Below are 46,639 nucleotides of genomic sequence, written 5' to 3'. Positions count from 1 at the left end.
CATCTTGCGGGGTTCCTGCCGTTCTATTTCTTTTCGTTGGCCATTTTTCCGATCGCGGGATGGGCGGCGTTTTCGCGGCGATGGTCAGGCACCTGGGCTATCCCTGCGGTATGCGCAGTGACGATCGCGATGGCGTCTCTGTATTTCTATCGCGACGGGCTCAACGTCGGCTCGGCGCGCAATACGTTTGCCGCGATGATAGCGGGCTTTATCCCCGGACAGCGCTTTCTGCTTCCCGCCTCGATGCTCGCCTGCTTCCCGGCGGCGCAGTTTCTGAGTTCTCGCAGCGGCCTGCTCGAACGCGGTATCGGAAAAACCGCAGCGCTCACGGCTTTCGCAGCATCCTTCCTGCTGCTGACGCTCGCGCATCAGTCGTACTTGAATGCGCACAAGCGCGTGCAATTCGCTCTAGCCGACAGTCTGCCGAGCGATGCGAAAATCGCGAGCTCGGGGGACGCTCTCAAGGAATTCGCGCCGACATGGGCGATTTTCACGCGGGCGTACAACCTTGATACTGGCGAGGCGCTGCCCTCAGGCGACTACTTCGCGCTGCTGGAGACGCCGGGTGGCAATGCACCCGCAGGCTGGGCCGCGCATCACGCGGTCAGGAGGATCCCGATTCGTTCGTGGGTCTGGAACCGCGATTTGCTGATCGGCGCCCCGGCAACCGACTCCAGATAACCACAAAGACACCAAGGCACGAAGCGAAGCGGCTCCGCCGCTTCGAAAAACCAATTCTTTACTTGGTGCCTTCGTGGTTTGCCTGGCTCTCTTCGCTCCGGACTGAAGAGAGCCATCCGCTCTAAGGCAATCCGACCTGCGGGCGCGTCGAATTGGGCGAGAAGCGCGCACGCAAAAGTGCTTCGCCGACTGACGAACTGGTCAGCACTGCACTCGCGTCGCAGGCGCACTTGAGACTCATCATCCTTGCGCTCTTGCCCAGCGCCGAAGCGAATCCTTCGAGGTTGGCCTTGAGGCCCGCGGGGGCTTCCTTGTCGACGATCGTCATGTCCTTGTTGGTCATGATGATCTCGACCGGCGTGCTGCCGGTCTCCTCGGCGAACATCTGCTTGACCATCACGACGAACGCCGAATGGTCGAGCCCCGGCACGTCGCGGCTAAGCTCGAGGTCGTAGGCGCGCTCGGCGCGATGATCGTCGGGCGGAGTCGCGAGCGTGGCGCTGAGCGCGGAAGCGCGGCCGGTCTCGGCCGTGGGATTGTCGGCATACTCGGCGAGCGAGATGCGCGCCTGCGCGATATTGCCGCCGTCCATCGCGCCCAGCGTCCTGCCTAGCAGGCTCGCCGACTGTGCGCGCTTGATCTGGGCCTGTGCCGCGGCCAGCATCCGCTGCACTTCAGGATTTTGCAGGCCAATCGACTTGAACACCGCCATCGCGGTTTCGCCCTCGCCGCGATCGAGCAGATTCTGCGCGGTCTCGATTGGCACCAGCGCACCCGTGTCGCGGATGGGAGCATTCTGCAGATAGAGCTTGGTCGCGGCGACGAGCTTGGCCTCGACCCGGGTCTGCACCGCCTCGTAGGCCTGCCAGGCGCTCGACGAGAGCAGCTTCTTGCCGGTGGCACGTTCGACGAACATCTGGGCCGGGATCGACAGGATCGCCGCGGCGGTGCCGACGATCGGCTCGCTCTCGGTGAAGGTGAATCGATGCCGGTCTTCGGCCAGCGTCGTCAGGTTGAGCGTCCAGATTTCGTAGGTCCCCGTGAAGCGCGCCTCGTGCTCGCTCTTCTCGGTATGAAAGCTGTCGGCCGGCAGGCTCACGATTATCACGGCGTCGAGGCGATCGTCGGCCTCGCCCGCAACGAAGCGCTTGACGCAGGCGTCGAGGCCGCCCGGCGGCTGAATCGGGATTTCCTTGACGTTGGGCAATTCGCCGACCAGGTTCTCGATGTCGTTTTCGGTCGCGGACGAGATCGGACCGTTGACGCCCACACCGATCCGCACCTGCGCCAGCGCACGTGTGGATAAAGAGGCCAGCGTTAACATCGCCCCGACAAAAGTAGCCAGATATTTCTTCATCTTCAGAATGCTAGCGGGCCGGCGCAGCCTGTAGGGGTGTGAACACGTCGCGCGCGCGGCGATTGCTTGAGTATCCGGACCGCAAGCTACAATGTCCATTAAGGCTGCACAATGCCGGATCGCATCATTCATATCCTGCCCGAGCAGGTCGCAAGCCAGATCGCGGCGGGCGAGGTCGTCGAGCGTCCGGCGTCTGCCGTAAAGGAGCTGGTTGAGAATTCGCTCGACGCGGGAGCGCGCTCGATTGCCGTCGAGATCGAGCGCGGCGGATGCGCGCTGCTGGCGGTCAGCGACGACGGCTCCGGCATGGGGCGCGAGGACGCGGTCGTATCGATTCGGCGCCACGCCACTTCGAAGATTCGCGGCGCGGGCGACCTCGCCGCGATCCGGACGCTGGGCTTTCGCGGCGAGGCGCTCGCCTCGATCGCGAGCGTGTCGCGGATGACGCTGCGCTCGCGGCGGGCGGGCGACGATCACGGCATCGAGCTTGCCATCACCGGCGGCGATATCGACGCGACCCGCGAATGCGCCTTAGCCCACGGCACGCGGATCGAAGTGCGCGAGCTCTTTTTCAACACACCCGCGCGGCTCAAGTTTCTCAAGACCGTCGCGACCGAGCAGAGCGTGATTGCCGAGGCGATGCAGCGCCTGGCACTCGCGAATCATCAGATCGCGTTTCGGCTCACCAGCGACGGGCGCGTGATCTTCGACCTGCCGCGCGCGACGACGATTCTCGAGCGCGCGCGCCAGCTCTTCGGCCCCAAGCTCGCGCCCAGGATGTTGGCGTTCGATCTCAGGCGCGTAGGACTGCGCGCGTGGGGGCTCGCCGCCACCAGCCAGGAGTCGTTTGCGACCGCGAGGATGATCTTCACCTTCGTCAACGGCCGCACGGTGCGCGATCGCCTGCTGGTGCGCGCGGTCGAGCAGGCCTACCAGACGCTCATTCCGCGCGGACGCCATCCGGCGGTGATCCTTTTCGTCGAGATCCATCCCGAGGAAGTCGACGTCAACGTGCATCCGATGAAAACCGAGGTGCGCTTTCGCAACTCGGGCGCGATTTTCGAGGCCGTATATCACGCGCTGCGCGATCGGCTCGCGAATCAGACTGAAGACCCAAGCGCGCCGCAGGAAGTCGCGATGCAATCTTCGCACGGCGCAGCCGCTGCGCTGGAGGCAGCGCAAATCGCGCCGCCGGTTCCGAATCACAACGTGGCTTCGATGGCTGCCGCGGTTCCCGCGCGCTCCGAGGCGCCGCTCCGGCTCGTTCCCGACGCTCCCCTCGCCAATCCCGCCGTGCAGCGCGCGCTCGGCCTCGCGTTTAGCCGTGAGGCGGCCAACGGCGTCGAGCATCAGGGGCGGCCGATTCCGATGTACTCGCAACTGAGAGTCATCGGCCAGCTCTTTGCTGGGTATATCGCGCTCGAAGGCGAGGACGGGCTGTTGCTGGTCGATCAGCACGCCGCCCACGAGCGCGTCACGTTCGAGAAGCTCAAGGCTGAGCTTAAGAGCGGCGGAATCCGCGTCCAGGCGATGCTCACGCCGCAATCGATCGAGCTTAACCCGGCGCGCGCGGCGCAGATCCAGGCCGCGATCCCGGAGCTGCGCGCGATGGGCTTCGATGTCGAAGCGTTCGGCCCTTCGACGCTCCTGCTCAACGGCGCGCCGGCGGTGTTCGGCGTCGAGCAGGCGGGGCGACTTCTCTCTGACATGCTCGACGCCGTCGGCGAGATGCGGATTCGCGGCGAGAGCGGCGGCGCGTTTGAGGAGATGCTGAAGCGGCTTGCCTGTCACGGCTCGGTGCGGGTTGGGCGGGTGCTCGAGGATCGCGAGATTCGCGCGCTGCTCGAGGAGCTCGATCGCACCGAGTTCAAGACCAACTGCCCGCACGGCCGCCCGGTGCATATCGGCTTTCCGCGCGGGCAGATCGAGCGGATGTTCCGGCGATGAACGCGCCCGTGCGGATTCGGGTCGGGTTTATCGTCGGCCCGACCGGCAGCGGTAAGACCGCGCTCGCGCTCGAAGTTGCACAGGCGCTCGGCGCGGAGATCGTCAACGCCGACTCGCGGCTTTTCTACTGCGCGATGGATATCGGCACCGCCAAGCCGACGGATGACGAGCGCCGCCGCGTGCCGCATCATCTTATAGATATCCGAAATCCCGACGAGCCGCTCGACGTCGCCGCGTTCGGCGCGACGGCGCGCGAGCGCATCGCCGAGATCGCAGGCCGCGGGAATCCGGTGCTTGTCGTTGGCGGCAGCGGACTCTATCTGCGCGTCCTGCGCGGCGGAATTTTCGCAGGACCGCCGGCCTCGCCCGAGATTCGCGCGCGCCTGGCCGCGATCGCGGCCGAGCACGGCGTGCCGCATCTCCATGAAAGTCTGCGCGCCGTCGATGCCGTGGCGGCGAATCGAATCCACGTCAACGATCTCTACCGCATCACGCGCGCGCTCGAAGTGTACGAGCTGAGCGGCGAACCGATCAGCCGCCATCAGGAGCGCCACGCCTTTGCGCAAAGCGACTTCGACGAACTCACGCTCGCGATCGAGACGGCTCGCGAGCTGCTCTACGAGAATATCGACCGCCGATTCGACGCGATGGTCGCGGCCGGGCTGGTCGATGAAGTGCGCGCATTGCTCTCTGCGGGTTACTCATTTGATCGCCAGCCGTTGAATTCAATCGGCTACGCGGAGATCGCGGCGTATCTGCGCGGCGAGCTCACGCTTAAGGCCGCGATCGAAAACGCCAAGCGCGAGTCGCGGCGCCTCGCCAAGCGCCAGCTCACCTGGTTTCGCCACCAGCCCGGCGTGGTCTGGCTTGACCCGCTGCGCGCGCCGGGTAAGGCTCGCGAGATGTTGGCCGCGTTTTTCGCCGGCCGCGCCGCTCCACAAGCGGCGCTGCCTGCGTCATGATGGGCGCAGTGCGGGGAAACAAGTTGAAGGGAAATCCGAACGGCAAGAAGCCGCGCGCGGCGCGGACCGAGCGCGCGAACGGCGCAGCGCCGGCGGGTCCGTCGCCCATCGAGCGGGTCCGCCTCGCGCGCAATCCGACCCGCCCGCAATCGCTCGACTACTTCGATCTGCTGCTGCGCGACTTCTTCGAAATTCATGGCGACCGCCGCTTCAGCGACGACGGCGCGATCGTCGCCGGACTCGCCTACTTCGGCGGCCGCCCGGTCGCAGTCGTCGGCCAGCAGCGCGGCCGCACCACCGCCGAGCGCATCAAGCGCAACTTCGGCAGTCCCAAGCCCGACGGCTATCGCAAGGCGGCGCGGGTCTATCAGCTCGCCGAGCAATTCGGTCTGCCGCTCCTGACATTTATCGATACCCAAGGCGCCGACCCGGGGGTGAGCGCCGAGGAGCGCGGGCAAGTCGAGGCGATAGCGGCCGACCTCGAGCTGATGGCGCGGCTCACCGTGCCAAGTATCGCGTGCGTGATTGGCGAGGGCGGCTCTGGTGGTGCGCTCGCGCTCGGCGTCGCGAATCGCGTCCTGATGCAGGAGAACGCGTGCTACTCGGTCATCACGCCCGAAGGCTGCGCGGCGATTCTGTGGCGCACGGCGAGCGAAGAGAACGTGGCGCGCGCGGCGAGCGCGATGAAACTGTCGGCGCCCGATCTGAAGAGCCTCGGTCTTATCGACGAGATCGTGCCTGAGCCGTCGGGCGGGGCGCATACCGCGCCAGCCGAAGCGGCGCATCTGCTCGGCGCCGCCATCGCGCGCAATCTCGCACAGCTATCAAAGATGAAGCCCGAGCAGCTTCGCCGCGATCGCGATCGCAAGTTCGCCGCGATGGGCTCCTCGTTCGTGACCCGTGCCCGCGTTGAAAACGAGCGCCCGATCAGTTAGCCATTTCGTCCGCGATGCCACAGAGGACTGCCAAACGGATCGCGCCTGAACCGCCGTCGATCGAGACGCTCAGGGCGCGGATGGACGAGGTCAATCTCAAGCTGCTGCGCCTGCTCGCGCTGCGCGCGACGATCGCGACCGAGGTCGGACGCCTCAAGCACACCGACGGCACGCTCGTCTACCAGCCGGCGCGCGAGCGCGAGATTATCGAACGGATGGTGGCCGAGAATCCGGGGCCGCTGACCGCAGACCACGTCCGCAACATCTATAGAGAGATCATCTCGGCCTGCCGCGGACTCGAGCAGGTGCCGCGCGTCGCGTTCTTAGGCCCCGAGCATACCTATTCGCACGAGGCGGCCCGCGCCCGCTTCGGCGCGAGTGTCGATTTCATGCCGCTGATGTCATTCGCGGCGGTATTCCAGGCCGTCGAAAACGGGCGCGCCGATTTCGGCGTGGTGCCGGTCGAAAATTCCACCGAGGGCCAGGTCGGCCTGACGCTCGATCTCCTGATTGATACGCCGCTGGTGATTATCGGCGAGATCCTGCAGCCGATTCGCCATGCGCTGCTCTCACGCGACGGCGACAAGTCGAAGCTCGTGAAGATCGTGTCGCATCAGCAATCGCTCGGCCAGTGCCGCAATTATCTCGCCGCCAACCTGCCGCATTGCGAGACCGAGGCGGTGGTCTCGAACGCGCAGGCGGCCAAGCTGGCGGCTGAAGACGCAACCCTTGGCGCGATAGCGTCGCGCGCGGCGGGTGAGGCCTACGGCCTTCGCGTCATCGCCGAAAATATCCAGGACATCGCCGCCAACACCACGCGTTTTTTGGTGATGGGGACGCAAGCCGTCGATCGCTCGGCGCGCGACAAGACGACGGCGCTGTTCGCGGTCGCCGATCGGGTCGGCGCGCTCAACCAGGCGCTCGGCCTTTTCGCGCGCAACAAGATCAATATTTCGAAGATCGAATCGCGCCCGCTGCGCGCGCGGCCGTGGGAATACCTCTTCTTCGTTGACCTGCAGGGTAATCGCGAGGATCCCAAGCTCAAGCGCGCGCTCGAATCACTTTCGCACAAGGCCCTTTTCTTGAAGGTGCTGGGATCGTATCCTGAAGGAAGGTCGGCCGCCGCATAGGAAGGCCCCGCCGTTTGGTAAACGCCAAAGATCTCGCTCTTCCCTCAGTAGCTGCGCTCGCTCCCTACGAACCGGGTAAACCGATCGAGGAACTGGAGCGCGAACTCGGTATATCCGAGCCGGTGAAGCTCGCCTCCAACGAGAATCCTATCGGCCCGTCACCGATGGCGATCGAGGCCATCCGGGCGGCGCTGCCCGAACTGAATCGCTATCCCGACGGCGCGAGCTTTGCGCTCCGGCGCAAGATCGCGGCGCGCCACGGCGTCGATGAAAATCGCATCTTCCCGGCCTCGGGCTCGGTCGAGGTATTGCATCTGCTGGCGTTCCTGTTCGTGCGTCCCGGGCTCAACACCGTTTACTCCGAGCATTCGTTCGCGATTTATCCGCTGGCGACAGCCGCTGCCGGCGGCGAGCACAAAGTCGTGCCGACCAGCGACGGCTACGCGCACGATCTCGAGGCGATGGCGGCGGCGATCGACGCCAACACGCGAATCGTCTTTCTCGGCAATCCCAACAATCCGACCGGCACGATCTATCGCAACGCCGAATGGCAGCGCTTCCTGGCGCGCGTTCCCGAGCGTGTCGTGATCGTGGCCGACGAAGCATACTTCGAGTTCGTGCGCGATCCCGAGTATCCCGACTCGCTCAAGGATCACGACGATCGCCGCATGATCGTCACCTGCCGCACCTTCTCGAAAATTTTTGGCCTCGCCGGAATCCGCGTCGGCTACGCGGTCGCGCGGCCTGACCTAGTCGAGATGCTGAATCACGTGCGCCAGCCGTTCAACGTGACCTCGCTCGCGCAGGTCGCGGTGGTGGCGGCCATGGATGACAAGGCGCATATCGCGCGCACACTCGAAGTCCATGCCGAGGGCATGACCTACCTCGAGCGCGAGTTCCGCCGCCTCGGAATCGCGTACGTGCCGAGCCACGCCAACTTCCTGCTCGCCGAGGTCGGCTCGGGCGGCGCGGTGTACGACCAGCTCCTGCGCAAAGGCGTGATCGTTCGTCCGATGGGAGGTTACGGCTATCCGCATCATGTGCGGATCAGTGTTGGGTTGCCCGCAGAGAATCGCCGCCTGGTGTCGGCGCTCGCCGAGGTGCTTAACCGCTAACCCCTTTCGCGGTGCGCCGCGCGGCGCGCCGCCTTCATAAAAAATCAATGGCGCAACTTTTCAAACAGCTGACGATCTGCGGCGTGGGCCTGATTGGCGGCTCGCTCGCGCTCGTCGCGCGCCGCGACGGTCTCGTCGGCAGGATCGTCGGACTCGGCCGCACCCAGGCGAATCTCGACGTGGCGGTCGAGCGCGGGATGCTCGACTTCGCGACGCGCGATCCGGCCGAGGCGGCGCGCGGCGCTGACCTCATCATGCTCGCGGTGCCGATCGTCACGATGCGCGAGACGCTCGCGCAGATCCTGCCGCATTGCGCGCCCGACGCGGTAATTACCGATGTCGGCAGTGTGAAGGGCTGGGTGGTGCGCGCGCTCGAACCGCTGCTACCTGCCGGGATGTCGCTGGTCGCGGCGCATCCGGTGGCGGGCAAGGAAACGACCGGCGCGGCCGCGGCCGATATCGATCTCTATCGCGATCGGCGCGTGATCATCACGCCGTCGAAAAAGAGCACGCCCGCCGCGATCGACAAAATTGAAAAGCTGTGGCGCGCCACTGGCGCGCGGGTCGAGACGCTCGATCCCGGGACGCACGACGAGCTGCTCGCGCGCGCGAGTCATCTGCCGCAGCTGGTGTCGAGCGCGCTCGCGGCGGCGCTGGCCGATGAACGGGTAGACGATAAATCCGTCATCGAGTATGGCGCTGGAGGCCTGCGCGACACGACGCGGCTCGCGGCGTCGTCATGGGAGATGTGGCGCGATATTTTCACGACCAATCGCGAGGCGATCGCCGATGCGGCGCGGATCTTCCGCCGGACGTTCGCCGAATTTCAGCGCGCCATCGAAAGCGGCGACGCCAGGCAGCTCGAAGCGCTGTTTAATCGCGGGCGTGCGATGCGCGAGCGGTTGAAGTGATGGAGAGCGCCGCCCCCAAACGCGCGCGTCCTGTGATCGCAATCGACGGTCCGACCGGCGCCGGCAAATCAACGATCGCGCGCGCTCTCGCGAGCGCGTTGGGTTACACGTATCTCAACACCGGGGCGATGTACCGCGCGCTGGCAATCGCGGCCCGTGCGGCGAACATCACGCCCGACGATCGCGAGGTCGAAACGAAACTCGCGCCGCTGCTCAATCGGATTCGAATCGAGTTCGACGGCGAGCGCGTGATACTGGGCGGCAAGGATGTGAGCGAAGAGATTTCATCGCCCGAGGTCAGCGAGCTGGCGTCGAAATTCTCGGCGCTCAAAAGCGTTCGCGAGCGGATGCGCGATCTGCAGCGCGCCGCCGGCCAGGACGGCGGCGTGGTGATGGAAGGGCGCGATATCGGCACCGTGATCTTTCCCGATGCCGAAGCAAAGTTTTTTCTCGACGCCGAGGTGAACGTGCGCGCGGCGCGGCGTTTCAAGGAACTGCACTTAAAAGGCGAGCCGATCGCGCGCGACCAAGTGCTCGCGCAACTCATCGATCGGGATCGCCGCGACAGCGCGCGCGCGCACGCGCCGCTTAAGCGCGCCGACGACGCGATCGTGATCGACGCGAGTCACATGAGTATCGCGGAAGTGGTTTCCGCGATGCAGGCGCACATTGAACAACGGATCAACGCCGGCAAGGACTTGAAACGATCCTAGCCCGGTTGTAAGGATGGCATTCAGCCACGAAAGTTTCTGGAAGGTCCCAACTACATGGAGAAAGCGTTGCCTGAAAAAGTGAGTGGAGGAGAAAATGACTTTGAGTCGTTGATGGAAGAGAGCCTGAAGGCTCCCCGCACCGGCGATGTCTTGGTCGGCCGCGTACTACTCATAACCCGCGACAGCGTCATCATCGACATCAACTACAAGTGCGAAGGACAGGTTCCCCTCGCCGAGTTCCTTGACCACGAAGGTCATCCAACCGTCAAGGAAGGCGACGAGGTTGACGTGTACTTCGAGGGTACCGAGACCGAAAACGGTACCGTGATGCTCTCGCATGCGAAGGCCGAGAAGTTCAAAGTCTGGCGCGAGCTCGATCGCGCGTTCCAGACCGAGACCCCGGTCGAGGGTGTGGTACTCGGCAAGGTCAAAGGCGGACTCAAGGTCGATATCGGCGTGCCGGCCTTCCTGCCGGGTTCACACGTTGACATCCGCCCCGCACGCAATCTCGATCGCTATGTCGGCCAGCGCGGCCGCTTCCAGATCCTCAAGTTCAATCGCGCGCGTGGCAACGTCGTCGTCTCGCGGCGGGCGGTGCTCGAGCGCGAGCGCGCTTCGCTCAAGGAGCAGACCCTCAAGGTCCTCGAAGAGGGCGTGATCCTCGAAGGCACCGTCAAGAACATCACCGACTACGGCGCGTTCATCGACCTCGGCGGTATCGACGGCCTGTTGCATATCACCGACATGGCGTGGGGACGCCTCACCCATCCGTCGGAAGTGCTCAAGGTCGGAGACAAGGTCAAGGTCGTGGTGCTGAAGTACGACGGCGAGCGCGAGCGCGTCTCGCTCGGCATGAAGCAGATCATGCCCGACCCGTGGAGCAAGGTCGCCGAGAGCTATCCTCCCGGCACGCGAATCCGCGGCAAGGTGGTGAGCGTCACCGACTACGGCGCATTCGTCGAGCTCGAGAAGGGCGTCGAAGGACTGATCCACGTTTCCGAGATGAGCTGGAGCAAGCGCGCCGTTCATCCCTCGAAAGTGGTGAATCCGAACGACTACGTCGAGGTCCAGGTGCTGGGCGTCGACGAAGGCAACCGGCGCATCTCGCTCGGCCTCAAGCAGACCGAGCCCAATCCGTGGGAAGCGCTCGCGCAGCGTCATCCGGTCGGCACGCGCGTCACGGGCAAGGTCAAGTCGATCACCGACTTCGGCGTGTTCGTCGAGATCGAGCCCGGTATCGACGGCCTGGTGCATATTTCGGACCTGTCGTGGACCAAGAAGATCCGTCATCCGAGCGAGGTCTACAAGAAGGGCGACGACGTCGAAGCGATCGTGCTGGGAATAGATGTAGAGAACGAGCGCGTGTCGCTCGGCGTCAAGCAGCTCAACTCCGATCCGTGGAGCACGGCGGCGGAGCGCTATCCGCTCAACACGCGAATTCACGGCAAGGTCAGCTCGGTTGCGGACTTCGGGGTGTTCGTCGAGATCGAGGAAGGCATCGAAGGTCTGATTCACATTTCGCAGTTAAGCAATGAGCGCGTCGATAAGCCGTCGTCGCTGTTCAAGGTTGGCGACGAGCTCGAGGCCTTGGTGGTGCAGCTCGATCCCAAGGAGCGGCGCATCGGGCTTTCGATAAAGGCCCTCAAGCAGCACGAGGAACGCGAGGAGATGCAGGCCTACCTCAAGCGTGAGCACGAGGCGCAGCGCTTCTCGATGGAAGATATCCTCAACGAAGAGCTTCGCCTCGACCGCGAGGATCGCGAGGGCCGCTCCTCGCAGCGCGGCCGCAACCGCTAGCCGGCTTTGCGAACCAGACCGAGCGCATCGATGACCAAGCGGGGCATCATCGAAGAGCTCATGGCGCGGCATCCCAGTTTCAATCATCGTCAGGCATCGACCATCGTCAACGCGATGGTCGATGCCATGATTGACTCGCTGGCGCGCGCTGAGCGAATCGAGATTCGCGGCTTCGGCAGCTTCGGCGTCAAGGATCGGCGCGCGCGCCAGGGCCGCAATCCCAAAACCGGCGCGATGGTCAAGGTTGACGCCAAGCGCATCCCGTTCTTCCGCGCCGGCAAGGAACTCCGTCTCGACATAAATGTAAATGGCGCCGAAGACGAGGACGAACGCCACTAGGATCACAGAGGCGAACGCCTCGCCGGCGGGGGTCAGGATCTGGGCCCCGTGGCGCTATTCCTATCTGCGCAAGGCAACCCAAGCTCCGCAGCAATGCATCTTCTGTTTTGATAGCCTGACCGCGGCCGAACGCCGCCGCCGCCTGATCTTGTTCGACAACGATCGCGCCGTCATCATGCTCAACCTGTATCCCTATACGGGTGGGCATCTGATGGTTGCGCCGCGCCGACACGTGGCCTCGCCCGAATTGATGAAGCGCGACGAACGCGCGCTGCTGACCGATCTGGTTGCGGCTTCGGTCGCGCGCATCCGCAAGGCGCTGAAGCCGCACGGGATTAATCTCGGCGCGAACCTCGGGCGCGCTGCCGGGGCGGGATTCGCCGAGCACATGCACTGGCATATCGTTCCGCGCTGGGATGGCGACAACAACTTCATGCCGGCACTTGCCTCCGCGCGTGTCGTGTCGCAGAGTCTGGAAGACAGCTACCGTCAGCTCAAGCCATTTTTTAAGAATATTGGCGCTGAAATATCTTAATCTCAGGTCCGCGCAGGATTCACGATGGATGAGAAACTGCTCAAGCTCCGCACCCTCGGCGAACTGAAGGCTGCTGGCTACAAGACGCTGCCGGTGCGCATGGAGATGCGCAAGAATCTCCTCGAACGCCTGCGCAACAAAACGCCGATCCTGTCGGGGATCGTCGGTTACGATGAAAGCGTCGTGCCCGAGATCGAAAACGGCGTCCTCGCCGGTCATCACATGATCTTTCTCGGCGAGCGCGGCCAGGCGAAGTCGCGCATCATCCGCGCGCTCGCAGGATTGCTCGACGAATTTGTGCCGGCGATCAAAGGATGCGAGATCAACGACGATCCGTTCGCGCCGATCTGCCGCACCTGTATCAAGAAGTCAGCCGAAAAGGGCGATGCGCTCGAGATCGAATGGATCGGCCGCGAGCCGCGCTACGCCGAAAAGCTCGCCACGCCTGACGTCTCGGTCGCGGACCTGATCGGCGAAATCGATCCGATCAAGGTCGCCGAGGGCCGCTACCTCGCCGACGAAGAGACGATTCACTACGGGTTAATCCCGCGCACCAACCGCGGCATCTTCGCGATCAACGAGCTGCCCGATCTCACCGAGAAAGTTCAGGTCGGCCTTTTCAACCTGATGGAAGAAAAGGACGTCCAGATAAAAGGCTACAAGATTCGGCTGCCGGTCGACCTGGTGTTCGTCGCGAGCGCAAATCCCGAAGACTACACCTCGCGCGGACGCATCATCACGCCGCTCAAGGATCGCTTCGATATCCAGATTCGCACGCATTATCCGAAGACCCTCGAGCACGAGATTGCGATCATGGAGCAGGAGGCGGTCTATCCGCCGCGCGAGGGCGTCGAGGTGCGTATCCCGCAGTTTCTGAAAGACATCCTGGCGCAGGTGACGTTCGAGGCGCGCGGCTCCAACGAGATCAACCAGTCGTCGGGCGTCTCGGTGCGCGTCACGATCAATAACTTCGAGTCAGTATTGTCCAACGCCGAGAAGCGCGCCGTGCGCAACGGTGACAACGAGATCGTCCCGCGCATCTCCGATCTGCATGCGCTCTACGCCTCGACCGCCGGCAAGATCGAGCTCGAGTACGTCGGCGAGGACAAGAAGGAAGAGGACCTCGTCGAGCGGCTCATCAATCGCGCCGTGCTCAAGACCTTCGATCGCTACTACAAGCTCGACGACCTGAAAAAAGTCATCACGTATTTCGAGCAGGGATGGGGCGTCGAGGTTTCCGACGGCGCGCCGTCATCGGAATACACCGAGCCGCTGCGCGAGGTGACGGGACTGCGCGAGGCGATCGCGCAGCTCGGGCCCTTCGAGACGCCGGGCCTGATGGCGTCGGCGAGCGAGTTCGTGTTCGAGGGACTCCATCTCCATCAGAAGCTCAACAAGGATCGGCAGGGCGGCCGTTTCGCATATCACGCCTGATCCTGATTCAAGGGGCACCATGATAACTACTCGTTACACGCAGTGGGACGGCACCCAGCAGCTCAAGCTCGACGCCGACAAGGTGTTCGAGAAGCTGGCCGAGTACCTTTCCTATACCGACGATGTTCGCCAGGCGATGGACTGGATGATGCGCCAGGGGATGGACTTCGACGGTGTGCGCGTTATGGGCCTCGAGGAATTTATCGAACAGTTGCGCCAGGAGATGCGCCAGCGCTATCGCGACTTCAATCTGAAGAACGCGCTCTCCGAGATGGAGCAGAAGCTCGAGGACATATTAAATCGCGAGAAGCAGACCCTCGATTCGCTCAAGGGCCAGAAGCCCGGGGTCGAGGACAAGCAGCGCGATCTGTCGCGGATACCGCGGCGGCTTTCCGAAGCGCTGCGCAAGCTCGAAGCCTACGAGTTCGAGGACGAACAGGCCAAGTCCGACTTCGAGGACCTGCTCTCCGAGTACGAGAATATCCGCGATCTCGAAAATTTCCGCGATCGCAATCAGCACATGTTCCACGGGCCGAAGAGCCTCGGTTACCAGGAGGCGCTCGACCTCATGCACGAGATGGAGCGGATGCGCCAGCTCGAGCAGGACTTGATGTCGGGTAACTTCGAGACCATCTCGATGGAAGACCTGCAACAGATCCTCGGCCAGCAGGCGAGCAAGGACTTCCAGAACCTCAAGCAGGTAATGGTCCTGCTGACGCAGTCGGGCTACATGGTGCCCAAGGGCGATCATTTTCAGCTCTCGCCCAAGGGCGTGCGGCGCATCGGCCAGCTCGCGCTGCGCGACATCTATCAGAACCTATTGCGCGATCGATCCGGCGGCCACATCACCGATCATCGCGGCGTCACCGAGATGCGCCCCGAGCAGACCAAGCCTTACAGCTTCGGCGATCCGCTCAACCTGAATCTGGTTGCGACTTTGAAGAAGGCGCTCGCGCGCAAGGCCGGCGTGCCGCTCCAGCTAAATCCCGACGACTTCGAGATCTACGAGAACGACTACGGCAGCTCGTCATCGACTGTGCTGTGCCTCGACATGTCGTGGTCGATGAGCTGGGAAGGGCGATTCGCGGCGGCGAAGAAAGTCGCGATGGCGATGGAGACGCTGATTCGCTCGAAGTTCCCGCGCGACTTCTTCTCGATCGTCGGGTTCTACACGCGCGCCGTCGAATTGAAGCTGAAGGACCTGCCCGAAGCCTCGTGGAACATGGGCGACCCGTTCACCAACCTGCAGGACGGATTGCGCCTCGCCTCGGACCTGCTCAACCGGCATCCGTCGCGCAACCAGCACATTATCGTCATAACTGATGGTCAACCGACCGCCTACTTCCTCAACAAGCGGCTCTACTGCGAATGGCCGCTGTCGTTCGGCGGCATCAGCATGCGCGCCGCGCAGGAAACGCTGAAGGAAGTCGAGCGCATCACGCGCAAAGGCATCACGATAAACACCTTCATGCTCGACGATTCGCCGAGCCTGCGCGCCTTCGTCGACAAGATGACGCAGATCAACCGCGGCCGCGCCCTCTACACGCGCCCCGACCATCTCGGCGAGTACATGCTCGTCGATTATCTCTCCAAGAAGCGTAAGCGTGGCTGAACGTCGCGCGCGCGCCGCCGCCCCGCCATCCAACGGGAACCCGCCGGCAATATCTGAATCGGCGCCCGAGCCCAACACGATCGTTCACGGCGATTGCATGGACGTGATGACGCGATGGCCTGCGGCCTTGATCGACGCGTGCATTACCGACCCCCCCTACAACATGAGCCGCCGCAAGGGACTTGCGTGGGCATTCAGTACGCACGTCACGATGGCGGAGCAGTGGGATCGGTTCTCGCACGACGAATATTTTGATTTCACGCGGCGATGGCTCGCCGAGGCATGCCGCGTCGTGAAGCCGAACGGCAACATCCTCGTGTTCGGCAGCTTCCATAACATTTACTTGATTGGCTTCGTGCTCGAGCACGTGCTCGGGCGGCGAATCCTGCAGCAGATCACGTGGTTCAAGCCCAACGCGCAGCCCAATATCACGGGGCGGCTCCCCACCGAGAGCACCGAGTTCATCATCTGGGCGTGCAACAACACGCCCGAGCGCGCGACCAAGTGGACCTTCAACTACCAGGTGTCCAAAGAGATCGGCGGCGGCAAGCAACTGCGCAACATGTGGCAATTCCCGTGCACGCCCCGCTCGGAGCGCCGCGCCGGCAGCCATCCTACACAAAAGCCACTCGAACTCCTCGAACGAATAATCAAATTGTGGACGGAGCCGAACGACCTGGTTCTCGACTGTTTCCTAGGCACCGGCACGACTGCGATCGCAGCCGGACGCCAAGGCCGCCGCTTTACCGGAATCGAACGCGACCCGGTCTACGCAGAAATCGCCCACGCCCGCCTCGCGGAACTCCGCGCGTCTTCCAATCTCGCAAAATGAATTAACGGCCTGCGGTCGCTGATACTTCGCCGCTTTGCGGTGCCGCCTCGTGCGAGGCGGGTTGTTGCGGCATTGTCCAGGTCGCGCCGATTTGGCGGATCACTATTCGGTTCGCCTCGGGGCCGGCGGCTGCGATCAGGCGCTGGAGCGGCTCTTCCATCGGCTCTTTGGAGAGTTTGAAGGTGCCCCAATGAATCGGGACGAGCCAGCGGGCGTGGGTCTGCTGGAACATCGACCAAACCTGCTCGGGATTGGCGTGGTTCCAGATCCACGGATCGTAGGCGCCGATTGAAAACGCCGCGATGTCGGGCGGATTGTCTGCCAGCTCGCCGAACAGATCGGTGTCGGCACTGTCGCACGCGAGCAGCATTCGCTTGCCGTCTTTCTCGAGCACGTAGCTGTTGAAGCCGTAGTCGCCGCCGAGCGGCGGCCATCTTTTGCCCCAGTGCCGCGCGCCCATTGCACGCACGGTCAGCCCGTTGACGGTGGTCTGCTCGCCCCATTTCAGCTCGCGCACGTCGGCAAAGCCGAGAGGCTTGACTAATTGTGAGCACTTGTCGCAAGCGATCACGACGGCGTTCTTGGGGAGCTTTTTCAGCGACGGAATGTCGAGATGATCCATGTGCGCGTGCGTGATTATGATCACGTCGAGCTGCTGCAGATCCGCGGGCCCGAGCGGCGGCGCCACCACGCGCTTCGGGCCGATGGTGAAGATCGAATCGAATGCGAGCCCGACGCGCGAGAACAAGCTTGGATCTGTCAGGACGCGCACGCCGAGGTAGTTCATCAGCAGCGTCGCATGGCCGAGGTACGCGAGCGTAATTTCGTTGCCCGGCCAGGAAGCCGGATGCGGGATGAGCGGCGCCGCCATCTCTTCGTTCATGCGCTGAGCGTAGAGCACCGACGCAAACGGCGCCAGCACTATCAGCGCGAGCGCGGCCGCGAAGAGCCGCGATTTTCGCCCCTTGAGCATCGCTTCCGATGCGATCTTACTTTGAAATCTTGAAGCAGGGCAGCTTCGGCACCATCACGTAGTCGTAGTTGCGCTGGCGCCATTGGAACGATCCCTGCGCCGCGCCGAACGCGCTCGTCATGCTCTCGAAGACTTGGCTGTCTGCGGGAGTCTTCACGTCAGACGGCGCGTATGCGAGGAACATCGACTCGCCGCCGGCCTTGAGCGAATCGGTGAGCGGCGGATCAAAACGAAGCCGCGCGATCTCGGGCTTCGCTTCCCATCCGTCCTGCGGCGCGGACCTGGTCGGCGAGATCATCCACTCGGGCGTGACTGCGTGCAGGATTCGCCATTGGCGCGACTCGATCGTACCGTCCTTGTCCTGGCGAATCTCCTCGATGCCGGGCGTGTCGTGCGTTAACTCCTCGCATCGCTCACGCTGCTCGTCGGCGCCCTCGGGGCCGAACTCGTCGGGCTTGCCCTGCAACTTTGAAACGCTGCCGCCCGCCGCCATGCCTGCGACTTCGACGACCTGCGGCGCCATCCCCAAGAGCGCGCCCGCGGCGCATCCCGCCATCGTTGACGCCAGCCCCGCCAAAAACAGCTTCGCCGAAAGGAGCTTCAGAGTGCGCGTGAGAGATCGAGTCACAGTTTGCGTGCGATGATGATTGATGAAGTAAACGGCGGACTCGGCAGCCTTTCGCGCCGGATATCGACGAAGCCCACCCCTCTCAGCCATCCCGCCACTTCCTCGAACGAATAGTCGCGCCCGCGCGTGGTCAGCATCAAGTAGAGCGAGAAGACCGCACCGGCGCGCGGCTCGGTCAGCTCAGCGTTCATGATGTGATCTTTGATCACAACAAGTCCACCACTGCCCAGCGCGCGGAAGCATTTTTCCATCAGCCGTGCGTTGGTCGATGCGTCCTCGCTGTGAATGATGTTCGACATGAAAAGCGCGCCGACCGGGCCCGGCAGCTCGTCGCGCAGGTAATCGACTTCGCGCAAGTCGATGCGGCTCATCACGAGCGGCTCGCGCTCGGCCAGGATTCGCCGCGCGACATCGAGCGTGGCCGGCAAATCGTAAATCGCCGCGCGCAGCCGGGGCGAGTGCCTGAGCAGCGCGGCGATGTAAGTGCCGGGACCGCCACCGACGTCGGCGATCGTATCGATGCCGTTGAGATCGAGATGCGACGCCACCCATTCGGCGTCGCCGCGGGCGCGCGTCAGGCTGTCCATCGCGCCGATAAAACGCTCGGTCTCGTCGCGCCGCGATTGATACATGTCAGGCACGCGCGCCGGCAGACCGTTTCGGATCGTCTCTTCGAGGTTCGCCCAGGTCGCAAAGAGCGCCTCATCGAACAGGATCATGGCGCCGAGGTATTCGGCTGACGAGCTCACCAGGTAGCGGCGCGACGATTCGGTGAGCTCGTAGCGTCCCTGCGTTTTCGCGAGGAGTCCCAACGCGACGATCGCGTTCGACAGCATCTCAGTCGCGCGCTCGTCGCAGCGCAGCGCACGTGCAATCGCAGCCGCGTCGAGCGGCTCGCGCGCCAGCAGATCGAAAATCCCAAGCTTGACCGCGACCTGGATCGCGCGCGCTTCGGCGTGACCGCCTGCAAGTCCCGCAAGATCGGCGAAATTCATGGCGGTTCAGCCCCGCCGCTCAGCGGATGAAGTCCTGCGTCACGTAGATACTGCCGTCGGCTGCGCGCGCCACGCCAATTCCCGTGTCAGTGAATTCGCGCGAGAGCATCGTGGCGCGATGCTCGGCGCTGGCGAGCCATCGCTCGACCGCATGCGACGGCATCGTCTCGTCCTCGCGATAGTCGCCCATGTAGATATTCTCGCCGAGAGCATCATAGCTGATTCCGGCGCCGCGCACGCGTTCAGCCGGACCGACGCCGTCGGGGCTCGTATGGTCGAGGTAGCGGCGCATTGCCATGTCGTAGCTGTGCCCGCGCGCGATGATCGCGAGCTTGGCCGAAAGCCGCAGCTCCTTGAGCCCGGCGCGAATGCGCTGCGCGTTAACCAGCCTTAGAATTTGAGATTCCTGGTCGGATAGCGCCGCCATTTTCTCGGCCGATGGCGGCGAGGAACCAAGCAGGTAAAGACGCGCGACCGCCGTAGCCACCAGCGACAACGCGAGTAATCCCAATCCTGCCTTGACGGCGCGCCTGCGCCGGACCACTCTTGGAGTCGGCATCCGGATCACTTTGGCTGGACCGCGACTGCCTTTTGGCGGTTGACGGCGAGTTGCTGATGATCCGCTCATAACGGGAACTCGAGGGCGGTGTCGCGGGTTTCCGGATCGGGAGTATCAGGAGTGCATCGAGCGGCAACCCGGACGATCGCAGGACATGCTGATCGTTCCGCCTTGAAGTTTTGGTATCGCGCCACTTCATGGAAGTCAACGCGAAGGATTCTTGCCTTACTGACGGCGATCTGCGCGCTGCTCGCGAGCGGCCAGATGCGCGCATGGGCGCGGGGCAAATCGTCGACGCTGCCTGCGGGCGCGCTGCGAGATTCGACCAGTCTTTACCTGCGCGAGGCGGCCGACAGCCCAATCAGGTGGCAGCCCTGGGGCGAGCAATCGTTCGAGCTTGCGCGCACGCTCAATCGTCCTGTGCTTATCGACGTCGGCGCGGTGTGGTGCCACTGGTGCCACGTCATGGACCAGACGACGTATGCCGATCCTGACGTCATCAAGTTGATCAACGAGAAGTACGTTCCAATCAAAGTCGATACCGACCAGCGTCCCGACATCGACGGCTACTACCAGACCGCTGCGGCGCATCTCACCGGCGCCAGCGGATGGCCCCTGACCTGCATCACCACCTCGGACGGTGCGCTCATGTACGCGACCGGTTATCTGCCGGCGCATCCGAATGCCGCTCGCAGCGAGGACAGCGAAAGCTCTGCGATGGTGCCGCTCTTGACGCGTATCGCGGACATTTACGCGCAGGAGCAGCCGCAGCTCGAGAAACAGGCCAACGCGCTCGCGGTCAAGCTCCGCTACGACGCCGCGAACGCCGAGTCCACCTCGGGAGGATGGGAGGATCTTCGCAGCAAGCTCCTCGCGCAGCTGAAGGGCGAGTACGACTCGCGCCACGGCGGCTTCGGCACCAGTGAAGGCCCGCGATTTTACGACTTTCCCGCGATTCGGCTCGCGCTCGCGAGCGGCTTTTACGGGCATCCGGAGTTCACTGCGATCGCGCTCGACAGCCTGAAGAAGATTGCCGCGGGCGGGGTGTTCGATCAGTTGGGCGGCGGGTTCCATCGCTATTCGACCGATCCCGAATGGAGCGTGCCGCACTTCGAGAAGCTCGGCTACGACCAGGCGATGGCGCTGAACGCCTATGCCGACGCGTACGAGCAGAGTCACGACGAGGAATTCGCGCGCGTGCTACGGATGCTCGTGCAGTACGTCAACAGCAACCTGCTCGATCGAACGCATAGCGCGTTCTACTCGCATCAGGATGCCGACGCGTTCAAAGGCGACGACGGCAGCTACTACACGTGGACTGTCGCCGAGATGAGGAAGGCGCTCGATCGTCAGGAGGCTGATGCGGCGTTTGCGCTATTCGGGGTGGACAACGCGCCGGCGCATACCGGGGACGGGCGCATCATTCTGCGCCGCGCGCTGACGATCGATCAGCTCGCGGCGCAGCTCAAAATTTCGCCCGACAAGGCCGCGCAGCTCGCCGACTCCGCGACCGCTCATCTGCTCGCGACGCGCGAGACCCGCCGAACACCGCCCGTCGACCGCGCGATACTGACCGATCGCAACGCGCTGATGGCGATCGGCTACATGAACGCCGCCGCGGCCCTCGGCGACAAGTCGCTGCGCGACACCGCGCTGGCCGATCTCGACTTCCTGCTCGATCACGCCCAGGCGAGCGACGGCAGCTACTACCACGAATGGTCAAACGGCAGGGCGAACGTGCAAGGCCTCGTCTCTGATCAGGCTTTCATGCTGGCGGCGCTGGTCGAGGCGAGCCAGGCCTCGACCAACCCGCGATACCTGCGAAGCGCGGAACGCCTCGCGACGCAGATCGACTCTGTCTTTCGCGCGTCGGGCTCAGGACTGCTCGTCAATCGCGATCCGGCCGAGCGCGGCACCGTGCTCGCCAGCATGATCGAGGATCGCAGCGTGTTGTTCGACATGCCGATGCCGTCGGTGCAGGCGGTGGCGGCGATCGCGATGCGTAAACTCGGAGTCATCGATCGCAACGACGCCTTTACGAAGAAGGGCGATAATCTTCTCAACACTGCATCCGCGATGGCGGCGGCGTCGGCCGGCACCGCGCTCGGCACGCTCGGACTCGCGCTCGAACAGCGCGAACACGGCGACGCGCTCATCGCCGTGCTCGGCGAGACAACTGACACTCGAAGCGACGCGCTGTGGCAGGCCGCACTCGCGACCTATCGGCCCGGCAAGATCGTGATTCGTCTCGACGCCGCGCAAGCCAAGTCCGGACGGCTCCCGACTCAGGCCTGGACAGCATTCGCAGAGAGCCCCGCAGCCAAAGGCTCGGCACTCGCGTTCGTATGTAGCGCGAACGACTGCGCGCATCCGGCCAGCAGCGGCTCCGAGCTCGCCGAACTGATCAAGAGCTACGGCGTGGAATCGTCGAGCTCGGCCGTCGCTTCGACGCACTGAGATTTTCGATTTTGTCATCCCGAGCGTAAAAATTCCGTCATCGCGAGCGAAGTCGAGGGATCTTGGAGGCCCCCCAAAGGGGCCGGTGCCAGACGTCGCGCGAAGCGCCTTCCTTTGTTTATCGGTGCGGCTATTCGTCTCGCCACAAACCGCCGCAAGGCTAATCGAGGGTCTTGTGGAAACGCGCGGTTGCGATTGCGAGCGTCGCGGCCGTGAGGATCGTCATCGCCGCTAGTTGCGGCCATAGCTCGACGAGCCCGGAGCCCTTTAGAAACGTGCTGCGGATCACGATTAGGAAATAGCGCAGCGGATCGATCAGGGTAAATTTCTGCAGGGCCTCGGGCATGCTCGAGATCGGATAGCCGAATCCCGAGAGCATGATCGTCGGCATGATGTAGAAAAAGCCCGACGCGAAGGCCTGCTGCTGCGTCGAGCAGATCGTCGAGATCACGAGTCCCACGCCGAGCGAGCTGGCAACGAAGAGCGTGGCGCCGAGCGCCAGGATCAGCAGATGCCCGCGGAACGGCACCTGGAACCACAGGATGGCGACCGCGGTCGCCATCGAGACGTTGGCGAGACCGACGATCAAGGTTGGCAGCGTCTTGCCGAGAATCAGCTCGACCGGCCGAATCGGCGTGACCATCAGTTGTTCGAGCGTGCCGACCTCGCGCTCGCGCACCACGGCGAAGGCCGTCAGCACGATCACGCTCGTCATCACGATCGTTCCGATAACGCCGGGCACGAAAAACCATCGACCTTCGAGATTCTGGTTGTACCAGGGCCGTTCGACGAGCGTGACTTTGGGCGCGAACTCCAGAAGCGCGGGCCGCAGATGACTGATGTACTGGGTTTGATAGTCAGTCGCGTAAGTATTTGCGATCTGACTGATATATCCGATCGCGATCAGCGCCGTGTTGGAATCGGTGCCGTCGAAGACCGCCTGGACCGCCGCGCCCGCTCCTTTGCGAAGCTGCTCGGAGAAGCCAGGATGAATCTGAATCACGAGCGTCGCCTGGCGGTAGTCGATGACGTGCGAAATCTCCGATTCGCTATGCAACACGCGGCTGATATAGAAGCGGTTGCTGGCTTCGATGTGCGAGATCAGGTCGCGGCTCTCGTAGCTATGGTCCTGATCGAGAATCGCGGTTGAGACGTGATTGACGTCGTAGGTGGCGGCGTAGCCGAAGACCAGGATCTGCAAAAGCGGCGGTGCCAGCAGCGCGATCCGCGCGTGCGGATCGCGAAACAGGTGGATGAATTCCTTTATCAGCAACTGCCGCAGACGTTCGATCATGAATCTCTCACGCCAGTGACTTCTTGAAGGATCGAGTCGAAATCGTGATTACGATGAGCGCGTAAATCGTCAGCGCGAGCGCGGGCGCCGCCAGCGCGGCAAGGCCGGTGCCCTTCAGAAACACGCTCTTCAGGATCACGATGAAATAGCGCGCCGCGACGAGAAACGTCACGGGCCGCACTCCCGCCGGCATCTGCTCGATCGGAAAGGTGAAGCCCGACAGCAGCATCGAGGGCATGAAGCCCGCGAGCAATCCGATCTGACTCGCGGCCAGTTGGTTGCGCGTGACGACCGAAATCCAGAAGCCGAGACCCTGGATCACGATCAAGTAGATACCGGCGCCGACGAACAGCACCGCGATCGAGCCGCGGAACGGCACGCCGAACCAGGTCACGGCGATAATCGCGCACACGGCGGTGTCGAAGAGCCCGATCGCAAAGTAAGGGACGAGCTTGCCGACGATGATCTCGAGCGCTGTCACCGGCGTCGAGATGAGCTGCTCCATCGTGCCGCGCTCCCATTCGCGCGCGATCGTCAGCGAAGTGAGCAGGGTGCCGATCACGGCCATCACCAAGGCGGCGACTCCGGGCACGATGAAGTTTTTGCTCTCGAGATCCTCGTTGAACCAGGTGCGCTGCTGCACCGTGATTGCCGGTGGGATTGGCGGCACCTGGTTCTGCTCGAAGTACTCTTCCTGTTTGGCCTGCGCGTAGCCGGCGACGACCGCCTGCGCGTAGCCGATCGCGATCTGCGCGGTGTTTTGATCGGTGCCGTCGACGATTGCCTGCACTTCGGAGGGGCGGCCGTCGGCGAGCGTCTGCGAAAAATCGTGCGGGATCACGATGCCGAGCTGGCACTGACCGCCGTCGATGGCGCGCTCAAGGCTCGCGTAATCATTCACCGACCCGACGACGTCGAAGTATTGCGAATATTGAAAACGCTTCAGCAGATCCTGGCTCGCCTGGCTCCCTTCGCGATCATAAACGAGGACGCGCAGATGCTTGATGTCGAGGTTGACGCCGTATCCGAGCACCGTCATAAGCATCAGCGGCATCAGCAAAACGATCATGAGGCTGCGCGAGTCGCGGCTGATTTGCAGCGTTTCCTTGCGCACGATCGCAAACAGCCGCGTGAAGTTCATGGCGCTGCCTCTTCGGCCGACGGCTCGGGCGAACCCGTCGTGAGTGCGACGAACGCATCTTCGAGACTCGGCCGGATCGGACTCAAAGCGCCGACGACCACGCCCGTGGACTCGAGCGCCGCGCGGATACGATCGAGCGGCGCGCCCTTTTCCACGACCAGGTGTATCGCGTTGCCGAACACCGCCGCATCGCGGACGTCCTCGACCCGGCGGGCCGCTTCCAAAGCCGTACCAAGCGCCTCGGTCTCGAGCAGCAACAGGTCGCCCTGGATCGCATCGAGCTTGAGCTCGGTCGGCGTGCCGAGCGCGACCAGGCGGCCGCGAAAGATTAGCGCGAGGCGGTTACAATACTCGGCTTCGTCCATGTAATGCGTGGTCACGAAAATCGTGACGCCTGCTTCGCTCATCTGCTGAATCAACTCCCAGAAGAGCCGCCGTGACAGCGGGTCAACCCCGGAGGTCGGTTCATCGAGAAACACGATCGGCGGGCGATGCAGCACGGCGCAGCCGAGCGCGAGGCGCTGCTTCCATCCGCCAGAGAGCGAGGCGGTGACGGTATGCTCGCGGCCGCGCAACCCCGCCATCCCGAGCGCCCAGTCGATTCGTTCCTTCTGCAGCGCACCCGTCACGCTGTACATCCCGGCGTAAAAACGCAGGTTCTCGAGCACGGTCAGATCGCCATAGAGCGAGAATTTCTGCGACATGTATCCGATATTGCGCCGCACGTCCTCGGGCGATTTCACGACGTCGAATCCGGCGACACTCGCGCGGCCTTCAGTCGGATGCAGCAGGCCGCAGAGGATTCGGATCGTCGTCGATTTGCCCGAACCGTTGGGACCGAGAAAGCCGAAGACCTCGCCGCGCCGCGTGGTGAACGACACGTGATCGACGGCGGTGAACGTGCCGAAGCGCTTCACGAGGTTTTCGACCTCGACCGAGTTGCCGTTGTCGTTCATGCGGCGGCGGGCTGTTCCTCGCGCACGGCTTCGACGAACAGGTCCTCGATCGTTGGCGTGATCGGCGTGATCTCATGATACGGAATGCCGCGCGCTTCGATCGTCGCGCGCAACTCGGGTGTGCGGCGCGCGCCGTCATCGACAAAGACGTGGACGGCGTCGCCGACCAGCACCACGTCGCGCACGCCCGGCGTATGCGCGAGCGCGTTGCGGATCTGGCGCGGGTCGGGCGCGACGATTGAGAGCACCGCGCCCGGCACCATCGTCTTGAGCTTCGGCGGGGTGTCGCAGAACAGAATCCGCCCGCGATGCATCAGTGCGATTCGATGGCATCGCTCGGCTTCGTCGAGATACGCAGTCGAGTTGACGACCGTGACGCCGCTGCCGACGAGGGCGTAGAGCATCCCCCAGAACTCGCGGCGCGAAACCGGATCCACACCGTTGGTCGGCTCGTCGAGCAGCAGCACGCGCGGGCGATGTATCAGCGCGCAGACGAGGCCGAGCTTCTGCTTCATCCCGCCCGAAAGCTTGCCTGCGAGGCGGCTGCGAAACTCGCTCATGCCGCATGCGCGCAGCAGTTCCGCCGATCGCTCCTCGCGCTCGCGGCGCGCGACGCCGAACAGGTCGGCGTAAAATCGGATGTTCTCGTCAACGGTGAGATCTTCGTAAAGGCCGAAGCGCTGCGGCATGTAGCTGATGAAGCGCTTGACGCTTTCGGGATCGCGCATCGCGTCGCATCCCGCGACCGATACCTCGCCGCTGTCGCCCGGCAGCACGCCCGCCAGGATACGCATCGTCGTGGTCTTGCCGGCGCCGTCGGGGCCGACCAGTCCGAAGATCTCGCCGCGCGTGACGCTGAAGTTGAGGCCATCGATCGCGCGCACGCCAGGGAATTCCTTGACCAGCCCGCGCACCGAGACTTCGAGGTGATCATCCATGCGATTACCGGCTGTTGCCCATCTGCAGCGGCGCTCCGAGCTGGATCGCCGCGTCGGCGGGCATCCCGGGCTTGAGCTCGTGGTTGGGATTTTCGACGTCGATCTTGATCCGATAAACGAGCGTGACGCGTTCCTTGTGAGTCTCGACGCTCTTGGGCGTGAACTCCGCATCCGACGCGATGAAGGTCACGTGTCCCTGGTAGCGCTTGCCGGGATAGGTATCAGTCGTGATCGTCGCGCCCTGGCCCCAGCGGATTCGCCCGAGATCAGTCTCGCTGACATAGGCGCGCAGCCAAATGTGGTCGAGGTCCGCCATCGTCACAACGGGCGTGCCGGGCAGCATCACCTCGCCGAGCTCGGCCTGACGCGTCAGGATCACGCCCGAGAACGGCGCCGTCAGCGTCGTGTAGCCGAGATCGATCTGGGCGAGCTTGAGATTCTCATTGGCGGTGTGAATCTGGGCCTGCGCGACGGCGATATCGCGTTCCGCCGAGCGCGCCATCGCCTGGTCGCGCCGCACTATTGCCCGCGCCATCTTGAAGGTGGTCTCGCTCTTGTCGCGATCGTCGCTGGAGATCACGCGTTCGTCGAAGAGCCGCTGATTGCGGTTGTAATCAATTTGTTGTTGCGCGAAGTCGGCTTGATCGCTCACGACTGTCGCATTGGCGGCCTCGAGCTTCTGCTGGGCCGAATCGAGCTGCCGTTGTGCCATCGCAAGCTGCGCCTCGTCGATCGCGACCTGCTGGCTATAGTCGGAATTGTCGAGCTGCGCGAGCAGCGTGCCTTTTTTGACCCATTGGCCTTCGTCGAACGGCAGCTCGGTCACGCGCGATTGCACGGCTTTGAAGCTCACGACACTTTCGTGCGCCTCGATATTTCCCGACAGAGTCAGGGTGTTCTCCGGGCCTACTCCCATAAATAGCAGCGGATTGAATGCCCAGGCGGCCGCGGCAACTGCGACCACGATAACGGCCGCGATGGCGATTCGCTTCTTCATGGCGACTTACTCAAGGTTGTATTTGCAGCTTTGGAACGTGACGCCCGCGATGTGCCGTTAACTCGGTGTGAATTTATCGCCGCGTGGGGCTTGTCCGCGAGGCGGCGGCCGAGCCAGCCCAGAAATTGGCGGCGCTGGCGCCTGAACTTCGGATCCGTAGGCTCGAGCCCGGTCAGCAGATGAATCATCTGCCGGAACGCGAGCGGGAAAACCGAGCACGCGATGAACGAGATCAGAAGATGGCGCGGATCGACGTCGGCTGGAATGAAGCCCTGGCGCTGCGCCTGGCTGAACTTTTCGATGCCCTTGAGAAACAGCGCCCGCCGCTCGTCCTGCGCGACCAGGCGCGCATCGCCCGTAGGCTCGAGCGCCTCCCACTGCAACATCCTGACGAAGTCGATGTCGGCGGTGCTGTGGTCGAAGATATGCAGCAACGCTTCTTCGATATTGTTGGGCAGCGCGTCGAGGAAGTGGGTGCGCGCCGTGAGCTTGCTCGAAAGGACGATACGGTAGAGCTCGCGCTTGGAGCCGAAGCAGTAGTACAGCATCTGCTTGTTGACGCGGGCGCGGCGCGCGATCGCATCGACGCGCGCGCCGGCGAGGCCCTTGGCGGCAAACTCGGATGCGGCGGCGGCGAGAATTTTCTCGCGCGTCCGTTCCAGGTCCCGCCGCTGCTGCGCCATCGTCAATCGCTCCCGATGATAACTAACTAGTTAGTTAATTCTTTGACGTGCGTGGAGTTCGAGTCAAGCACGTTAGCGCCGGTCTCGAAGAAAAGGCACGGCGCACCTCGTAAAGGTGCGCCGCGCCTTTGGATTAGTGGATCCTGCCGCCGAGAAACGTAAAGTCGCCGTCCTCGGTTACGGCGAGGCTGCCGCCGAACATCGGCGTCATGAAGCCGTAGCTGAGCGCGGCCGTGGTGAAGCTAACCGGATGACGCCGGCCCGCGTCCGCGACGTAGAAGACGTTGCTGCCTTCGTCGTCGGTCACGCCGACCATCACCTGCCCAGTCGTGGTCAAGCCCGGATCGCCCAGGTACTCGATCCTGGTGCCGAAGCCGGTGCCGTGTCCTTCGCGCAGGACCAATGACGTGCGGCCGCCATGGATGAGGAACAGCGTCCGCTTGCCGTTGGTGACGCCGGCCGCGGCGACCACGCCGTCCGACGTGAGGCCGGGCCGTCCGCTCGAAATGTAGGTCAGGCGACCGAACGGCGTATGCGCGCCGGTGCCGATAAGCTGCGTGACGTTTCCGTTCTGCCACAGGTAGAGCGAATCGCCGTTTGTAGTATGCGCCGAGAATGCGACGATCGGTCCGCCCGGCGTTGAGGCTACCGCCGGAATACTGAAGTCGGCCGTGTAGTAGCCGCCGTCCGGGGTGCGGTCGCCTTCGCTGGCGACCTCGTGAATGGCACCGGTCTCGTCGGTAACCATCAGCGCGAGGCGGCGCTGCGCGGGATCGAAGAAACCGCTGTCGATGTGGCCCATGAACGCGATCTCGCCGCTGGCCGTCATCATCGCGCTGCCGAAGCGGAACTCGCGAATCGAGTCGCCCTCGACGGTCGGGGTGCCGATGCGCGTCTGGCAAGTAAGCTCGCCATCGGAGTAGCGAAATAGAGTGTCCTTGCCGCTTACGTCAGGAGCGATGAAGGCGATTTTGCCCGCGTCGCCGGCGACCGGATAAGGATCGAGGATAAACTTCGGTGTGCATCCCGGAGACTGCGCCGCCGCGTCGATCGCAAATGCGAGCCGCTTGCCGGCGGGCGCTTCGAGATCGGCGCGCATGATCTTCCATTGCGGCTTCTCATGCGGCCTGGTCACTTCAGCGCCGAACACGATAAGGCCGTCGTTCGAGATTACCGGAACGCCGAGGTCGCTAATCACGCCGCCGCCCGGCGCCCGCTGTCCGAGTTTCGCGACTGGAATTGCGGAGCCGCTCGGCGAGCTGGCATAGAGGACCGAAGTGAGGTCCTGTCCGACGCCGACCTCATTGAGACCGCCGAGTTTGAACGACACCGCGCTCGCGCGCGTTACAAGGGAGAGAAGGATCGCGGCCGCGATCCCAAGCTTGAGTGCGTAGCCCCCGCGACTAATCATCTGAACTCCTAACGTTTCCGCGGGCCGGGTCATATCGCGATGTCCTGAACTGAGGCCGCCGGTATCGCGATATCGAAGTTCCCTGCGGAACGGAAAAACTCGCCTAGGAAAGCAACAGCGATGCCATCGCTTCGATTACAAAAAATTCAGCGTTTGCAATGATGCTTAATTTTGGTCAATTCGAACTATTCGCAGTACGCGGATGGCATAGAAGGGCGTTGCGCTGCACGCATCAGAATTGCTGCGCAACCAAAATCAGCAACTCGCTGGCGCACAAGGGCTAGAGTTGTTTCGACAACGTGTCAGCATTGATTTTTCGATAAGTTGCGTTCGTCGCATTTTGACAAGGGTTGCGATTTGCAACCGCAAAAGTTGCTGTCCGGCAAAGACAGACTGGAAGCCGCCGCAACCACGCCAGTGTCCCAACCTGGGTCACTGGCCGGTCTGATCGGTCGAATCCAGCTCAACTCGCGATGCTTTTTCAGGTGCAGATGAACGAAGAACAGGCGGCGAGTCACTTAACCATGCTTCGAGCCGCGCGAGGAAGTGGCTAAAGATGACTCTGTAGTCAGTTATAGCCATTTCGCCGTTTACGAAAAATCCACCGTAGCCGAGCCGGACTGGCGGTGCCGGTTTCAAAGTGCAACGATATAAATACGGCCGGGCGGCCGGGGACGAGCCGCCTGCGCCGGGGGAAATACACCTGGATGCGCTGGGACTCGGTTCGCGACCTCAACTGTTCTGTGGCGCGCACGCTTTCGATCGTGGGCGAGCGCTGGACGATGCTCATCTTGCGCGATGCGTTCCTGGGGCATCGGCGCTTCGATGAATTTCAGCGCGGCACCGGAATCGCCCGCAACATCCTGAGCTCGCGACTGCGCCAGCTCGTCGCCAACGGAATTTTCGAGCGTGGCCCGGGCGAGGGCGACGGCGCTCGCGTTGAGTATCGGCTCACCCGCAAGGGACTCGACCTCTACCCGGTGCTGGTTTCGATGCTCAAGTGGGGCGACACGTGGCTCGCCGACGAGAGCGGTCCGCCACTGACGCTCGTTCATCGCGTATGCGGCGCGAAGACGGCGCCGAAGATGGTGTGCTCCGAATGCGGAGCGAATATCGCCGCACGCGACATGGTTGCGATTCCGCGACGCCCCGCCCATCAAACGCGGCGTCCCGCGCGCAACGCGCATCGCGGTCATTCGCACTAGCCTCGCCGCCGCGCGCCGCGCACAATACCTGACTTCATGATTGAGCTGGTGATTTTCGACGCCGACGGTGTCCTTTTCGATTCGAGCGAATCGAACATCGCGTACTACAACGCGATCTTCGACGCGATCGGCGAGGCACCGCTCTCACCCGCCGAGGAAATCGCATCGTACTCATACGCCACGTCGACAGTGTTCGCCGAGCGCGCGCAGGGCGACCACGATCGTATCGCGCGGATGGTCGAGGCGGCGCGCGTGCTCGACAACGATCCGTTTCTGAAGATGCTGCGGCCGCCGCTCGAGCTGCGCCCGTTCATGACGGAGCTCAAGAAGGAATATCGCCTCGCACTCGCGACGAATCGATCGGGAACCGTGCCGGCGCTGATCGAGCATCTGAAGCTCGAGGGAATCTTCGACGCGGTCGCGAGCGCCCGGGACAGGGTGCGGCCCAAGCCCGCTCCCGACATTCTGAACTTGTGCCTCGAGCGCGCGGGCGCAAGCGCATCGCGCGCCGTTTACGTCGGCGACAGCACAATCGATCTCGAAGCCGCGCGCGAAGCGGGTGTGCATTTCATCGCCGTAGGTCCGCGAATCACTCATGACCATCGCGTCGAAACGATCATCGACCTTCCCGCCCGCTTGTCCGCGTTGATTGCGTCTTTGTTGTAGCGAAAGCGCCCGCGTCTCGGCGCTAAACGAATTTTCCGCGAAAAACTGGCTGAGCGCCCTGCAAGTCATGGCATGATACCGCCAACTCAAGGCGGGTATGGACAAATTTATGCTATTCCAAATAATTCTAGCTTAAATCGAATAAATTACTGTTATACCTTGCATTTAGTGGACGAATGATCTAGACAAAATCCGTACCGCAATTTGTCGCTCGGGGGGCTGGCAACAGATGCGCGTGCGCTTGTTTCGCTCTAGTACGGTCTTCGCGCTGGTAATCGCCTGGATTTGGCCCGGCGTCGCAGCCGCGCAGCAGGTCGTCGGAAATATCTCGGAGCTTAGTGGTTCGGTCGAGCTGCAACGCGGCACGACTCGGCAACCCGCGACTCTCGGCTCCGCAATCGATCTACATGATCAGCTGACTACTGGCCCGAACTCCTCGGCCACGGTCAGGCTCGTCGATCAATCGACGATAAGGCTGAGCGACTCGACCTCGATGACGTTCGACGAGAACGTCGTGTCGGGCGCTGCACGACAACGAACCGTGCTGCGGCTAATCACGGGCGCGATCAGTTCGCTGGTCACGCCGTCGCCGGCCGGCGCATTCGAAGTGCATACGCCGAACGCGGTCGCCGCCGTTCGCGGTACCGACTTCGACACAACGTATATCGAAGGCTCCGCGCGGCCAGGCTTCGGCGGATGCCAGCGCTACACCGACATCAAGGTTCGTGAAGGGGTCGTCGAGGTCAGCAATCAGGCCAACCCCGGTGAAACGGTTGAGATCGACGCCGGCTATGAAACGACCGTTCCATGCCTGTTGCCGCCGCTGAACGCAGGTCCGCTCGGGATCGCCGGTGCAGTAGGTCCCGGCGCTCATGGTGGCGGAAGAACGGGCTCGGCGGGCGGCGCCGCGGGAGGGGCCGCCGCCGCAGCAGTCGGTTTCGCTGCGCCGCCTCCCGGAACGGGCAGCGCACCGGCGCCCGCAGCGGTACCGCCGGTCGTTCAATAGGGGGATTACGTAATGCCGACTGGGTTCAGAACTGTAAAGCTCGTCAGAACCGTTGGCCTGCTGATAGCCGCCTTGGTGCTGGGTGTTCCAGGTATTTCTCGCGCCCAGTTCCACGATCTCTACCCCGGGTTCTTTCAAGTTGCACAACCCGGCGTTCTCGATGCGATCGTATTTGGCGGCGGCTTCGGCAGCCAGGACTACGGATCGATCCAGGAAGGATTCCAGCTCCAACAGAGCATTACGCCATATATCGGACTCGTCGGCCGCGCGACTGGATATCAACTCTGGGTCGGCGACGATTATAATAATCCGCTCGCGCCCAATACCTTCCAGCATAAGCAGCGCCTTAATTTCGGACGATTCCAGGGCGGGCTCGAATTCGCGCTTTATCCCGGCACGACGCTCTACGTATTAGGTGGCGCCGACTCGGGCGACAGCGATGCGACGACGATCGAAGGCGACTGGTCGAGTTGGCTATTCACGCACACTCATCATCCGCTGAATTTCTCATTCAGCGCGAATCATAACTATGAAAACCAGGTAACCAGCTCCGAAATAGATTTGCGGATGGTCACATTTTCGACCGAAAGATATCTCGGAACGATCGGCGCGGGTGGCGCGGTCTACCAGGGCGGGCTAATCAGCAGCGCGGGCGGGCAGGGCGGCCCGGACCTCGGAATCTACCTGCGCAAATGGGCGTTAGGCGTTGATATCCAGGGCGGGTACGGAACCGCAGGCGGTTTCGGCCAGCTCAGTTTCATCAAGCAATGGGATTTCGTCGAGTAGTTTCGACCCGGATAGATTTTCAAAAGCAAAGCGGGGGCAGGGCGCGTGGCACATCGAATCAGCCGTTCGTCATCGAAGGTTGGCATCGCAGCGGGCACGGTTGGCGCGGCGCTCGCGCTGTCGATGGTGTTCGTCATATCCAGATCCGCGCGCAGGGTTGCCCCATCCAGTCTCAAACCGAGTCATGCGCAGGCCGTCGTTTCTCATCCCGATTTGCGCGCACTCGCAGGCAGGCATCTGCGACAAATCAGCGGCGATATTCAGCATCTGCCGCTGGCGTTTGAACCCGGCGAGGGCCTTTCGAGCAACGCTCAATCGTTCGTGGCGCGCGCGGCCGGACTGGACATTAAAATTCTGCCGGCCGAAGTAGCTATATCAATTGGAAAAACATCTCGACTGCGATCGAGCCTCAATATCAAGTTCCTCGGCGCCAGTCCCGCACCGTACCTGACCGCGAGCGAGAGACTTCCAGGAATTATCAATTATTACCTCGGCAGCAATCCGAACCATTGGCGGACGCGAGTTCCCACCTTCGCGCGCCTTGTCACCAAATCCGTTTATCCCGGCATCGACGCAGTCTATTACGGCACCCGGCAGCAGTTGGAATATGATTTGAATATCGCATCCGGCCGCGACGCCGGCGCTGTCCGTCTGTCAATTGAAGGAGCAGATAAAGTAGCGCTCGAGCACGACGGCGACCTCGCGATCGTGCTGCATCAGGAACGAATCTACCTGCGCAAGCCATTCATCTATCAAAATATCAATGGGACGCGAAAACCTGTTGCCGGGCGATACGTATTGCTTTCCCAAGCGTCGGCAGCAGATGGGACGCGCATTGGCATCCGCGCCGGCGCTTACGATCGCAAACATCCACTGGTAGTCGATCCGGTCCTCTCTTACTCGACGTATCTCGGTGGAGCGGGCGCGGATATCGCTCGAGGGGTTGCGCTCGACGGCAGTAATAATAACTACATCACCGGTACGACGTGCTCGACCAATTTCCCTACCGCGGCGGCTGCGCAGCCAACCGCAGGCGGCGACTGCGACGCTTTCGTTACCGAAATCAATTCAACCGGAACGACGATTCTCTATTCCACGTATCTGGGCGGCTCCTCGCTCGACGGCGGCGACGCTATCGCAGTCGATAGCAGTGGCGCGGCATATATCACCGGGCAAACCGCTTCCAGCGACTTTCCTGTCACGGTTGGGCAAGAGTTCGGCGGATTGGCGAATGCGTTCGTGACCAAGCTCAAGCCTAATGGCGGGCTCTCGTATGCCCGGTACCTCGGCGGCACTGACGTTGACATTGGACTTGGGATCGCGCTCGCGCAGGGATGCGCGTCGAATTGCAACGCCTATGTTGCGGGCCGTACCAACGCGGCCGACTTCCCGACGACGGCCGGCGCTTTTCAGACGTCGGCGCCGGCGGCGATCAGCGGTTTCGTCACGCAAGTCAGCAGCGACGGAACCAGCCTTGTCTATTCGACCTACCTTGGCGGGCCCGCAAACCCGCCGCCGGGTAATTTTTCGAGTCAATATGCAAGCGCGATCGCGGTCGATGGATCCGGCAATGCTTACGTCGGGGGCGCCACGATCTCCACCGCCTTCCCCGTCACCGAGGGAGCGGCGCAGACGACGATCGGTGGCGCTTATGATTGCTTCGCTGCGAAGTTGAATCCTGCCGCAACCGCGCCGCTCGTATATTCAACGTATATCGGCGGACACGGTAACGAAGGATGCACCGGAATCGCGATCGTGCCGAATTGTCAATCCAACTGTCCCGCGTGGATAACCGGCTTCACCTCGTCGTTTGATTACCCTCCCAGCGGAACAGCGCCGCCCTTTAGTCATCAAGGCGGCGTCGAAAATGGCGTTCTGACAGAAATCAGTCCCGACGGTTCGTCATTCGTTTACTCGACATATCTGGGCGGTTACTACAACGAAGCTCTGGGAGTTGCGGTTGATAGTAACTCGAATGCATACGTAACGGGATTCACTGCCAGTTCCAACTTTACTACCGTTAATCCGATCCAGGGCGCGGCGGCGGCAAATGGAATTCTGTTGACGAGCACCAACGGATTCAGCACCTTTGCTCAATCCTCGTTGCCGTCGTCGGCGGGCTCAGTCTACACGATGATCAGCGGCGGCGGCGCTCTTTATGCTGGCACCACGCGCAATGGACTCTTCACGAGCACCAACGGTGGCACTAGCTTCAGCCCCACCTCGCTAAGCAACGGGTTCGTCTCAGCCCTCGCGTTCGACTCAAGCTCCAACACGCTCTACGCCAGCGCCGGAGTTTCAGCCGGGCTAATTGCGAGCACCGACGGCGGCACAACTTTTGGTTCGAACCTGCTGACGACACCGGCGAAGGTACAGGTATTGTCGATTCTAGTCGTTCCGAACGATGACGGACCCTCGACAATCCTGGCGGGCACCAACGGCGGCGTGTATTCGAGTTTCGACGGCGGCGCGACCTTTGGCAATACGCCGCAGATTCCATCTTCCAGCGTATTCAGCCTGGTGTACGATCCAAATGATGTTTCGACGGTCTATGCCGGCACCAACGAAGGTTTGTTCCGCAGCACCGATGGCGGCAATACCTTCGCCTCATACTTTCTGACGTTCAGCGACATAGTAGCGCTGGCCGCGGACCCGACCACCACTCCAACCACTATCTACATCGCAACATCGAGTAATGATCTCGGCGTATTCACCACTGACTTCGAGAATTTCTTCCATATATTCGAGAATAACGAAAATTTCTATTCGCTCGCGATCGATACGACCACTGAGATACCAACTGCATATACGGCATCAGGGATTGGCGATGTTTACGTCAGCACCAATCGAGGCACCAGCTTCGCGGCGACCAATCTGGCTAATCAGGCGGGTGCGATGACGATGGTGGCTGCGACGCCGTCGGGCCTCTTCGCCGGCGAATTTCTCGATGACGATGCTTTTCTTACTATTGCGAACTCCGCGGGAACCGCGTTTACATTTTCGACTTTCTTGCAGGGTGCCAGTGATGACCTGGCCTACGGAGTGGCGGTCGATCCCCCCGGCACGACGACCCACCTCGTTGGCAAGACAGCATCGACCGATTTTCCGGTGGCGCCGAATCCGGGCGCCGTGCAAACGGCGCTGGCCGGCAATAGCGACGCATTTCTCTCGGTGTACGGACCAGCGATGTCGCAGGGTGGCCAGGTGCCGCCGCCGCCGCCTCCACCCCAGGTCCAAGGCAAGGCTGGCGGCACCGTTGGCGCAGGCTCACTAACAGTCAACAACACGAGCGGCGCCCCGATGCTGACGCCGTCGGTCACAATCGCGTTCAACAACGCCGACTTGTTCACGTCAGCGACATTGACCGCGACCGTTGGCACTTCCAATCAGACCGCGACGGTCGTCCCAAATAACAGCTCGACCTTCACTTTCAATCCGCCGGTGAACGTGCCGCTCGGGCAAAGTGTGTCGTACAGCCTGGAGGTGACAATTACGCCAACCCCACAGATCACGCGGCGCGAGCGGCCAATCGCATACGCCTCGATTCTGCCGCTCGGCAGTTCGCGCGGGTTCGCGGTGGCGGCCGCGGTGGTCACGCTCCTGGGAGTCTGCGCATACCTGCTCGGGATCACGCGAGCGAATCGAATGATGCTCATGCTCGCCCTCCTGTTACTCGCGATGACGGCGGAGGTGGGCTGCGACACCGGTTCGATCGGCTCGCCCAGCGGCCCGCAATTCTCGACGCAGACCGCGACGGACGTGGCAGCCCATAATCAAGCCGGCGGGCCGCTAACTGTGGGCGGCCTGCCCGTGGTGCTCTCGAATATCACGGTGCAGTAAGGAAGGCGCCTACTTCATCAACTTGCCGACGGCGGCTTCGAGGCGATCGAAAGCCTTGTTCAGGTTCGCGACCGATGTCGCGTACGACATTCGCACGTGATTGGGCGCGCCGAAGTCATTGCCGCCTACGAGCGAGACGTGCGCTTCTTCGAGGAAGTATGCGGCCAGCGCGTCGCCGTCATTGATTTGCTTGCCGTTGAAGGTCGAGCCCATCAGCTCTGACACGTTGGGGAACGCGTAGAACGCGCCCTGCGGAACGTTCGGCAGCCTGAAGCCGGGGATGCGCCGGACGCGCTCGACGACGAGATCCCGCCGCTCGTGGAATGCCTTCAGCATCGGCTTGAGCTCGTCCTGCGGACCGGTGAGCGCTTCGATCGCTGCGACCTGCGCGATCGAGTTGGGATTGCCGCTGTTCTGGCTCTGCAGCCGATTCGCCGCGGCGATCGCTTCCTTGGGCCCGGCGGCGAAGCCGACGCGCCATCCCGTCATCGCGTAAGTCTTCGACAGCGAGTTGAACACGATACCGTGCGACTTGAGCTTCGGCTCGATCGAGAAAATGTGCGACGGAAAGCCGTCGTAGATGATGTGCTCGTAAACGTCGTCCGACATCACCCAGATGTCAGTATCGACGAGCACCTTCGCGATCGCAGTGAGCTGCTCGCTGCCGTACACTGCGCCGGTCGGATTCGACGGCGAGTTGAGCATGATGCCGCGGGTGCGCGGCGTGATCGCACGGCGCAGCGCGTCGGGCTCGAGCATGAAGCCGTTGTCTTCCGCGCACGGGACGAATATCGCTTGCGCACCCGACAGCGAGACCATCGCGGCGAAACTCACCCACGCCGGAGTCGGGATGATTACCTCGTCGCCCTCGTCGAAGAGCGCGCCGATGATGTTGGCTTCGGATTGCTTGCATCCGGCGGAGGCGAGAATCTCCGGCAGCTCATAATTGAGATTGCTGTCGCGCTTGAGCTTCAGCTGGATCGCCTTTTTGAGTGCCGCGGTGCCGCCGACGGGCGTGTATTTTGTCTGCCCTTCGGACATCGCCTTGTCCGCCGCCTTCTTGATGCGCTCGGGCGTGTCGAAGTCGGGCTCGCCCGCGGCGAGCGATACGACGTCGATTCCCGCGAGCTTCATCTCGGTCGCGCGCGCATCGGCGGCGAGCGTGGCTGAGGGTTTGATAGCGGCGATTCTGCGATTCAGCTTGAGCATCTTCGGCTTCCGAGCAAGTTGGGATTGAACGCGCGGCATCGCCGCGCGCTCGCGATTGTATCGCTGCGAGAAGTTTGAACAAACCGCGCGGAGACGGGCGACGCGACTAATTGAGCTTGAGCTTCTGCCGCAGCCGTTCCATCACGAGGTCCGGCACGAGCTCCGGCAGCTTCTTGCCGTGACTTGCGACTTCCTTGATAAGGCGCGAGGCCGAGAAGAACAGCTTCGGATTCGAAAACATGAAGATGGTCTCGATATGCGGACTCATCTGCTTGTTCATCTGCGTCATCTGCAGCTCGTAGTCGAAATCGGTGACGGCGCGCAGACTGCGGATAAGCACCTTTGCCCCGATACGCTCGGCGTAGTCGACCAGCAGCCCGCTAAATTTGTCGACCCGCGCGCGCGGCTCGAGATCGCGGATGACTTCGCGGATCATCTCGACGCGCTCGTCGGCCGTGAAGAGCGCCGCATCCTTGTGCGGATTGTAAGTGACGCCGACGATAACTTCGTCGAAGATCGCCACGCTGCGCCGGATGACGTCGAGGTGGCCGTTGTGGATCGGATCGAAGCTACCGGGGAAGACGGCGACGGTATGCTGATGTTCTTTGCCTTTGTTCACCAAACCATCATCCATGACTCGGCGCCGTTTCCGGTCGCCGGTAAAAGGCGATGCGATGATCGCCGATAATCGGAACGTTGACTTGTTCGATCCCGGCCGGCGCGGGCGGCGGTCCGGGTGCGCGGCGCGACTGTTCGACGACGACGAAAGCGCCGGGCGCGAGCAGATCCAACTCCGCCAGCGCGTCGAGAACGTCCGCGCTTATATCGTTCTTATAAGGAGCATCGACGAAGGCGAGATCGAACTGCTCGTGCGACGCTGATAGCTCCCGAAGCGCGCGATTTACATCGAGAACAAGAATTCGCGCCCGATCGCTAAGCCCAAGCGTCGCGAGGTTCGAGCGCATCACAGTGGCAGCCTCGCGTGAAGAATCAACGAATGTCACCGAGGCCGCGCCGCGCGAGAGCGACTCGATGCCGAGCGAGCCGCTGCCGGCGAAGATGTCCAGCACGCGCACGCCTTCGAAACCGAGCCGCACCGTCAGCCGCGAAAAGATCGATTCGCGCGCGCGGGCCGAGGTCGGCCGCGTCGTCAGGCCACGCGGCGCTTTGAGCCGCCGGCCGTGAGCATTTCCTGCTATGACGCGCATCGCGCTTGCATCCGCGTTCTTTCCTCTTGCGCGGCGTTTGCCGCTGATAGATAACCCGTTCTGCCCAGACCCGCAAGTTCGACCTGAGGCAAGTGTATTCGACCGTCGCGCCGGATTTGCGAATGTCTGAGTCGCATCATAAGATTCGTGAACTCACCAGCGTTTGGTGTTGAAGACATCGTAATAGTGGACCATGGCCGAAAGCCGCGAACTCAAATTCTCTGATGCGGGCCTCAACGAGTACCGCGAATTGCTGACGCACTATCCGACGCGCCAAGCCGCGCTGCTGCCGACGCTGTGGATCGCACAGCGCGAATTCGGATGGCTCAGCGAGGAGGCGCAGGCCTACGTCGCCGACCTGATGGAGCTGCCTCCCACTCATGTGCGTGCGGTGGTCTCCTTCTACACGATGTTCCATCGCAAGCCCGTCGGCCGCTACCTGCTCGACGTATGCACCAACCTGACCTGCAAGCTGCGCGGCGCCGAGCGCATCGTCGAATGTATCGCGCAGAAGCTCAAAGTTAACGTGGGCGAGACCACGCCCGATGGCAAATTCACTCTGAGTGAGGTTGAATGTCTCGCGTCGTGCGGCACTGCGCCGATGCTCCAGCTCAACCAGGACACGTTTCACGAGAACCTGACCGAGGAAAGCGTCCTCAAACTTATTGACGAGCTAGCCCGCCGTGACGGTTGAAATAGTTGCCGCAATCGTGAAGTCGGTCCTGATGATTCTCATCGGACTGCATCTGTCGATCTTCCTGCTTTATTTCGAGCGCAAGGGCAGCGCGCTGATCCAGGATCGCGTCGGTTCCAACCGCGCCTCGATCACCGGCCTCGGCAAGAAGCTCGGCATGCCCAACCTCGGCATCATCAACACCCTCATCTTCGATCCGATCAAGATGTTCACCAAGGAAGACTTCGTCCCCGATGGCGCCGACAAGTTCATCCATACGCTGGCGCCGTTTCTTGCGCTCTTCCCGGTGATGATCACGTTCGTCGTGATTCCGTTCGGCGACATCATCAATATCGGCGGTCATCAGATCGAGCTTCAGGCGGCGAGCCTCAACGCCGCGGTGCTCTACCTGCTCGCTACGATCGGAATCGGCGTGTATGGCGTCGCGCTCGCGGGATGGTCCTCGAACAATCGCTGGTCGCTGCTCGGCGGAATTCGCGCGACGGCGCAGATGATATCGTATGAACTCGCGATGGGCCTCGCGCTGATCGCGGTGATCATGACCTACGGCACGCTCGACTTGCAGGCGATCGTGCGCGGGCAGGGCGGCGTCTATTTCGGATGGCTGCCACGCTGGGGCCTGTTTACGCAGCCGCTTGCGTTCATCATCTTCCTGACTGCCGGCGTCGCGGAATCGAAACGCGTGCCGTTCGATCTCCCCGAAAGCGAGTCCGAGCTGATTCTCGGCTATTTCACCGAATATTCGGGCGGCAAGCAGGCCGTGTTCATGCTCACCGACTTCGCCGAGCAGGCCCTGGTCGCGATGCTGGTGACGACGTTCTTTCTCGGCGGATGGCAGGTGCCGTGGCTCTATCGCGACGGCTTCCACATTCCCGGTGGATTGTTTATTCACGTCCCGGCGCTCGCGGTTTCGATCCTCGGTATCGTCGCGTTTTTGGTTAAGGTCCTCGTGCTCTGTATCTTCCTCGGTCTCGTGCGCTGGACGCTGCCGCGCTTTCGCTACGACCAGTTGATGAAGCTCGGATGGAAGGCGCTCGTGCCGCTCGGGCTTTTCAACCTGCTGCTGACCGCGTTTCTGATCGTAGCCGTGGGGAGTGCGCAGTGATTTCGCTCTGGGTGTTCTTCTTCCTGGCGGCGCTGGCGATCATTTTCGCGCTCGGCGTGATTATCCAGACCAATCCCGTGCATTCGCTGTTGTCGCTGGTGATGACGCTGCTCACGCTCGCGCTCCTTTTCATCCAGCAGGACGCGGTCGTTGTCGGACTGCTGCAGATAATCGTCTACGCCGGCGCGATCATGGTCCTGTTCCTGTTCGTGATCTGGCTGCTCAACCTGCAGGCGCAGGCCGACCGCGGTCATCTGCCGCTCAAGTTTTTCGGCTCGATTGCCGCGGCTGCACTGGGCGCCGAGCTGCTGATGTTCCTGCTTCACCCGCATCTTCAGGTAAAGCACGTCGAGCTGCCTGCGGATTACGGCTCGCTCGCGTCGCTCGCGCACAAGCTGTTTACCGACTACCTGGTAGCGTTCGAGGCCACCTCGATCCTGCTGCTGGCCGCCGTCGTCGGCGCGATCGCGATCGCCCGCCGCCCGTCCGCGCCGGTTCGGGTCGAGCAGCAGATCGAACAGGGAGCCGCGCGATGATCCCGCTTACGTATTTGCTGGGCCTCAGCGCGACGCTGTTCGCCATCGGCGTATGTGGCGTGATCGTCCGCCGCAATATCCTGGTGATGCTGATGTCGATCGAAATTATGCTTAACGCGGTGAACCTTGCGTTTATCGCCCTTGCGCATCGGCTCGCCTCGATGGACGGACAGGTCATCGTGTTCTTCGTGATGACCGTGGCGGCGGCGGAATCCGCGGTCGGCCTCGGCCTAATCATCTCGATCTTCCGCAACCGCGATACGGTGCAGGCGGACGAGCTCACGATGCTGAGATGGTGAACGAATGACTGTACAGTTCCCGGCACTCGCGCTGATCCTGCTGTTCCCCGCGCTTGGGGTGCTGTTCAACCTGTTCGTCGGTTATCGCGCCGGGCGCGGCGCGGTGTTCTTCGTCGGACCGGCCGTGATGTTCGCGGCGTTCGCGGTCGCCTGCTGGGCGTTCTACGAAATTTTCGTGCTGCCGCCAGGCAGTGCGCTGGTGTGCACGCTGTGGCCGTGGATCACCGCGGGCGAGTTCCACACCGAGATCGGCCTGCGCGTCGATGCGCTCTCAGCCGTGATGATCATGATCGTCACCGGCATCGGCGCGCTCATCCATCTTTATTCCGACGGCTACATGGCGCACGACGACGACTACGCGCGCTTCTTCACCTACATGAACCTGTTCGCGTTCTCGATGCTGATTCTCGTGCTCGCGAACAACCTGCTCCTGATGTTCGTGGGATGGGAAGGCGTCGGGCTGTGCTCGTACCTGCTGGTCGCGTTCTGGTACACGAATCCCGAGTTCGCTTACAACGGCCGCAAGGCATTTGTCGTCAACCGCGTCGGCGACGCGGGCTTCCTGCTCGCGATGTTCACGATCGTGTGGGCGATGTCGCAGCATGGCGTCTGGTCACTCGATTTCGTCGAACTGCACGCGCATGCCGCTGACCTCGGCTCGACCGCGCTGCTCGGCACCTCGGCCGCGACGGTCGCGGGCCTGCTCCTGCTCCTCGGCGCGACCGGCAAGTCGGCGCAAATTCCGCTTTACGTATGGCTGCCGAACGCGATGGTCGGTCCGACTCCCGTCAGCGCGCTGATCCATGCGGCGACGATGGTCACGGCCGGCGTGTACATGATTGCGCGGCTCAACTTCTTCTACGTGCTCACGCCTGAGGCGCTGACGGTGGTCGCGACGATCGGCGCGTGCACTGCGCTCTTCGCGGCGACGATCGCGCTCGTTCAGCCCGACATCAAGAAAGTGCTCGCTTACTCGACGATCAGCCAGCTCGGCTACATGTTCCTTGGCGTCGGCTCGGCGAATTTCGCGTCGGGCATCTTCCACGTGATGACGCATGCGTGCTTTAAGGGTCTGCTTTTCCTCTGCGCTGGATCGATCATCCACGCCCTCGGCGGCGAGCAGGACATGAACAAGATGGGCGGGCTGCGCTCGAAGCTGCCGATCACGTTCTGGACGATGTTCATCGCGACGCTCGCGATCTCGGCAGTGCCGCCGTTCTCGGGGTACTTCTCCAAGGACATGATCCTCGAAGCCGCGTACGAATCGGGCCACTTCGGTTTGTGGCTGATCGGGGTGATCACGGCGGGCCTCACTTCCTTCTACATGTTCCGCTTGATCTTCATGACGTTCTTTGGCGAGTCGCGCGTCGATCACGAAAAGGCGCATCACATCCACGAATCGCCCCCGGTGATGGCGATCCCGCTGATCATCCTCGCGATTCTGGCGGCAGTCGGCGGCCTCGTCGGATTGCCGGAAGGCCTCTTGTGGGGTGACGCCTTTGGGCGCTTTCTCGCGCCGGTCGTAGGAACGTTCCATCCCGCGATGGAGGCCAGCGCGACGATGCTCTCGCTGGTCGCAACCTCGGCGGGCGCGCTCGGAATCATCGTCGCCTATCTCTTCTACATCCGGCTGCCGGGACTGCCGATCATCCTCGCGTGGCGGATGAAGGGCGTGCACGATTTCCTGCTCAACAAGTGGTACGTAGACGAGCTCTACGATTTCATCGTGACGCGGCCGCTCTTCTGGGTTTCCAACACTGTCCTCAACCGCGGCGTCGATCGATTCGCGATCGATGGCGCGGTCAACGGCGCGGGTCTGACTGTAGAAACTACGGGCGAAGCGGTGCGGCGCATCGAGTCGGGCAACGTTCAGCACTACGCGTTCGTGTACTTGCTGGGCGTGCTCGGAATCGTGGCTTATTACCTCTACCTGGTGGCGCGGTGAGGGCAGCATGCTGACGGCAATCATATTTCTGCCGCTGCTCGGCGCGCTGCTGATCATGACGCAGAGCGACGAGCGCACGATCTGGAACTCGGCGTTTATCTTTTCGCTGATCCCGCTCGGCATCAGTTTCTACATGCTGTGGCAGTTCGACGTTCACTCGTCGCACTACCAGTTTGTCGAGCAGTATCCGTGGATTCCGTCGTTCGGGATCTCGTACCACCTGGGAGTGGACGGCATCAGCCTGTTCCTCGTGCTGCTGACGACGATTCTGATCTCGATCTCGCTGCTCTATTCCGGCGGCGGCGATATCGAGGAGCGGGCGGGCGAGTTTTGCTTCTTCATGCTCGTGCTCGAGACCGGCCTGCTCGGCGCGCTGCTCTCGGTCGACCTGTTCCTCTTCTACGTGTTCTGGGAGGTGATGCTGATTCCGATGTACTTCCTCATCGGCATCTTCGGTCACGGCGAGCGGATTTACGCCGCGCTCAAGTTCGTGGTCTTCACCATGGTCGGCTCGCTGCTGATGCTGGTCGCGATCCTCTACCTGGTTTTCTCGGCCCGCGAGCACCTGGGGCACATCACCTTCGACCTGCCGATGCTCTACGGGCTGCCTTTCACACAGACCGAGGCGCGCTGGCTCTTCGCCGCGTTCGCGCTCGCATTCGCGATCAAAGTTCCGATGTGGCCGGTGCATACCTGGCTGCCTGACGCGCATACCAACGCGCCCACGGCGGGCTCGGTGATCCTCGCGGGCGTGATGCTCAAGATGGGCACCTACGGCTTTCTGCGCTTTGCGATTCCGCTGTTTCCCGAAGTCGCGGTCGAGGCGATTCCGCTCTTCATGGCGCTCGCCGTCATAGGAATCATCTACGGCGCCGCGCTCGCGATGATGCAGCCTGACATGAAGCGGCTGGTCGCGTATTCCTCCGTCAGCCATCTGGGCTTCGTGATGCTCGGCCTGTTTGCGTTCAATATCCAGGGTTTCGACGGCGCGATTTACCAGATGCTGAATCACGGCATCTCGACGGGCGCGCTGTTCTTCCTGGTCGGGATGCTCTACCTGCGGCGTCATACGCGCGAAATTTCCGAGTTCGGCGGGCTGTGGAAGAGTGTGCCGATTCTCGCCGCGATCTTCATGGTCGTGATGCTGTCGTCGATCGGTCTGCCCGGTCTCAATGGTTTCATCGGCGAATTCCAGATCATGCTGGGCGGCTATTTGCGCATCAAGCTCGCGACAGTGTTCGCAGTCACCGGCGTGATCCTCGGCGCGCTCTACATGCTGTGGCTCTACGAGCGCGTGATGTTCGGACCGATCACCAAGGCGGTGAATGAAACGATCGCGGACCTCAGCGCGCGCGAAATCGTCTCGATGGTGCCGCTCGTCGCGCTGATGTTTTTCATGGGGCTCTATCCCAAGCCGCTGCTCGATCGCATCGAGCCTTCCGCCCTGAATCTGCTCTCGCGCGTGCATGTCGCGGAAGCGCGCCTCGAGCAGCGCCGCCATCAGACCGCGCTCGCGAGCGCCACCTCCAACCTGACCGCAACCCAGGTCGCAGCCGCCGCCGTAAAATGACGCCGATTAACTTTGCCTCGTTGAACATGATCTGGCTGCCGGTGCTGCCGCTCGCGGTTGTCGCACTCGCTGCGATGGCAGTGCTGCTAATTGGCGTGCGAGTCGATGACGAAGAGAGCGAGGGTCTGGGTTTCCTGACGCTCGCCGCATTGGTGATCGCGTTCGTGCTCGCGCTCGGCATCATCGGGCAATCCGGCATCGCATTCGCGGGCGCGATCGCGATCGACGGCTTCGCCGCCTTCTTCGAGCTTTCGATCCTGATCGCGGCCGCGCTCACGGTCCTGATGTCGCTCGATTACGCGGGACAATATCGTCTGCCGGGAGCGGAATACTACTCGCTGCTGCTGTTCTCGGTCCTCGGCATGATGCTGATGGCGACCGCGAACGACCTCATCGTTATCTTCATCGGTCTCGAGACCATGTCGATTTCGGTTTACGTGCTGGCGGGAATGCTGCGCCGCGATCCGCGCTCCAACGAAGCTTCGATCAAGTATTTTCTGCTGGGCGCATTCTCGACCGGCTTCCTGCTCTACGGTATCGCGCTGGTCTACGCCGCGACCGGCACGATTAAGCTAATCGCGATTCATGCCGCGCTGACCAGCGACATGGCCGGCAATCCGCTGCTGCTGCTCGGGCTCGGCCTGATGCTGATCGGCTTCGGCTTCAAGGTCGCAGCCGCGCCTTTCCACATGTGGACGCCCGATGTTTACGAAGGTGCGCCGACGCCGATCACGGCGTTCATGGCGGTGGGCGTGAAGATCGCGGCGTTTGCGGGATTCGTGCGCGTCTTCATGGTGCAGCTTGCGCCCGTCAGCGAGCACTGGACGATTGTGCTGTGGGGACTCGCCGCACTCACGATGACGGTCGGCAACGTGCTCGCGATCGTGCAGACCAACATCAAGCGGATGCTGGCGTATTCGGCGATCGCGCACGCCGGGTACATCCTGGTGGCGATGACGGCTGGCGGCACCGATGCGGGCGGCGCGATCCTCTACTACCTGCTCGGCTATGCGTTCACCAATCTCGGTATCTTCGCGATCGTCGTCGCTCTGGAACGGGGTGGCTCGGCGAACGACGAGATCGCCGACTATCGCGGCCTCGCCTCGCGCCATCCGATGATGGCGGCGGCGATGGCGCTCTTCATGCTCTCGCTCACCGGCGTTCCGCCGCTGGTTGGCTTCGTCGGCAAGTTCTACCTCTTCAGCGCTGCCGTGCATCGCGGCTTCGTCGGCCTGGCC

42 protein-coding genes (1 of these 42 running past the window's edge) are annotated in these 46,639 nt (G+C 62.5%); 27 read left to right on the top strand and 15 right to left on the bottom strand.

Going from position 1 to position 46,639, the window contains the following annotated elements:
* On the top strand, positions 1–681 hold a 681-nt coding region (locus VMA09_20390), incomplete at its 5' end, for a hypothetical protein (GenBank protein HUA35982.1).
* A gap of 121 nt (positions 682–802) precedes the next feature.
* Here VMA09_20390 and VMA09_20385 read toward each other — a convergent pair.
* Positions 803–2,038, bottom strand: a complete 1,236-nt coding sequence (locus VMA09_20385; protein ID HUA35981.1) for a hypothetical protein — start codon at positions 2,036–2,038, stop codon at positions 803–805.
* A 111-nt stretch (positions 2,039–2,149) separates the two neighbouring features.
* On the opposite strand from VMA09_20385, the gene mutL reads away from it, so the two are divergent.
* Genes mutL through VMA09_20320 form a run of 13 tightly spaced genes read left to right on the top strand, consistent with a single transcriptional unit; the run spans position 2,150 to position 16,300 of the window.
* Complete coding sequence (mutL, locus tag VMA09_20380; protein HUA35980.1) at positions 2,150–3,985, top strand: DNA mismatch repair endonuclease MutL; 1,836 nt, start codon at positions 2,150–2,152, stop codon at positions 3,983–3,985.
* Entirely contained in the window at positions 3,982–4,947 is a 966-nt protein-coding gene (miaA, locus tag VMA09_20375) for a tRNA (adenosine(37)-N6)-dimethylallyltransferase MiaA (protein ID HUA35979.1), read from the top strand. Before mutL ends, miaA begins: the two co-directional genes overlap by 4 nt.
* A gap of 23 nt (positions 4,948–4,970) precedes the next feature.
* The gene (locus VMA09_20370) at positions 4,971–5,882 is read left to right on the top strand and encodes an acetyl-CoA carboxylase carboxyltransferase subunit alpha (protein ID HUA35978.1); all 912 of its coding nucleotides are present in this window, start codon (positions 4,971–4,973) and stop codon (positions 5,880–5,882) included.
* A 14-nt stretch (positions 5,883–5,896) separates the two neighbouring features.
* A complete protein-coding gene (gene pheA, locus VMA09_20365) occupies positions 5,897–7,012 on the top strand; it encodes a prephenate dehydratase (protein HUA35977.1) in 1,116 nt (371 codons plus the stop codon).
* A 14-nt stretch (positions 7,013–7,026) separates the two neighbouring features.
* A complete protein-coding gene (hisC, locus tag VMA09_20360) occupies positions 7,027–8,127 on the top strand; it encodes a histidinol-phosphate transaminase (protein ID HUA35976.1) in 1,101 nt (366 codons plus the stop codon).
* Positions 8,128–8,174: 47 nt separating this feature from the next.
* Positions 8,175–9,038 (top strand): prephenate dehydrogenase/arogenate dehydrogenase family protein, encoded by an 864-nt coding sequence (locus tag VMA09_20355; GenBank protein HUA35975.1) that lies wholly within the window; start codon positions 8,175–8,177, stop codon positions 9,036–9,038.
* Positions 9,038–9,751, top strand: a complete 714-nt coding sequence (gene cmk / locus VMA09_20350; GenBank protein ID HUA35974.1) for a (d)CMP kinase — start codon at positions 9,038–9,040, stop codon at positions 9,749–9,751. The genes VMA09_20355 and cmk overlap by 1 nt, the downstream gene beginning before the upstream one ends.
* 54 nt (positions 9,752–9,805) lie before the next feature.
* Positions 9,806–11,548, top strand: a complete 1,743-nt coding sequence (locus tag VMA09_20345; GenBank protein HUA35973.1) for a 30S ribosomal protein S1 — start codon at positions 9,806–9,808, stop codon at positions 11,546–11,548.
* 30 nt (positions 11,549–11,578) lie between these two features.
* Entirely contained in the window at positions 11,579–11,887 is a 309-nt protein-coding gene (locus VMA09_20340; GenBank protein HUA35972.1) for an integration host factor subunit beta, read from the top strand.
* Positions 11,856–12,422 carry an HIT domain-containing protein gene (locus tag VMA09_20335; GenBank protein HUA35971.1) on the top strand — a complete coding sequence of 189 codons (567 nt, stop codon included), beginning with the start codon at positions 11,856–11,858 and terminating at the stop codon, positions 12,420–12,422. Before VMA09_20340 ends, VMA09_20335 begins: the two co-directional genes overlap by 32 nt.
* Positions 12,423–12,446: 24 nt before the next feature.
* Positions 12,447–13,856, top strand: coding sequence for a hypothetical protein (locus VMA09_20330; GenBank protein ID HUA35970.1), 1,410 nt, complete (start codon positions 12,447–12,449; stop codon positions 13,854–13,856).
* 19 nt (positions 13,857–13,875) lie between these two features.
* On the top strand, positions 13,876–15,468 hold the full coding sequence (locus VMA09_20325) for a VWA domain-containing protein (protein HUA35969.1): 1,593 nt from the start codon (positions 13,876–13,878) through the stop codon (positions 15,466–15,468).
* Complete coding sequence (locus tag VMA09_20320; protein HUA35968.1) at positions 15,461–16,300, top strand: site-specific DNA-methyltransferase; 840 nt, start codon at positions 15,461–15,463, stop codon at positions 16,298–16,300. The genes VMA09_20325 and VMA09_20320 overlap by 8 nt, the downstream gene beginning before the upstream one ends.
* A gap of 1 nt (position 16,301) precedes the next feature.
* Here the strand turns inward: VMA09_20320 and VMA09_20315 are convergent, their stop codons facing one another.
* From VMA09_20315 to VMA09_20300, 4 genes are all read right to left on the bottom strand, one after another.
* Entirely contained in the window at positions 16,302–17,273 is a 972-nt protein-coding gene (locus tag VMA09_20315; GenBank protein HUA35967.1) for an MBL fold metallo-hydrolase, read from the bottom strand.
* A 16-nt stretch (positions 17,274–17,289) separates the two neighbouring features.
* Positions 17,290–17,829, bottom strand: a complete 540-nt coding sequence (locus VMA09_20310; protein HUA35966.1) for a hypothetical protein — start codon at positions 17,827–17,829, stop codon at positions 17,290–17,292.
* Positions 17,830–17,897: 68 nt separating this feature from the next.
* On the bottom strand, positions 17,898–18,896 hold the full coding sequence (locus VMA09_20305; protein HUA35965.1) for a methyltransferase: 999 nt from the start codon (positions 18,894–18,896) through the stop codon (positions 17,898–17,900).
* A gap of 19 nt (positions 18,897–18,915) precedes the next feature.
* Entirely contained in the window at positions 18,916–19,455 is a 540-nt protein-coding gene (locus VMA09_20300; protein HUA35964.1) for a CAP domain-containing protein, read from the bottom strand.
* A 264-nt stretch (positions 19,456–19,719) separates the two neighbouring features.
* Between VMA09_20300 and VMA09_20295 the strand changes: the two genes are divergently transcribed.
* The gene (locus VMA09_20295; protein HUA35963.1) at positions 19,720–21,912 is read left to right on the top strand and encodes a DUF255 domain-containing protein; all 2,193 of its coding nucleotides are present in this window, start codon (positions 19,720–19,722) and stop codon (positions 21,910–21,912) included.
* A 160-nt stretch (positions 21,913–22,072) separates the two neighbouring features.
* Here the strand turns inward: VMA09_20295 and VMA09_20290 are convergent, their stop codons facing one another.
* The 7 genes from VMA09_20290 to VMA09_20260 all read right to left on the bottom strand — a co-directional run bounded on the left by VMA09_20290 (position 22,073) and on the right by VMA09_20260 (position 29,332).
* Positions 22,073–23,206 (bottom strand): ABC transporter permease, encoded by a 1,134-nt coding sequence (locus VMA09_20290; GenBank protein ID HUA35962.1) that lies wholly within the window; start codon positions 23,204–23,206, stop codon positions 22,073–22,075.
* A 7-nt stretch (positions 23,207–23,213) separates the two neighbouring features.
* Positions 23,214–24,347, bottom strand: coding sequence for an ABC transporter permease (locus VMA09_20285; protein HUA35961.1), 1,134 nt, complete (start codon positions 24,345–24,347; stop codon positions 23,214–23,216).
* A complete protein-coding gene (locus VMA09_20280) occupies positions 24,344–25,303 on the bottom strand; it encodes an ABC transporter ATP-binding protein (protein HUA35960.1) in 960 nt (319 codons plus the stop codon). The genes VMA09_20285 and VMA09_20280 overlap by 4 nt, the downstream gene beginning before the upstream one ends.
* The gene (locus tag VMA09_20275; GenBank protein ID HUA35959.1) at positions 25,300–26,241 is read right to left on the bottom strand and encodes an ABC transporter ATP-binding protein; all 942 of its coding nucleotides are present in this window, start codon (positions 26,239–26,241) and stop codon (positions 25,300–25,302) included. The genes VMA09_20280 and VMA09_20275 overlap by 4 nt, the downstream gene beginning before the upstream one ends.
* A 4-nt stretch (positions 26,242–26,245) precedes the next feature.
* Positions 26,246–27,238, bottom strand: coding sequence for an efflux RND transporter periplasmic adaptor subunit (locus VMA09_20270; protein ID HUA35958.1), 993 nt, complete (start codon positions 27,236–27,238; stop codon positions 26,246–26,248).
* Positions 27,235–27,921: a TetR family transcriptional regulator gene (locus tag VMA09_20265; protein ID HUA35957.1), complete on the bottom strand. Its 687-nt coding sequence runs from the start codon at positions 27,919–27,921 to the stop codon at positions 27,235–27,237. The genes VMA09_20270 and VMA09_20265 overlap by 4 nt, the downstream gene beginning before the upstream one ends.
* Positions 27,922–28,054: 133 nt before the next feature.
* Positions 28,055–29,332, bottom strand: a complete 1,278-nt coding sequence (locus tag VMA09_20260) for a hypothetical protein (GenBank protein ID HUA35956.1) — start codon at positions 29,330–29,332, stop codon at positions 28,055–28,057.
* A 626-nt stretch (positions 29,333–29,958) separates the two neighbouring features.
* On the opposite strand from VMA09_20260, the gene VMA09_20255 reads away from it, so the two are divergent.
* From VMA09_20255 to VMA09_20235, 5 genes are all read left to right on the top strand, one after another.
* Positions 29,959–30,537 carry a helix-turn-helix domain-containing protein gene (locus tag VMA09_20255; protein ID HUA35955.1) on the top strand — a complete coding sequence of 193 codons (579 nt, stop codon included), beginning with the start codon at positions 29,959–29,961 and terminating at the stop codon, positions 30,535–30,537.
* Positions 30,538–30,573: 36 nt separating this feature from the next.
* Positions 30,574–31,203, top strand: coding sequence for an HAD-IA family hydrolase (locus VMA09_20250; GenBank protein HUA35954.1), 630 nt, complete (start codon positions 30,574–30,576; stop codon positions 31,201–31,203).
* A gap of 241 nt (positions 31,204–31,444) precedes the next feature.
* On the top strand, positions 31,445–32,209 hold the full coding sequence (locus VMA09_20245; protein HUA35953.1) for a FecR family protein: 765 nt from the start codon (positions 31,445–31,447) through the stop codon (positions 32,207–32,209).
* Positions 32,210–32,221: 12 nt separating this feature from the next.
* Positions 32,222–32,995, top strand: coding sequence for a hypothetical protein (locus VMA09_20240; protein HUA35952.1), 774 nt, complete (start codon positions 32,222–32,224; stop codon positions 32,993–32,995).
* A 45-nt stretch (positions 32,996–33,040) separates the two neighbouring features.
* Positions 33,041–36,835, top strand: coding sequence for an SBBP repeat-containing protein (locus tag VMA09_20235; protein HUA35951.1), 3,795 nt, complete (start codon positions 33,041–33,043; stop codon positions 36,833–36,835).
* Positions 36,836–36,844: 9 nt separating this feature from the next.
* Here VMA09_20235 and VMA09_20230 read toward each other — a convergent pair whose 3' ends face one another.
* The 3 genes from VMA09_20230 to rsmD form a co-directional block, all read right to left on the bottom strand.
* On the bottom strand, positions 36,845–38,044 hold the full coding sequence (locus VMA09_20230; GenBank protein HUA35950.1) for a pyridoxal phosphate-dependent aminotransferase: 1,200 nt from the start codon (positions 38,042–38,044) through the stop codon (positions 36,845–36,847).
* A gap of 106 nt (positions 38,045–38,150) precedes the next feature.
* Positions 38,151–38,663 carry a pantetheine-phosphate adenylyltransferase gene (gene coaD, locus VMA09_20225; GenBank protein ID HUA35949.1) on the bottom strand — a complete coding sequence of 171 codons (513 nt, stop codon included), beginning with the start codon at positions 38,661–38,663 and terminating at the stop codon, positions 38,151–38,153.
* A 7-nt stretch (positions 38,664–38,670) separates the two neighbouring features.
* Entirely contained in the window at positions 38,671–39,252 is a 582-nt protein-coding gene (rsmD, locus tag VMA09_20220; GenBank protein HUA35948.1) for a 16S rRNA (guanine(966)-N(2))-methyltransferase RsmD, read from the bottom strand.
* Between the two features lie 193 nt (positions 39,253–39,445).
* Here rsmD and VMA09_20215 point away from each other — a divergent pair, with 193 nt between their 5' ends.
* The 7 genes in view from VMA09_20215 to VMA09_20185 are tightly spaced (at most 7 nt apart) and all read left to right on the top strand, a layout consistent with a single transcriptional unit that may run on beyond the window.
* The gene (locus VMA09_20215; GenBank protein ID HUA35947.1) at positions 39,446–39,946 is read left to right on the top strand and encodes an NAD(P)H-dependent oxidoreductase subunit E; all 501 of its coding nucleotides are present in this window, start codon (positions 39,446–39,448) and stop codon (positions 39,944–39,946) included.
* Positions 39,936–41,051: a complex I subunit 1 family protein gene (locus tag VMA09_20210; protein HUA35946.1), complete on the top strand. Its 1,116-nt coding sequence runs from the start codon at positions 39,936–39,938 to the stop codon at positions 41,049–41,051. Before VMA09_20215 ends, VMA09_20210 begins: the two co-directional genes overlap by 11 nt.
* On the top strand, positions 41,048–41,587 hold the full coding sequence (locus tag VMA09_20205) for an NADH-quinone oxidoreductase subunit J (protein ID HUA35945.1): 540 nt from the start codon (positions 41,048–41,050) through the stop codon (positions 41,585–41,587). Before VMA09_20210 ends, VMA09_20205 begins: the two co-directional genes overlap by 4 nt.
* Positions 41,584–41,886 (top strand): NADH-quinone oxidoreductase subunit NuoK, encoded by a 303-nt coding sequence (gene nuoK, locus VMA09_20200; protein ID HUA35944.1) that lies wholly within the window; start codon positions 41,584–41,586, stop codon positions 41,884–41,886. The genes VMA09_20205 and nuoK overlap by 4 nt, the downstream gene beginning before the upstream one ends.
* A gap of 4 nt (positions 41,887–41,890) precedes the next feature.
* On the top strand, positions 41,891–43,831 hold the full coding sequence (nuoL, locus tag VMA09_20195) for an NADH-quinone oxidoreductase subunit L (GenBank protein ID HUA35943.1): 1,941 nt from the start codon (positions 41,891–41,893) through the stop codon (positions 43,829–43,831).
* 7 nt (positions 43,832–43,838) lie between these two features.
* Positions 43,839–45,401, top strand: a complete 1,563-nt coding sequence (locus tag VMA09_20190) for an NADH-quinone oxidoreductase subunit M (GenBank protein HUA35942.1) — start codon at positions 43,839–43,841, stop codon at positions 45,399–45,401.
* Positions 45,398–46,639: the 5' portion of an NADH-quinone oxidoreductase subunit N gene (locus VMA09_20185; protein HUA35941.1), read on the top strand. 252 nt of this gene lie beyond the right edge of the window; only the first 1,242 of its 1,494 coding nucleotides appear in the window; its start codon is at positions 45,398–45,400; its stop codon lies beyond the right edge, outside the window. Before VMA09_20190 ends, VMA09_20185 begins: the two co-directional genes overlap by 4 nt.

The sequence above is a fragment of the Candidatus Binataceae bacterium genome (genome assembly GCA_035508495.1).
Lineage (GTDB): Bacteria > Desulfobacterota > Binatia > Binatales > Binataceae > JASHPB01.
This window is presented reverse-complemented; position numbering and strand designations above follow the sequence as displayed.

Coding starts and splice junctions, on each gene's coding strand:
- VMA09_20300 (HUA35964.1), bottom strand. CDS start 19,455: ATGCCGACTCCAAGAGTGGTCCGGCGCAGGCGCGCCGTCAAGGCAGGA.
- VMA09_20285 (HUA35961.1), bottom strand. CDS start 24,347: ATGAACTTCACGCGGCTGTTTGCGATCGTGCGCAAGGAAACGCTGCAA.
- VMA09_20270 (HUA35958.1), bottom strand. CDS start 27,238: ATGAAGAAGCGAATCGCCATCGCGGCCGTTATCGTGGTCGCAGTTGCC.
- cmk (HUA35974.1), top strand. CDS start 9,038: ATGGAGAGCGCCGCCCCCAAACGCGCGCGTCCTGTGATCGCAATCGAC.
- VMA09_20305 (HUA35965.1), bottom strand. CDS start 18,896: ATGAATTTCGCCGATCTTGCGGGACTTGCAGGCGGTCACGCCGAAGCG.
- VMA09_20250 (HUA35954.1), top strand. CDS start 30,574: ATGATTGAGCTGGTGATTTTCGACGCCGACGGTGTCCTTTTCGATTCG.
- VMA09_20345 (HUA35973.1), top strand. CDS start 9,806: ATGGAGAAAGCGTTGCCTGAAAAAGTGAGTGGAGGAGAAAATGACTTT.
- nuoL (HUA35943.1), top strand. CDS start 41,891: ATGACTGTACAGTTCCCGGCACTCGCGCTGATCCTGCTGTTCCCCGCG.
- rsmD (HUA35948.1), bottom strand. CDS start 39,252: ATGCGCGTCATAGCAGGAAATGCTCACGGCCGGCGGCTCAAAGCGCCG.
- pheA (HUA35977.1), top strand. CDS start 5,897: ATGCCACAGAGGACTGCCAAACGGATCGCGCCTGAACCGCCGTCGATC.
- VMA09_20280 (HUA35960.1), bottom strand. CDS start 25,303: ATGAACGACAACGGCAACTCGGTCGAGGTCGAAAACCTCGTGAAGCGC.
- mutL (HUA35980.1), top strand. CDS start 2,150: ATGCCGGATCGCATCATTCATATCCTGCCCGAGCAGGTCGCAAGCCAG.
- VMA09_20355 (HUA35975.1), top strand. CDS start 8,175: ATGGCGCAACTTTTCAAACAGCTGACGATCTGCGGCGTGGGCCTGATT.
- VMA09_20230 (HUA35950.1), bottom strand. CDS start 38,044: ATGCTCAAGCTGAATCGCAGAATCGCCGCTATCAAACCCTCAGCCACG.
- VMA09_20310 (HUA35966.1), bottom strand. CDS start 17,829: ATGGCGGGATGCGCCGCGGGCGCGCTCTTGGGGATGGCGCCGCAGGTC.
- VMA09_20190 (HUA35942.1), top strand. CDS start 43,839: ATGCTGACGGCAATCATATTTCTGCCGCTGCTCGGCGCGCTGCTGATC.
- VMA09_20325 (HUA35969.1), top strand. CDS start 13,876: ATGATAACTACTCGTTACACGCAGTGGGACGGCACCCAGCAGCTCAAG.
- VMA09_20215 (HUA35947.1), top strand. CDS start 39,446: ATGGCCGAAAGCCGCGAACTCAAATTCTCTGATGCGGGCCTCAACGAG.
- VMA09_20385 (HUA35981.1), bottom strand. CDS start 2,038: ATGAAGAAATATCTGGCTACTTTTGTCGGGGCGATGTTAACGCTGGCC.
- VMA09_20265 (HUA35957.1), bottom strand. CDS start 27,921: ATGGCGCAGCAGCGGCGGGACCTGGAACGGACGCGCGAGAAAATTCTC.
- VMA09_20315 (HUA35967.1), bottom strand. CDS start 17,273: ATGCTCAAGGGGCGAAAATCGCGGCTCTTCGCGGCCGCGCTCGCGCTG.
- miaA (HUA35979.1), top strand. CDS start 3,982: ATGAACGCGCCCGTGCGGATTCGGGTCGGGTTTATCGTCGGCCCGACC.
- nuoK (HUA35944.1), top strand. CDS start 41,584: ATGATCCCGCTTACGTATTTGCTGGGCCTCAGCGCGACGCTGTTCGCC.
- VMA09_20330 (HUA35970.1), top strand. CDS start 12,447: ATGGATGAGAAACTGCTCAAGCTCCGCACCCTCGGCGAACTGAAGGCT.
- VMA09_20335 (HUA35971.1), top strand. CDS start 11,856: ATGGCGCCGAAGACGAGGACGAACGCCACTAGGATCACAGAGGCGAAC.
- VMA09_20275 (HUA35959.1), bottom strand. CDS start 26,241: ATGGATGATCACCTCGAAGTCTCGGTGCGCGGGCTGGTCAAGGAATTC.
- VMA09_20290 (HUA35962.1), bottom strand. CDS start 23,206: ATGATCGAACGTCTGCGGCAGTTGCTGATAAAGGAATTCATCCACCTG.
- VMA09_20295 (HUA35963.1), top strand. CDS start 19,720: ATGCGCGCATGGGCGCGGGGCAAATCGTCGACGCTGCCTGCGGGCGCG.
- VMA09_20260 (HUA35956.1), bottom strand. CDS start 29,332: ATGATTAGTCGCGGGGGCTACGCACTCAAGCTTGGGATCGCGGCCGCG.
- VMA09_20240 (HUA35952.1), top strand. CDS start 32,222: ATGCCGACTGGGTTCAGAACTGTAAAGCTCGTCAGAACCGTTGGCCTG.
- VMA09_20340 (HUA35972.1), top strand. CDS start 11,579: ATGACCAAGCGGGGCATCATCGAAGAGCTCATGGCGCGGCATCCCAGT.